General features: G+C 33.3%; 60 protein-coding genes (2 of these 60 only partly in view). 27 read left to right on the top strand and 33 right to left on the bottom strand.

The window, feature by feature from the left end; all coding sequences use genetic code 11:
• The 7 genes from GXM16_RS14370 to GXM16_RS14400 form a co-directional block, all read right to left on the bottom strand.
• On the bottom strand, positions 1-102 hold the beginning of the coding sequence (locus GXM16_RS14370) for a DJ-1/PfpI family protein (RefSeq protein ID WP_163395178.1). It extends 495 nt beyond the left edge of the window; the window shows 102 of its 597 coding nt (coding positions 1-102); it begins with the start codon at positions 100-102; its stop codon lies beyond the left edge, outside the window.
• Between the two features lie 222 nt (positions 103-324).
• The gene (locus GXM16_RS14375; protein WP_163395179.1) at positions 325-702 is read right to left on the bottom strand and encodes a nuclear transport factor 2 family protein; all 378 of its coding nucleotides are present in this window, start codon (positions 700-702) and stop codon (positions 325-327) included.
• 137 nt (positions 703-839) lie between these two features.
• Complete coding sequence (locus GXM16_RS14380; protein ID WP_163395180.1) at positions 840-1,295, bottom strand: SRPBCC domain-containing protein; 456 nt, start codon at positions 1,293-1,295, stop codon at positions 840-842.
• 47 nt (positions 1,296-1,342) lie between these two features.
• Complete coding sequence (locus tag GXM16_RS14385) at positions 1,343-1,651, bottom strand: putative quinol monooxygenase (protein WP_163395181.1); 309 nt, start codon at positions 1,649-1,651, stop codon at positions 1,343-1,345.
• Positions 1,652-1,662: 11 nt separating this feature from the next.
• Positions 1,663-2,133 (bottom strand): group II truncated hemoglobin, encoded by a 471-nt coding sequence (locus tag GXM16_RS14390; protein ID WP_163395182.1) that lies wholly within the window; start codon positions 2,131-2,133, stop codon positions 1,663-1,665.
• A 194-nt stretch (positions 2,134-2,327) separates the two neighbouring features.
• Positions 2,328-3,140 (bottom strand): hypothetical protein, encoded by an 813-nt coding sequence (locus tag GXM16_RS14395; protein WP_163395183.1) that lies wholly within the window; start codon positions 3,138-3,140, stop codon positions 2,328-2,330.
• A gap of 185 nt (positions 3,141-3,325) precedes the next feature.
• Positions 3,326-3,841 carry a hypothetical protein gene (locus GXM16_RS14400; RefSeq protein WP_208797384.1) on the bottom strand — a complete coding sequence of 172 codons (516 nt, stop codon included), beginning with the start codon at positions 3,839-3,841 and terminating at the stop codon, positions 3,326-3,328.
• A gap of 543 nt (positions 3,842-4,384) precedes the next feature.
• Between GXM16_RS14400 and GXM16_RS14405 the strand changes: the two genes are divergently transcribed.
• From GXM16_RS14405 to GXM16_RS14415, 3 genes are all read left to right on the top strand, one after another.
• Entirely contained in the window at positions 4,385-4,933 is a 549-nt protein-coding gene (locus GXM16_RS14405) for a type 1 glutamine amidotransferase domain-containing protein (RefSeq protein WP_163395184.1), read from the top strand.
• A gap of 259 nt (positions 4,934-5,192) precedes the next feature.
• Complete coding sequence (locus GXM16_RS14410; protein ID WP_163395185.1) at positions 5,193-6,323, top strand: leucine-rich repeat domain-containing protein; 1,131 nt, start codon at positions 5,193-5,195, stop codon at positions 6,321-6,323.
• Between the two features lie 184 nt (positions 6,324-6,507).
• Positions 6,508-6,957 carry a hypothetical protein gene (locus GXM16_RS14415; protein ID WP_163395186.1) on the top strand — a complete coding sequence of 150 codons (450 nt, stop codon included), beginning with the start codon at positions 6,508-6,510 and terminating at the stop codon, positions 6,955-6,957.
• A 384-nt stretch (positions 6,958-7,341) separates the two neighbouring features.
• Here GXM16_RS14415 and GXM16_RS14420 read toward each other — a convergent pair whose 3' ends face one another.
• From GXM16_RS14420 to GXM16_RS22680, 5 genes are all read right to left on the bottom strand, one after another.
• The gene (locus tag GXM16_RS14420; RefSeq protein ID WP_163395187.1) at positions 7,342-8,016 is read right to left on the bottom strand and encodes a hypothetical protein; all 675 of its coding nucleotides are present in this window, start codon (positions 8,014-8,016) and stop codon (positions 7,342-7,344) included.
• Between the two features lie 164 nt (positions 8,017-8,180).
• The gene (locus GXM16_RS14425; protein ID WP_163395188.1) at positions 8,181-8,675 is read right to left on the bottom strand and encodes a DUF7000 family protein; all 495 of its coding nucleotides are present in this window, start codon (positions 8,673-8,675) and stop codon (positions 8,181-8,183) included.
• Between the two features lie 199 nt (positions 8,676-8,874).
• Entirely contained in the window at positions 8,875-9,582 is a 708-nt protein-coding gene (locus GXM16_RS14430; RefSeq protein WP_163395189.1) for an STING domain-containing protein, read from the bottom strand.
• 21 nt (positions 9,583-9,603) lie between these two features.
• Positions 9,604-10,701 (bottom strand): nucleotidyltransferase-like protein, encoded by a 1,098-nt coding sequence (locus GXM16_RS14435; RefSeq protein ID WP_163395190.1) that lies wholly within the window; start codon positions 10,699-10,701, stop codon positions 9,604-9,606.
• Positions 10,702-10,883: 182 nt separating this feature from the next.
• Positions 10,884-11,057, bottom strand: coding sequence for a hypothetical protein (locus GXM16_RS22680; RefSeq protein WP_167519871.1), 174 nt, complete (start codon positions 11,055-11,057; stop codon positions 10,884-10,886).
• A 320-nt stretch (positions 11,058-11,377) separates the two neighbouring features.
• On the opposite strand from GXM16_RS22680, the gene GXM16_RS14440 reads away from it, so the two are divergent.
• Positions 11,378-12,667: an AAA family ATPase gene (locus GXM16_RS14440; RefSeq protein WP_163395191.1), complete on the top strand. Its 1,290-nt coding sequence runs from the start codon at positions 11,378-11,380 to the stop codon at positions 12,665-12,667.
• A gap of 222 nt (positions 12,668-12,889) precedes the next feature.
• Here GXM16_RS14440 and GXM16_RS14445 read toward each other — a convergent pair whose 3' ends face one another.
• The 3 genes from GXM16_RS14445 to GXM16_RS14455 form a co-directional block, all read right to left on the bottom strand.
• Positions 12,890-13,969: an efflux RND transporter periplasmic adaptor subunit gene (locus GXM16_RS14445; RefSeq protein WP_163395192.1), complete on the bottom strand. Its 1,080-nt coding sequence runs from the start codon at positions 13,967-13,969 to the stop codon at positions 12,890-12,892.
• 244 nt (positions 13,970-14,213) lie between these two features.
• Positions 14,214-17,504: an efflux RND transporter permease subunit gene (locus tag GXM16_RS14450; protein WP_163395193.1), complete on the bottom strand. Its 3,291-nt coding sequence runs from the start codon at positions 17,502-17,504 to the stop codon at positions 14,214-14,216.
• A 12-nt stretch (positions 17,505-17,516) separates the two neighbouring features.
• Complete coding sequence (locus GXM16_RS14455) at positions 17,517-18,902, bottom strand: TolC family protein (protein ID WP_163395194.1); 1,386 nt, start codon at positions 18,900-18,902, stop codon at positions 17,517-17,519.
• Positions 18,903-19,064: 162 nt separating this feature from the next.
• Here GXM16_RS14455 and GXM16_RS14460 point away from each other — a divergent pair, with 162 nt between their 5' ends.
• The 3 genes from GXM16_RS14460 (at position 19,065) to GXM16_RS14470 (ending at position 21,499) form a co-directional block, all read left to right on the top strand.
• Positions 19,065-20,099 (top strand): sensor histidine kinase, encoded by a 1,035-nt coding sequence (locus GXM16_RS14460; RefSeq protein ID WP_163395195.1) that lies wholly within the window; start codon positions 19,065-19,067, stop codon positions 20,097-20,099.
• The gene (locus tag GXM16_RS14465) at positions 20,099-20,806 is read left to right on the top strand and encodes a LytR/AlgR family response regulator transcription factor (protein ID WP_163395196.1); all 708 of its coding nucleotides are present in this window, start codon (positions 20,099-20,101) and stop codon (positions 20,804-20,806) included. The genes GXM16_RS14460 and GXM16_RS14465 overlap by 1 nt, the downstream gene beginning before the upstream one ends.
• A gap of 219 nt (positions 20,807-21,025) precedes the next feature.
• Positions 21,026-21,499 carry a PepSY domain-containing protein gene (locus GXM16_RS14470; protein WP_163395197.1) on the top strand — a complete coding sequence of 158 codons (474 nt, stop codon included), beginning with the start codon at positions 21,026-21,028 and terminating at the stop codon, positions 21,497-21,499.
• 89 nt (positions 21,500-21,588) lie between these two features.
• Here the strand turns inward: GXM16_RS14470 and GXM16_RS14475 are convergent, their stop codons facing one another.
• The 4 genes from GXM16_RS14475 to GXM16_RS14490 form a co-directional block, all read right to left on the bottom strand.
• Positions 21,589-22,353, bottom strand: a complete 765-nt coding sequence (locus GXM16_RS14475; protein WP_163395198.1) for an SDR family NAD(P)-dependent oxidoreductase — start codon at positions 22,351-22,353, stop codon at positions 21,589-21,591.
• A gap of 224 nt (positions 22,354-22,577) precedes the next feature.
• Complete coding sequence (locus GXM16_RS14480) at positions 22,578-23,483, bottom strand: helix-turn-helix domain-containing protein (protein ID WP_163395199.1); 906 nt, start codon at positions 23,481-23,483, stop codon at positions 22,578-22,580.
• A gap of 178 nt (positions 23,484-23,661) precedes the next feature.
• Positions 23,662-24,225 carry a 2'-5' RNA ligase family protein gene (locus tag GXM16_RS14485; protein WP_163395200.1) on the bottom strand — a complete coding sequence of 188 codons (564 nt, stop codon included), beginning with the start codon at positions 24,223-24,225 and terminating at the stop codon, positions 23,662-23,664.
• A gap of 2 nt (positions 24,226-24,227) precedes the next feature.
• Complete coding sequence (locus tag GXM16_RS14490; protein WP_163395201.1) at positions 24,228-24,542, bottom strand: hypothetical protein; 315 nt, start codon at positions 24,540-24,542, stop codon at positions 24,228-24,230.
• A gap of 177 nt (positions 24,543-24,719) precedes the next feature.
• Between GXM16_RS14490 and GXM16_RS14495 the strand changes: the two genes are divergently transcribed.
• Together GXM16_RS14495 and GXM16_RS14500 are read left to right on the top strand one after the other, a co-directional pair.
• Positions 24,720-24,881, top strand: coding sequence for a DUF1328 domain-containing protein (locus tag GXM16_RS14495; RefSeq protein WP_163395202.1), 162 nt, complete (start codon positions 24,720-24,722; stop codon positions 24,879-24,881).
• Between the two features lie 76 nt (positions 24,882-24,957).
• Positions 24,958-25,608, top strand: a complete 651-nt coding sequence (locus tag GXM16_RS14500) for a DUF5661 family protein (RefSeq protein ID WP_163395203.1) — start codon at positions 24,958-24,960, stop codon at positions 25,606-25,608.
• 93 nt (positions 25,609-25,701) lie between these two features.
• Here the strand turns inward: GXM16_RS14500 and GXM16_RS14505 are convergent, their stop codons facing one another.
• The 7 genes from GXM16_RS14505 to GXM16_RS14535 form a co-directional block, all read right to left on the bottom strand.
• Positions 25,702-26,619: a hypothetical protein gene (locus GXM16_RS14505; protein WP_163395204.1), complete on the bottom strand. Its 918-nt coding sequence runs from the start codon at positions 26,617-26,619 to the stop codon at positions 25,702-25,704.
• 136 nt (positions 26,620-26,755) lie between these two features.
• Positions 26,756-28,339, bottom strand: coding sequence for a hypothetical protein (locus GXM16_RS14510; protein WP_163395205.1), 1,584 nt, complete (start codon positions 28,337-28,339; stop codon positions 26,756-26,758).
• A gap of 66 nt (positions 28,340-28,405) precedes the next feature.
• Positions 28,406-29,836: a hypothetical protein gene (locus GXM16_RS14515; RefSeq protein WP_163395206.1), complete on the bottom strand. Its 1,431-nt coding sequence runs from the start codon at positions 29,834-29,836 to the stop codon at positions 28,406-28,408.
• 9 nt (positions 29,837-29,845) lie between these two features.
• Positions 29,846-30,337, bottom strand: a complete 492-nt coding sequence (locus tag GXM16_RS14520; protein WP_163395207.1) for a DUF4280 domain-containing protein — start codon at positions 30,335-30,337, stop codon at positions 29,846-29,848.
• A gap of 38 nt (positions 30,338-30,375) precedes the next feature.
• A complete protein-coding gene (locus GXM16_RS14525) occupies positions 30,376-31,359 on the bottom strand; it encodes a hypothetical protein (RefSeq protein ID WP_163395208.1) in 984 nt (327 codons plus the stop codon).
• A 273-nt stretch (positions 31,360-31,632) separates the two neighbouring features.
• Positions 31,633-32,115 carry a hypothetical protein gene (locus GXM16_RS14530; protein WP_163395209.1) on the bottom strand — a complete coding sequence of 161 codons (483 nt, stop codon included), beginning with the start codon at positions 32,113-32,115 and terminating at the stop codon, positions 31,633-31,635.
• 40 nt (positions 32,116-32,155) lie between these two features.
• Positions 32,156-32,482, bottom strand: coding sequence for a hypothetical protein (locus GXM16_RS14535; RefSeq protein WP_163395210.1), 327 nt, complete (start codon positions 32,480-32,482; stop codon positions 32,156-32,158).
• 204 nt (positions 32,483-32,686) lie between these two features.
• Here GXM16_RS14535 and GXM16_RS14540 point away from each other — a divergent pair, with 204 nt between their 5' ends.
• The 3 genes from GXM16_RS14540 (at position 32,687) to GXM16_RS14550 (ending at position 34,761) form a co-directional block, all read left to right on the top strand.
• Positions 32,687-33,259: a YciE/YciF ferroxidase family protein gene (locus GXM16_RS14540; protein ID WP_163395211.1), complete on the top strand. Its 573-nt coding sequence runs from the start codon at positions 32,687-32,689 to the stop codon at positions 33,257-33,259.
• A 66-nt stretch (positions 33,260-33,325) separates the two neighbouring features.
• Positions 33,326-34,057, top strand: coding sequence for a DNA-formamidopyrimidine glycosylase family protein (locus tag GXM16_RS14545; protein ID WP_163395212.1), 732 nt, complete (start codon positions 33,326-33,328; stop codon positions 34,055-34,057).
• On the top strand, positions 34,054-34,761 hold the full coding sequence (locus GXM16_RS14550) for a DUF72 domain-containing protein (protein ID WP_163395213.1): 708 nt from the start codon (positions 34,054-34,056) through the stop codon (positions 34,759-34,761). The genes GXM16_RS14545 and GXM16_RS14550 overlap by 4 nt, the downstream gene beginning before the upstream one ends.
• 38 nt (positions 34,762-34,799) lie before the next feature.
• Here GXM16_RS14550 and GXM16_RS14555 read toward each other — a convergent pair whose 3' ends face one another.
• Positions 34,800-35,300 carry a pyridoxamine 5'-phosphate oxidase family protein gene (locus GXM16_RS14555; protein ID WP_163395214.1) on the bottom strand — a complete coding sequence of 167 codons (501 nt, stop codon included), beginning with the start codon at positions 35,298-35,300 and terminating at the stop codon, positions 34,800-34,802.
• 213 nt (positions 35,301-35,513) lie between these two features.
• Here GXM16_RS14555 and GXM16_RS14560 point away from each other — a divergent pair, with 213 nt between their 5' ends.
• The 3 genes from GXM16_RS14560 to GXM16_RS14570 all read left to right on the top strand — a co-directional run bounded on the left by GXM16_RS14560 (position 35,514) and on the right by GXM16_RS14570 (position 37,644).
• The gene (locus GXM16_RS14560; protein WP_163395215.1) at positions 35,514-35,945 is read left to right on the top strand and encodes a response regulator; all 432 of its coding nucleotides are present in this window, start codon (positions 35,514-35,516) and stop codon (positions 35,943-35,945) included.
• A 259-nt stretch (positions 35,946-36,204) separates the two neighbouring features.
• Entirely contained in the window at positions 36,205-36,546 is a 342-nt protein-coding gene (locus GXM16_RS14565; protein WP_163395216.1) for a hypothetical protein, read from the top strand.
• A gap of 264 nt (positions 36,547-36,810) precedes the next feature.
• On the top strand, positions 36,811-37,644 hold the full coding sequence (locus GXM16_RS14570) for a hypothetical protein (RefSeq protein ID WP_163395217.1): 834 nt from the start codon (positions 36,811-36,813) through the stop codon (positions 37,642-37,644).
• 58 nt (positions 37,645-37,702) lie between these two features.
• Here GXM16_RS14570 and GXM16_RS14575 read toward each other — a convergent pair whose 3' ends face one another.
• Together GXM16_RS14575 and GXM16_RS14580 are read right to left on the bottom strand one after the other, a co-directional pair.
• Positions 37,703-37,963, bottom strand: a complete 261-nt coding sequence (locus GXM16_RS14575) for a SemiSWEET family sugar transporter (RefSeq protein ID WP_163395218.1) — start codon at positions 37,961-37,963, stop codon at positions 37,703-37,705.
• Between the two features lie 16 nt (positions 37,964-37,979).
• Positions 37,980-38,828, bottom strand: a complete 849-nt coding sequence (locus GXM16_RS14580) for an SDR family oxidoreductase (protein WP_163395219.1) — start codon at positions 38,826-38,828, stop codon at positions 37,980-37,982.
• Positions 38,829-39,072: 244 nt separating this feature from the next.
• Here GXM16_RS14580 and GXM16_RS14585 point away from each other — a divergent pair, with 244 nt between their 5' ends.
• The 6 genes from GXM16_RS14585 to GXM16_RS14610 all read left to right on the top strand — a co-directional run bounded on the left by GXM16_RS14585 (position 39,073) and on the right by GXM16_RS14610 (position 47,448).
• The gene (locus GXM16_RS14585) at positions 39,073-40,296 is read left to right on the top strand and encodes a hybrid sensor histidine kinase/response regulator (protein WP_163395220.1); all 1,224 of its coding nucleotides are present in this window, start codon (positions 39,073-39,075) and stop codon (positions 40,294-40,296) included.
• Positions 40,297-40,359: 63 nt separating this feature from the next.
• Entirely contained in the window at positions 40,360-43,935 is a 3,576-nt protein-coding gene (locus GXM16_RS14590) for a response regulator (protein WP_163395221.1), read from the top strand.
• Between the two features lie 16 nt (positions 43,936-43,951).
• Entirely contained in the window at positions 43,952-44,317 is a 366-nt protein-coding gene (locus GXM16_RS14595; RefSeq protein ID WP_163395222.1) for a response regulator, read from the top strand.
• Positions 44,318-44,324: 7 nt separating this feature from the next.
• A complete protein-coding gene (locus tag GXM16_RS14600; RefSeq protein WP_163395223.1) occupies positions 44,325-45,134 on the top strand; it encodes a CheR family methyltransferase in 810 nt (269 codons plus the stop codon).
• The gene (locus tag GXM16_RS14605) at positions 45,116-45,700 is read left to right on the top strand and encodes a chemotaxis protein CheB (RefSeq protein WP_163395224.1); all 585 of its coding nucleotides are present in this window, start codon (positions 45,116-45,118) and stop codon (positions 45,698-45,700) included. The genes GXM16_RS14600 and GXM16_RS14605 overlap by 19 nt, the downstream gene beginning before the upstream one ends.
• A 50-nt stretch (positions 45,701-45,750) precedes the next feature.
• Complete coding sequence (locus GXM16_RS14610; RefSeq protein WP_163395225.1) at positions 45,751-47,448, top strand: carbamoyltransferase family protein; 1,698 nt, start codon at positions 45,751-45,753, stop codon at positions 47,446-47,448.
• Here the strand turns inward: GXM16_RS14610 and GXM16_RS14615 are convergent, their stop codons facing one another.
• The 3 genes from GXM16_RS14615 to GXM16_RS14625 are packed head-to-tail and all read right to left on the bottom strand — an operon-like array spanning position 47,449 to position 49,433.
• Positions 47,449-48,141: an aspartyl/asparaginyl beta-hydroxylase domain-containing protein gene (locus GXM16_RS14615; RefSeq protein ID WP_163395226.1), complete on the bottom strand. Its 693-nt coding sequence runs from the start codon at positions 48,139-48,141 to the stop codon at positions 47,449-47,451.
• Between the two features lie 3 nt (positions 48,142-48,144).
• On the bottom strand, positions 48,145-48,651 hold the full coding sequence (locus GXM16_RS14620; RefSeq protein WP_163395227.1) for a hypothetical protein: 507 nt from the start codon (positions 48,649-48,651) through the stop codon (positions 48,145-48,147).
• Positions 48,652-48,662: 11 nt separating this feature from the next.
• The gene (locus GXM16_RS14625; RefSeq protein ID WP_163395228.1) at positions 48,663-49,433 is read right to left on the bottom strand and encodes a Dph6-related ATP pyrophosphatase; all 771 of its coding nucleotides are present in this window, start codon (positions 49,431-49,433) and stop codon (positions 48,663-48,665) included.
• 65 nt (positions 49,434-49,498) lie between these two features.
• Between GXM16_RS14625 and GXM16_RS14630 the strand changes: the two genes are divergently transcribed.
• The 3 genes from GXM16_RS14630 to GXM16_RS14640 all read left to right on the top strand — a co-directional run bounded on the left by GXM16_RS14630 (position 49,499) and on the right by GXM16_RS14640 (position 53,021).
• Complete coding sequence (locus tag GXM16_RS14630) at positions 49,499-51,559, top strand: M1 family metallopeptidase (protein ID WP_163395229.1); 2,061 nt, start codon at positions 49,499-49,501, stop codon at positions 51,557-51,559.
• 114 nt (positions 51,560-51,673) lie between these two features.
• Positions 51,674-52,576: a patatin-like phospholipase family protein gene (locus GXM16_RS14635; protein ID WP_163395230.1), complete on the top strand. Its 903-nt coding sequence runs from the start codon at positions 51,674-51,676 to the stop codon at positions 52,574-52,576.
• 10 nt (positions 52,577-52,586) lie between these two features.
• On the top strand, positions 52,587-53,021 hold the full coding sequence (locus tag GXM16_RS14640) for a hypothetical protein (RefSeq protein ID WP_163395231.1): 435 nt from the start codon (positions 52,587-52,589) through the stop codon (positions 53,019-53,021).
• 24 nt (positions 53,022-53,045) lie between these two features.
• On the opposite strand, the gene GXM16_RS14645 is transcribed toward GXM16_RS14640, so the two are convergent.
• A complete protein-coding gene (locus tag GXM16_RS14645) occupies positions 53,046-53,567 on the bottom strand; it encodes a DUF7935 family protein (protein WP_163395232.1) in 522 nt (173 codons plus the stop codon).
• Positions 53,568-53,691: 124 nt separating this feature from the next.
• Between GXM16_RS14645 and GXM16_RS14650 the strand changes: the two genes are divergently transcribed.
• The 3 genes from GXM16_RS14650 to GXM16_RS14660 all read left to right on the top strand — a co-directional run.
• The gene (locus GXM16_RS14650; RefSeq protein ID WP_163395233.1) at positions 53,692-54,459 is read left to right on the top strand and encodes a sulfite exporter TauE/SafE family protein; all 768 of its coding nucleotides are present in this window, start codon (positions 53,692-53,694) and stop codon (positions 54,457-54,459) included.
• A 151-nt stretch (positions 54,460-54,610) separates the two neighbouring features.
• Complete coding sequence (locus GXM16_RS14655; protein WP_163395234.1) at positions 54,611-56,947, top strand: ATP-dependent helicase; 2,337 nt, start codon at positions 54,611-54,613, stop codon at positions 56,945-56,947.
• 73 nt (positions 56,948-57,020) lie between these two features.
• On the top strand, positions 57,021-57,123 hold the 5' end (the start) of the coding sequence (locus GXM16_RS14660; protein ID WP_163395235.1) for an L-threonylcarbamoyladenylate synthase. The gene runs 518 nt beyond the window's last position; 103 of the gene's 621 nt are visible here — the first part of the coding sequence; it begins with the start codon at positions 57,021-57,023; the stop codon falls past the right edge of the window.

Here is a 57,123-nt window from a genome sequence, read left to right on the forward strand (position 1 = left end):
ATTTCCTTTTTCGGCTATTGAAAAAACTTCAAATGGACCTGCAAAGTCAAGTACTTCAACTTCATTAAAAATAAATATTCCGACGGTTGATGGATTTGGCATACTTTTTTTTATTATTTTTAAGACAGGTATTTTGGTTATTATTTTGAGGCTTTACAAAGCCTGAATAAAGTGGCGCAGTATCAAAAAAATATAAATTTTTTCTAAAGATAGTCAAAATTACAAATGCTGATTATATTTTAATTCATACAGTTACTTCTTGTACTGATAATCAAAAAAGCCAGAGAATTATTTTTCTCTGGCTTTTTTTTGTAAACATTTTTTCTACTGTTGCAATAATTCAACTTCTGTGTGAAGTACGCAGACCAAATTATCATTTTCTCTAGTCCAGGTAGAAGTACAGGCGCATTTCATAGGCTCTTTTTGATTATCGCCTGCTATTCCTAATTCTATTTGGTATGCAATTACGGCGGCATCTTCACCAATTAACTGCGTTTGGACATCAGAGAAATTTAATACTTTTATTTTATCGCCATTACCTGACTCAAACATTTTTTTAAAAGTATCTTCATCAATACTCTGTACACCATCTTTACCGGCTACTATACACGGAAAATGAGTAAGACTCTTTACAGTTTCATAATCGTGATTTTCCATTCCCTGCCAATACTTTTTTTCTAATTCTATTATTTGCGTTTTCATATCTCATTCATTTTTGATTAAACAGTTTTACAAAGTTCAGGTAATAATAAGGAGATAAGTTCAACTTTAACATAGATTTAGTTGATGATTGTGAGTGTAATTATTTGAAAATGAGAATATTTTGAAGAAGTGGGAGGTCATTCCACAAGTTTTGCCAGTTTTTCGAGTGACGATTTTGTCCCTTCTTCATTATCCTTAGGATCAATCCCTTTGGGAATATTTTTGAATGTAAAGGTTACCGAAGTACCAGTTTCTAGTTTTTCTAAATCAATTTGCATAAGCATTTCTCCAGCAAAGTCTTTATCATTAGTTTCAAATGTTACGCTTTCTACAATTTTTTTGTTGTTTATGATCTCCAGAAACTTCGAAGTAAATCTGTCTTCGTTGCTTTCTGTTTTTCCTACACCTTCGTTTGCAGGATAATAAAGTGACATCGAATAGCCTCCGCCAACCCTGAAGTCAAAGAAGTGAATTTTTCCTGTCATTTCTCCGGGAACCTGCCATTTTACTATAAAATCAGGGTTTGATAATGCGTGAAAAACTTTCGATAAATCAGCTTTAATAATTCTGGTATTTAAAGTTTCCTGTTTCATGGCTAAAAGTTTTAAATTAAATGCAGGATATTTTACAGTCAGGACTTTTAGTTTTTTCTTCCTGAAACAACTGTTGCTTTGTAGTGTCTCATTTCCTGAATATTTTCAAAATATGGTTTTATTTTGGTAAAAAATAAAGGAAAAAGTTCACTTTTTCTAAATCCCTGAAGATGTTCATCAGTTGATGTCCATTCAATTCTTAAAATAAACTGTCCCGCTTCTTCTTCACATTCTGTAAGTTCGTATGCAAGACAAAAATCAGAAGCATCTAATTCTTTCGAAGCGTCTTTGTAATCATCAATAAATTCTTGTCTTTTTTCTTCTTTAACTTTGTATCGAATATATTCAATTATCATAATTCATAAATTTAATTTATATATGGTCCTCCTGTTTCACCCCAGCCCCATTTAGGCATAGGTTCGTTTGAATCTGTAGGATTTTCTGATAACTGTGAATTTATAACAGCAAGACGTGTGCCCCATTCAATATAACCAACGAAAGCTGAACGGAATTCAGGGTCACTTTTTAAACCAATTTCATCTGAAGTTTGCAAAAGTAAATGAACCCAGCGCTGCCTCATTTCTTCTGTCAGCATTTTACCAATATGTTTCCCAATCATTTTCGCATGGCTGCCATTGTCATTGGAAGTATATAATTTTTCACCGCCAAAAACCTCTGCAACAAAATGTGCGACATGTTCAACGTGATCAGGCGACATATTTTTGAAGACTTCGCCCAATATTTCGTCGTTCAGTACTTTTTCGTAAAATTTAGAAAATAAAGTTTCAAAAGTATCCATATCGCCAGCCCATTCATACAAAGTTGGTATATTTTTCATTCTTTAATATATATTGTAATGATTGACTAAATAATTAAAAAAAAAAAACAGAAATGAAAATCATTTGATTTTCAGTATTTTATTTTAATCTCAAAAATATAAAAATTTAATTACAAATAAAATATGGATTAAAAGGATATGGATCAGGCTAGCGTACTGATTTAATAATTTACATAACATTTTTTGCCGAATCTTTAATTTTCAATCCAACTATAGAATTTGGTGTTATTCCAACCGTAAATAGAAATACTGACACCAGCATTTTTTTCAATATTTGTAGCAGAGTAATTATTTAACATACTCGCCAGTTTGTTGAATTCCTTAACATCTTTATATTTAAAAAATTTGGAAGGATGATTGACCCAATTTCCGTTAGTAGTTTCAGGGTAAGGTATTCTTCCTTCGCCTTCGAACGCAAATTCTGTAAAATCTGGATTTTGCTTTATCAGCCCATAAAAATCATTATAAATTTGCGTATTATTTTTATTCGTTCCGCACACGTAGGCAAATGAATTTGCAGGAATTCTAAAAGTTTTGCTATATAAGGATGTTGTGAAGTGCTTTTCAATGAGTTTGATAGCTATTTTTTGGTCATTAATGTCTATAGAATACTGATCAATTTTATCCCCGTTTATAAACGTAATTTTCTCTGTGTTTTCCGGTAAGTCTATGTAGGAGATTGCTGGCCCGATTGCAGTAAAACAGCCTCCGGGTTCTGCTATTTTGTCAAATCTCACAATTAGTTCGTTTCCTTTTGAAAACTGGGTAGTGCTTATACCATAATTAATACACGGAAATTCCTCTTCAGTAATTAGTTTTAATTTTAAAACAGGCGATTGTAATTCATTTGTACCCGGATATACTTCCTCAGGCATAAAATTTATAGCTGAGACAATAGAATTTTTAGTAATATATTCAGGATAGTCAGAGCTATTGACCTTGTTGTCATCTGAACTGCAGGCATTCATCATAAATCCAGTCAGGATTAGGAGTATTGTTTTTTTCATAATAAGTTGTTTACCTATATAGATGACTTATTTACAAAAGGTTGCGTGAAATGGTTAAGGTGTGATGTATAAAATTGAATATAGTTTTTTGTAGCTATTGTTTTTATAATTTGTACATGATATATTACTGGAACGTCAGGCAAGTTCTTCCTCAACAATTACAGTTTCTTGCCCGTTTTCATTTATTAGTCTGATTTCGATGAAATCAAGCCATTTCGTACTAAAAGATCAGCAGAAACTATTTCTCCGGATACTAATTCTACTTCGCCGTTTTCGTTTAGAAATTCTTCTAATTCTTCGTCGTAATCGATATTGAAATAAATTGATACAATGACTTCAAAAGTATCAGAACCAAAATTATCAGCAAACATTTTGGTTAAAGGCCTGTTAGTAATCTGTTCATCCGTAAATGTGTCGCATAACATAGAATTGTAGCCGTGCTTTGCCCCGTCAAATAGTAAAATTTCTTCACCGGTTTCTACATCAACTGCAAAAATTAAAGATGGCGCAAAATCTGTCCAGACGATGTAATTGTAGTCTTCAAGCATATCACCGTAATATTTGATCTTAAATTTTCTGTTATTTGCTGAAGATTTGATTTGGCCACGCCATTCAATATCTTTAATTTCTTTAAAATATTTTTCATTGTCATATACAACGAAATTCTCAAAATAAGTTGGTGGTAAATAATTTGATTTCATAACTCTTTTTGTTGTAAGTTTCTTAAAAATAACGATCTGCACTATTTTTATCATTGTGCAGATTTGCAAATATGAGGTATATTTTTTATTAAAAACTAAAAAAATGATACTTATAAATAGTGATTTTTTGTAATCCAGATTGTGATTATTCGAATTTAATCAGCACCGAAAGATCAGCATCTTTTTTAGAAGCAGGAAAGGAGCCTCTTAATGACCTTTAGTCCCGCTGTCCTTCCAATCTTTTATTTTTTAAAGAAAAAATAAAAGGATTTTCCCTCCCATCGGGGCTACATTAGAAATTTAGATTTTTTTATCACGTCTTTTGTGTTACTTATTATTCCTGAAGGGTAAAGCTCTGTGTGATAAAATAGTAAAGAAATTAAATCCGATCTTACATAATTTTAATTTATTTTTTAATAATTAATTGTAATTCAATTAATTAACTTTTATTAAACAAAGGTTTAACATCATGTCTTTTCCCTTGCTGTATGAAATAAGTAATTTTAAAATAAATCAAATTAATAACGTTTAATATTTAAAATTATGAAAAAGAATATAGCAATATTAGCCACAAACGGTTTTGAAGAATCAGAATTAGCATCGCCTAAGGCCTATCTGGAAGAGCAGGGGTGGAATGCAGATATCATCAGTTTGAAACCAGGAACAATCAAATCCTGGAAAGACGGTAATTGGGGCAACGAATACAATGTTGATGTAGTACTAGATGAGGCAAATGAAGCAGATTACGACGCTTTGGTTCTGCCTGGAGGAGTAATAAATCCGGATTTGTTGAGAAGAGAAGAAGCTGCAGTAAATTTTGTACGTTCTTTTTTTGAAAATAAAAAACCAATAGCGGCTATTTGTCATGGTCCACAGATTCTGGTAGATGCGGATGTTTTAGAAGGCCGAAAAGTAACTTCGTTTTTCTCTGTTAAAAACGATTTAAAAAATGCCGGGGCACAATGGGAAGACTCAGAAGTAGTCGTAGACAATGGATTGGTTACAAGCCGAAACCCTAATGATCTGCCTGCCTTTAATAAAAAAATGGTAGAAGAAATTAAAGAAGGAAAACACGAACGTCAGACAGTGTAAAGCTATTTTAATTAGATTTACCAAATATAATAATAAATGCAAGGCCAGAATTGGTCTTGCATTTTTTTTTGTAATTACAAGTTCAAATATACTTTGTGATCGGGTTTAGGAATTCTATCTTTCAGGATTTTATATGGAAAATCACTTAAAATTTTAAATAAGCAAGTGGAGTAAACATTAAAAATACTCATTTATAATGATGTAGGAAAAATGTGAAAATTTTAATTTCGTCTTACATATTTCTAAAATTATTTAAATTATGAAACGATTAGTATTATTATTTATATTTTTTGTAAGTGCCGCTCGAGGGTTAGCACAGGATTTTTTAATAGAAAATGCGCAATATACCATTACAAGTGAAACAACTGTAACTTTTTCAAAGATGAATGGTTTTCCCAGAGAGTTTGTTATGCCTTCAACTGTTACATACAACGCAAAACAATACACTGTCACAGCGATTGGAGACAGTGCATTTGAGAATTCTGCCCTTTTAAAAAGTATATCGATTCCTAATACCATCACTACAATTGGAGTTAAGGCTTTTAATGCCTGTAGGGATTTAACTGAAATAATTATTCCGAACTCGGTTGTTACTATTGGTGAATCAGCTTTTGAAACTTGTTCAAGTTTAGTTTCAGTGACAATTCCGAGTTCTGTAACTTCCATTGGAAAAAGGTTTTTAATGGCTTGTTATCAATTAAAATCAGTAGAATTCTTAAATTCTATGGCTGCAATACCTGAGATGTCTTTTCTTCACTGTTCAAACTTAGAGTCCGTAGTATTTCCTAAATCTCTTACTACTATTGAGGCTTATGCTTTTAATGCTACAAAGTTAGCGAAAATTGATTTTCCTAAGTCAATTTCAACAATAGGTGAAAAGGCGTTTGGATCTTGTTTTGCATTAAAAAGTGTCACTATACCCTCTTCTCTCACTTCCTTTTCAAATGATATTTTTAGCAATAGCAGCTTAACATTAGTTGTGTGTGATTCTCCGGTTCCGTTACCTATCACATCAAACTTTTTTAATGGCGTTTCACTATACTTTTGTACATTACAAGTTCCTGCATCGAGTGTAGCAGCTTATCAGGCACATGAGGAATGGGGTAAATTTAAATCTATAGTAGCAAAAGGAACGTTAGCACAAACAGATTTTAGTTCTCAAAAAGAAGTCGTGGTGTATCCTAATCCTTTCTCGGATGTAATTACATTGGAGCTGAAGGAAAAAAATACTGTACAAATAGAAATGATCGACTGCACTGGAAAAGTTCTTTTGAGTCAGACTTTAAATCCAGAGGGAAGAATTGAAACACATCATCTAACCTCCGGCTTATATTTTCTAAAAGTATCGTCTGAAAATGGCTCTACAATCAAAAAAATGATTAAACAATAATTTTTTAGATTGCAAAAGTTGTGATATTAATTGAAAAGAGCTGTCTCAAATTAACAGCCCAAAAAATTATACTTTTTAATTTGATTGTAAGTTCATGAAAATATTCTGTCTTTGAATTACTTATGCCTGAATGGAATAAATTTTTTTATGAATTAAAAAAACATAATGATTTAGAATTCTGTAAATGATAATAAAAAAAATACTCCAAGGTAAAGATTTAGACAAAATTGGTTTAGAAAAACATGACATTGCTTTCTTAGTTGAGAATGGACTTACTGTTGGAAGTTTCGGACATATTGATATCATTTCGGAATTTGAATTTCTTCAAAATGCAATTATATTAGGGTATGACAGCAACATTCCAATATGTTGCGATGGGGAGTATAAAGGAGTGTTTGCAATGGAACCGCAGTTTAAAAGATTTGTAAATTCTTCAGTTGAAACATTTCAGAGGACTATATTAAGATATTCAAAATATTGTACTGATATTCAGGGGGCAGTTGATGAAGATCTTGCCATCATCATGGTGAATGAAGCAATAATTGATTTTAAAAATATCGATCCTGATGTCTGGTCAAAAAAGGAAAACTATTGGCCAATAATAGCACAGCAAATGCTTGACGGAAATTTGTAAATCCATATTCAGGAAATTAATAAAGCCTGCTCTTAAAAGTATTTTTGCAAGTTTCCCCACGCTCCCGCACGAATCCTTTCGTGTGGCTTTTGAGTTTCATTATTTTTAGAAGCAGAAAATGGGTACTCATAATAGCTTTTAGTCCCGCTGTCCTTCCAATCTTTTATTTTTTAAAGAAAAAAATAAAAGGATTTTCCCTCCCATCGGGGCTAGATAAGAAATTTAGTTTTTTTTATCGCCTTTATGCTATTGATAAATCAGGACATTTAGGTCTGATGGATGATACAGTTTAGAATGTTTTTTAGATATAAGAAATTTTGATTTATAAGCCCACAGGAAAGGGTTCGTGCGGGAGCGGGGAACGCTCACGTTAGTAGTGAGAACTTAACTTTTTAATTTGAAGCTTTTTAAAGCGTTAGTGATTGTATTCTTAAACTCAGTTATGTAATAATCAGAAACTTTAGAATTTATTAGTTTTTTACTGTCTAAGTCATAAACAGGATTTTCAAATTTTTCCAGTTGAAGCGTATTAAGATTTACTTTATTATTTGTAGGAGGGATTATTAATTCTTTAGTTAAGTTATTGAAATGATAAATTCTAAAATTTGAAAAGAAAAATGCTTTATTTGCACTATATGAATTTATTGTAAAAATTGAAAAATTATGCTCAGTATAGAAAAATAAATCTGTTGCATAAAAAGGATCGTAATGGGTTAGCTTTCTAAAGATTATTAAATCTTGTATAGAATTATTTGTGCAAAAATTTGAAAGTGTATCTATAATACTTTTATCAATTCTTCTTAAATCATTTAATTTTTCAATATTAGCAAAATCATATTCTAAAAATTTATGATTAATCTGTTCTGCAGTTAAAAGTTTTTCGGTTAAATCCTTTATATTAAAATCTAAGGAGTATTCTATATTAGCTTTTATCTTACTTAATTTGTCAGAATTAAAATATCCCATGCTTTCATTGATGTTGCTGATGATTCCAACTTGGCAATAAAAAAATTGAGAGCATAAAATTAATATTGCGGATAAATGTAATTTACTATTCATTTTAATTTCTTTACTTGTTTATAATTGTGCAGAACAATTCTGTGTTATCGTTACTTACTATCTGCGTGATTGGTTTTTTGGTTTTCATTTATCGAATTCACGAGAGGAACGCTTACGCTAGCGAGGAAAAGGATTTGTGTGGGAGTGGGGTAGGTTTCGTTTCTTTATGTTAATTTACTCCTTTTTATGTCTTCAATTATCTCGTCAGTAATCGAAGTTAATTTTCCTTCAATCTCTTTTGATAGCTTATCCAGGTCGTTAAAGGTTGGTTTCTCTATTAGCACAGTTTCCAGAATTGAATATTGAGGTCGGGTCGTTTTGTCTTCATTCCACTTAGTCGATTTAAAGTATTCCCAATATTTTTCTTGAATAGGAATTGTCTGTCCGAGCAGCCAAATTTCAAACTGCATTTTTGAATGGTTCAACACAAGTCCCATTTTCAGTTTTCTTTTTTTTAGGAAGTCGTTTGAGTAGTAGAAATATGTATAGTCCATATACCCCTGAAAAAGACTTCCGAATGAATAGTGTCCTGAAAGGTTTTTTGACAAAGTTGTCCCAAGTCTTGTTACATACTTAACAAGGCCAACATAAGCTTCCTGAATATCACCCTTTTTAAGCTGTTCTTTATAAATATCAACGTAGTAATTAAAATCTTTCATTTTAAGTTTTTTATAAATATAACGTTTTTGCGATTATTGCTGTTTAAGAAATTTTTGTAAAAAGTCGGGAGACTTTTGAGAGGTTTAGAGTTTATAAGTGGGTTAAAAAAATTGCGCAAAGTCATAGACATTTGCGCAGCTTTTCATGAGAACACTTCGGAGAGCGGGGGCGGGGTTTTAAAATTGGCTGTAATTTATTTTACAAAGCGGTAAGATTTTTGTCGCAGTATGAAATGTTATTCTGTAAGTTTTTAGATTTTATCATTTCATCAATCTTCACATAAAACTGTTCGATTAGCTCCGCAATTAAGTCATTCTTTATTTTCTCAATGCTTGTATTTGCTTTACTTTCAATTTTATAATCTACATAGCCATATAATGAAAGTAAGGTATTCGGAAAATCAAAATATGTATGTACTTTGTCTTTTTTGTTAAGAGTTAATATATCTCTTGCCCTAGCTCCTTTTAGTTTTAAATTTATTTCAGTTAGTTCGTATTTTTTGTGAATTAAATCTGCTTTAACTCTATCGACATTTTCAGAAGTTAGTTCGTCAAAATGAGACGGGCGATAAATACACAATTTCGGATTTTTTGTGCCATTTTCTTTTAATTGCGTAATAACTGGAGCAATAAAATTGTTTATATATCCTACTGCAAGTGCATAGGCTGGGGAATACTCTGCATCTTTAAGCAAATTTCTTAAAATTTGATTTATTACAACTAGTAATCCTGTTGTTACTGCAAATAAAGCTTCTAAATCAATTATAAATTCTATTTCAAGATTTTCTTCTATAATTGATTCAAAAAGCCATAATAATACAATAAGAATTGATACGGTGTTTAAGATATAACTACTCCATTTTATTATCCAAATGTTTGTAGAAATCCATTTTGTTAATTTTGTCATTTTTAGCTGTATCATATTTATTTAACCAATTAGTAAATTTTGATTTGATAAATCAGCTAAAATTGAATCAATTTCTTGACGCAAAAACTCTAATTCTTCAAGTTTTTTATTACAGTTAACTTCAAAAATACTTTCTGTACCATCTACTGACATTATTTTATCTCTATATGCTTTATCATTTAGAATATGTGTAATTTCATCGTTTAGAACCGAAACTAAATCCAAATAATGCTCATATTGATATCTATTTACATTGACGTTGTAACATATTGCATTAATATGAAAACTTCTTATGCTTCCCTTATTATCTATGTTTTCACAATCGTATTTCACATTTTTTAGAAATCGAATCATGTTTTTTAGACGTCCACTAGTAAGTATACTTCTTTCATTAATTCTTTGGATACTCCAAAAAGGATAATCAACTTCTCCTATGCTATCAGTTTTTTTATTGTAAATCTGTATACCTCTTCTGTAGTCTCGATTAGTTTTCATGTAATCAATCCCCTTGTAATAAGTAGCAGTTACCACATCTACATCTCGTTTAGGAGAAGAGACTTTCACATAAATGCAATTATCCTTAGTAATGTCTACTTCTTTATAAGTTGAGGTAAGAATTTCTTCTGATTTTTTTCTTAATAGACCTAAATCTGATAATTGATTTCCTTCATATGCACGAAAATCATCAGAGTGTTTTTTTAGATTTGTTATTTCTACACTAGTTAATTGGGAAGGATTTTCTAAAGCTTTTTTTAATCTATGATGATCAATTTTACTTGATTTATTAGTTATTTGGACTAAATCAACATCATTATCTTTTAGAATATGAGTGTTAGTCATTACTGAACCTTGTCGTTCAAAATGAACTTCTTTCCCATGACTTTTTTTAAGATGAGCTTCTATTTGGTCAGCAGCCAATTTACTATTTTTTGTGTATTCAGGAGCAACGCCTTGCATTGCTTGTTTTACATATTTTGTCACATCAGAATAATCTATACTTAGAGCTTTGAAAAGTTTAGATCCCAATTTATTTTCAGAAAACATAACTTTTCTGGGATAAAAATCAGGATTGCTTCTTAAATTTATTCTATTTATTAATTCAGCATAATCTTTTGCCATTTTTCTTTTTTTTGGTTAGTTAAACTTAATTTTTGAGTTGATTGGCACAAATAAAAAATTATATATACTCCTTTGGTACTAGGATTTATTTTTTAAGTTGCTTTTTTACTTGTACATAATTGATTACTTACTTTAATTTTAAATGAAGGAGGCATTAACCTTCTTCATTGATTTTGTTGGTGTTATTTTTCTTTGGTAACGCCTTTAAAAGGAGTAGGACTTGAGGTTTTTACATCCATAAACTGCCCTGTTTCAGAGTCTCTTTTAGTCCACAATCCGGTTTTGGGATTTAAAACTTGAGTTCTATCTTTTACAGCTCCTTTTCTTGAATTGTCTTTAGGTGGATTTGTTGCCATCTTTTTTCAATTTACAGTTAAACAATATTCCTTTAACTTCACGACATAAAGAATTTGACGGTTGATATAGTATATTAATGTTGCTAATCATACTTAATTTTCAAGGTTTAAAAGTGTTTTTTATCGGCTTAATTCGTGTGTTTGTCGATAATTTATATGTTTCGATATCATTATTGTGTTAAAATTTGTTGATATTTGAGATAATGTCGTACAAATGTATAAAAAATGTTTTATTTTAAAAAATATTTTTTGTTATTTTTCACGTATATCTCTCATGTTTTTATATTTTTGTACTATAAACATATATTTATATATAAAAAATGCTCGTAAAATTCTCTGTATGTAATTTTTTGTCTTTTAAAGAAAATACATCAATAAACTTATCTGCTACCTCATTAACAGAGTATAGAAATGATAATATTTTTCAGTCTCCCATAAATGATTTAAGTCTTTTAAAAAGCTTAGTTGTTTATGGTGCAAATTCCAGTGGAAAAAGTAATCTATTTAGAGCTATCTCTTTTATGAAGTGGCTTATTTTGACCTCATCAAAAGACTCGACATCTGGAGATGAGATTACGGTAGAAAGATTTAAATTATCTACTGAAACAATTGATAAACCAAGTTTTTTTGAAATAGAATTTATAGTCGATAATAAAAAATATAGATATGGTTTTGAAGTAGATACTCAAAAAGTTCATTCAGAATATTTATATTATCAAAGTAAGACTAAAGAATATGTATTGTTTAAAAGGACACTACAAGAAATCGAACTTGGTAAAAAGTTTGATATTGAGACTCAAAAATTATTTACAATTACAAGGGAAAACGCACTTTTTTTATCTGTCTGTGCACAATTCAATGATACTTTATCAACTATGTTGACTAAAGAAATAAGGGATATTACTTTTATTTCTGGAGTTAATGATTTTAGTTCTCGGGAATATACTGGAAAGATGCTTAATGATAGTAAGTTTAATCTTATGATGAATAATCTTTTACGAAGTGCAAAGCTTGGATTTAACGAAGTAAAAGTTGAAAAAGTCTCAAATCAAGACTTACTGAGTAAATCAGAATTACCAAAGGATTTTGTTAAAATGTTATTGAAGAAAAGTCCCGAAAACAATATTGTAAGTACAAAACATTATGTCTACAATGAGAATAAAGATATTGAAGGTGTAGAGTTTTTTGATTTAAATTCTGAAGAATCTTTGGGTACTAGGAAATTTTTTGCTTTATCAGGTCCAATAATTGAAGCTTTAACTAAAGGTACAGTGCTAATCATTGATGAATTTGATTCTAGACTTCATCCAGAATTATGTAAAGCCATAATTAAACTTTTTAATTCTTTAGAGAATAATCCTTATAATGCTCAATTAATTATAGCATCACATAATTCCACTTTTATAAATTCAACAAATAAACTTTTTAGAAGAGATCAAGTTATCATCGCTGGTAAAGATAAGTATGGAATAACAAGATTAGAAAGTTTATTTGAAAAGAAAATAAGAAAAGATGCTTCCTTTGAAAAAGATTATCTATCTGGTAAATATGATGGTATCTCAATTGATTTAAAGGTAAGCAATCAATTAGATTTGAATTTAGAAGAATAAAACTAATTTCTTATATTCAATATGTTTTTAGCCTTGATAGAAGTGAAAATCCTTTTGTGCCGGCGTTCGGCACAAAAGATTACTTCACTTGAATTCATTTTAATCGGAGTTCAGTGAACTTCGTTTGTAACGAATAGCAGGAACAAGCTCCAAACAAAAAAATGCTGCAAAACCCTAAAGTTTCACAGCATTTTCAAACAAATCAATAATTAAGCGTACAGCTTATTCCTTTATAACATCACCTTCTTTAGTTTCTTCACTGGCGATTTTTACCAGTTTATCTTTTGGGTTCAGGTCTCCGAATATTTCAATTTTATCGTCGATTTCCCTTCCTTTTTTGACATCTACTCTTGTGGCTTTGTGATTGACCACTTTGATGACAAACATACCTTCGGCAGCATTTACCAAAGCCGATTTTGGTACTACAAACGTGCTGTCTTTGGCGTTAAGTGGTAGTAAAACTTCGGCAACCATTCCGGGTAATAAGTTTCCTTTGGTGTTGTGAACGTCCATTTCTACACGCTCAGAACGTAATTTTAAATCCAAAGCGCCTGACATTCGGGTAATCGTGGCTTTAAAAGTATCCGGCAATGATTTTACATTAAAACTCATTTCGTCGCCGTTGTGTAAATATCCGGTGTACAATTCCGGGACCGAAACCGCCAGACGCAGTTTGTTTTGCTGCTGAATCGTCAATAATGGGGAACTTGAGGAAGGACCAACAAAAGTTCCTAAATTCACGTTTCTTGCTGCCACAACACCATCAAAAGGAGCACGGATTTCCAGATAACCTCTCATGATTTTTACTTCTTTATGAGCAGCAATCGCTGCCTGATATTGGGCGTAGTCAGAGTTTTTCTTTCCGCTTGCCATTTCAAGGTCGTTTTTAGAAATCGTTCCTTCGACCTTGCTTGTTTCGTACAAGCGGTTGTAGGTGCTTTTGCTGGTGGCGTAAATGGCTTCCATTGACTTCAGTCTTGATTCGGCAGCAGCCAGCTGTGAACTGATTTCAGGTGCTTCCAGAACAATCAAAAGCTGTCCTTTGGTTACTTTCGAACCAATATCAACTTTTAATGTTTTCACGAAACTGCTCACTTTGGCATACAAATCGACTTGCTGGAAACCGGTCAGTTCGGCCGGTAAACGCAATTCGGTGGTCAGTTTTTCTTTGGCTAACAGAAACGTTTCTGTTTTCGGTTCTATTTCTGCCGTAACTGTTTCTTCTTTTTTAGAATTACAGCTGTTCAGGAAAAATAGTGCTGCAAAAAACAGCGCGATTGGTTGTAGTATTTTAGTTTTCATTTTATGATTTTATATAAAATATGATATAATGTATTATTTAAGTCTAAAGTTTGAAAGTCCTAAAGTCAAAAGAAAAAATGTCGTGAATAACTATTGAGAATAAGTGTTTTATATCTTTTTAAATATGACATTATGCTATGTTGGTTACTTAAATAGGCGGAAAGATAAAAGTGGGTCGATTACTTGCAGCACCAATTGGCTTTCGACTTTGGACTTTGAACTACCAACTTTATTACTTTCAACTTTATGACTTTCCAACTTTCGACTTACTTATTGATGAAATATAATGAATGCTTTCTTCGTCTTCGGGATCTAAAGAAACAGATTGTGTCGTTGTTTTTTCCTGTGCCCAGGCAAATATCTGAGGCAGGATCAATAATACGGCAAAGGTCGAAAATAATAATCCGCCAATAACCGCTCTTCCTAACGGGGAAACCTGATCGCCTCCTTCGCCATGACCAATTGCCATTGGCAGCATTCCGGCAATCATCGCTACCGAAGTCATGATAATCGGACGAAGACGCAGCGCTGCAGCTTCACGAGCCGACTCTAAGGCGTTTCCGTTTATTTTACGCAGTTGTTCGGCATTAGTGACCAGTAAAACAGCATTCGCAATCGAAACTCCAACGGACATGATAATTCCCATATACGATTGTAAATTAAGCGTTGAGCCTGTGATAGTCAGCATTAACAACGCTCCCAAAACTACCGCCGGCACTGTGGTTAAAATCACCAAAGAAACCTTGAACGACTGGAAATTAGCGGCCAACATTAAGAAGATTACAAAGACCGCAACCAATAAACCGGTTTGTAAACTGCTTAATGTTTCGCTCAATACTTTACTCAGTCCAATTGGCGTGACAAACAAGCCACGTGGTAATTCGCCTAATGAACTGATCGCCGCATCTACATCTTTCGCTGCCGTCCCCAAATCGGTCTGATTGATGTTTGCTGTCACTGTAATGTATGGCATTGCCCCTAAATTGTCATTTTCACCGCTCACATAGCCGGGTGTAATTTTTGCTACGTCACTCAAAACAGGACGAAGCGAGTTTTTCAATACCGGAATTTCGCCGATATCGGTTTTACTTTTCATTTGGTTCAACGGAACCTGAACCTGAACGTTTACAGATAAACCGGTTCGCTCGTCAATCCACGTATTTTTTTCGGTATATCGGGATGATGAGGTCGAAGCAATCAGCGAACGCGAAATATCATTCATATCCACGCCAAGCTCTGCAGCACGTGTTCTGTCAATATCAATATTCATCGCCGGATAGTGAATCGGCTGACCAATTTGTACGTCCCTGAAATAATTTATTTTCTGTAATTTTTCAACGATTTGATTCGCATACGTTTCATTTCGTTTTTTGTCTTTTCCTGCAATTCGGATTTCAATTGGAGTAGGAGAGCCCTGACTCAAAACTTTGTCCGTTAATTCGATAGGCTCAAAAGTCATTTTTACATCAGGCAGCACTTTTTTGATTCTTGCCCTGAATTCGTCTTTAAACTCATCCATATCAGCATGATAATCCTTTAAACTCACCTGAAAAACCGCTTCATGTGAACCTGCCATAAACAGGTAAATCGGGTTGATGGAAAATAAAGACGGGTGCTGACCCACATAAATCGATGAAATTCCGATATGCTCATTGCCTACCATTTTCTTTAGTTCTTTCAAAACTACAATGGCTTTTTCTTCGGTACGTTCCAGACGGGTTCCGTCGGGAGCACGCATTCTCAGCTGAAACTGACTCGAATTTACTTTCGGGAAAACATCTTTTCCAATAAAACTTATCAAAACTATCGCTAACACTGTTGCAGAAACCAGATAAGCAATACTCGTTGCTTTTTTATGAACAAATAAGCGGTCTAAAGTTCTCATAAAACGGTTTCTGAACCGCTCAAAAGCGCCCAGTTTTCCGTCATTATTAAAATCTTCTCTTTCGACCATTACTTTCTTTTGCGAAATCAGGTCTTTTTCAGATTCAGGTGTTAATCCGCAGGCGTTAAATTCGGCTTCATCGTCTGTAATTTCAGGTGTATGCTCGTGTTTTGGATGTGCTTTCATCAGCCAGTTTGCCATTACAGGTACGAAAGTTTGAGAAAGTAAAAACGAAATCACCATAGAGAATCCAATTGCCAAAGCCAATGGCAAGAATAACGCTCCGGGAATACCAACCATTGTAAACGCAGGTGCAAATACCGCCAGAATACAAAGCAGGATCAGTAATTTAGGTAAAGCAATTTCCTGACAGGCATCCCAAATGGCGAGTGCTTTTGGCTTGCCCATATCGAGATGCTGATGGATATTTTCTATCGTAACGGTACTTTCATCTACCAGAATTCCAATCGCCAATGCGAGTCCGCTCAGTGACATTAAGTTGATGGTCTGTCCGAATAATTTCAGAAATAAAACGCCCGAAATAATCGAAATCGGAATGGTTAAAATCACAATTAACGCTGCACGCCTGTCACCTAAGAATAATAAAACCATTAATCCGGTTAAAACCGCTCCGATAATTCCTTCGGTGATCAAACTTTTAACCGAATTGATTACATAAACCGACTGGTCAAATTCGTATGATAAAGTAACATCTTCAGGAAGCGTGCTCTGAATCTTAGGCAATTCGGATTTTAATTTCTGAACCACATCCCAGGTCGAAGCGTCTCCGGCTTTTGCAATACTGATATAAACCGAACGTTTTCCGTTTACCAAAGCATATCCATTCGTAACATCGGCACCGTCTTTTACGGTTGCCACATCACCTAATTTCAGGTTTTGAACCCCGCCTTTAAACAACGGAATCTGCTCAAAATCCTTAATTTCCTTAATCGTATTATTGGTTGGCGAAATATAGTTGATATCGCCAATTCTCACGTTTCCGGATGGCGCTGTCTGGTTGTTGATGCGAATCGCTTCTACAATCTGATCGGGCGTCATATTGTGTGAACGCAGCAAATCCGGATCCACGTTAACTTCTACGGTTCTTGGGCTTCCGCCAAAGGGAGCCGGAGACAATAAACCGGGAATAGCAGTAAACGAAGCACGAACATAAACGTTGGCCAAATCCTGTAATTCATTGTTGGAACGGATTTTACTGCTCAGAACCAATTGTCCGATTGGCAGGGAAGAAGCGTCAAAACGAATGATAAACGGAGGCTGTGTTCCGGGTGGAAATGCCGCCTGAATACGGTTCGAAAGAGCTCCTAATTCGGCAGCAGCCTGCGCCATATTGGTGTTTTCATAATAGGTTAATTTCATAATCATCAACCCCTGAATATTCTTGGTTTCTACCGATTTTATACCATTGGCAAAAGGAAGAATGTTCACATAATTTTTGGCGAAATAAGCCTCCATCTGATCCGGTGTATAACCACCAAAGGGATGTGCAATATAAATTACAGGCAGGTTCATTTTCGGAAGAATATCTACCTTGATATCCTTGATGGCACCAATTCCGAAGAAAAATAAACCGGCCACCAATACCAGTATAGAGATGGGTTTGCGGAGTGCAAAACGTATTAAATTCATTAGGCGCTATAATTAAAATTCATTTATAAATAAGTCAAAATTGCCTGTTGCGGCTACTTTTAGCAAATACGACTGCCATACATTATTGTTGACAATATCGCGGTCGATTTCAGCACGGTTTAAAACATACATTGTCTGCGTTAAATCGGTTAAATCGGTCAGTCCGTTTTTGTATAAAGTTGATTTCTGCAGATAAGCTCTTTGTGCGGCGTTGACCTGAATCGGCGCTTCGGCGTAGTTTTCCAGAGTGATTTTTATTTTATCTTCGGCAAAATTCAGTTGCGATTTTAGTTCTCTGTCGGCTTGGTTGTATTCTTCCTGCAAGGCCTGAGAAACAAATTTTTGTGCACTGACCTGTTTGTTTGAGCGGAATGGAGTGGTTAAATTCCACGTAATTCCAACCCCGATTAAATAATTCGTACGATCCGGATTCACGCCATCCCAGTAATTTCGGTTAAAAGCAGTCTGATCAGTCGCATAAGACGAATCAAATCCTGAAGCTCTGGTCTGTAAAACCCCAAAAGCACTCATGGTTGGATAATAAAAACGTTTATACAATTTAACCTGTTGATTGCTGTAATCGATTTTGGTTTTATAGAATTTCAACAAAGGATGCAGACTGTCTGTTGAAGCATCACTTTTGATAAGTTCTTTCGGAATCTGGGTTACAAAAAGAGTATCGGCTACAAAATCCTGTGGTGCAACGCCCATTAAATCGACCAGTTTATTGTTTTGTTCCTTGACGAAATTTTTAGCCAGATTCAAAGCCATTTTAGCTTTCGAAACTTCGGCTGTAGCCAAAGTAGAATCGACTCCGGCGAGTAATCCGTTTTTTACCCTTGCAGCTGCCGTTCTTTTAAAAACTTCTGCACGATTTAAATTCTTTTGCTGCGAAATAAGTAATCGCTGACTTGCCAGTAAATTCAAATAAGCGGCAGAGATTTTAATTTCGAGTTGGAATTTCTCCTGATTCAGATCGTTTTCTTTCGCCTGAATATCAACTTTCGCTAAATTGATTTTTTCTTTTGCTTTTCCGAAAGTAAAAAAATCCCAGTTCATATTCACCAGATAAAGAGCACCAAAAGCCGAATTCCAGTTTTGTTCCGGAAGCGGTAATCCGGAAGATGCAACGCCCAGACCTCCAAAACCATAGAGAGGCCCGTTTTGTCCGTTTACGGTTCCGTAATCCTGCTGTGCTGATAAATTCAGGTTAGGCAGGTAGTCACGGCGGGATTGTTTAAGGCTTTCCCGTGAAGCATTCGTATAATTGTTTTTTGCTTTTACTGAACCGTAATTTTCAAGCCCGGTTTTTATGGCATCTTTTAAAGACAAGGTTTGAGAATGACTGTTTAGGGCAAAAATCAGGAAAAATAAAAAGGTAATTTTTTTGAAATACATAAACCCAAGTGTGAAATTATGCACCAAATTTATTTCTGAAATCAGAATAAAAACCTTTATAAATGATGTACGCCACTAATAAATGACGAATTGAATTTGTCATTTTTTGGAAAAAATAATTAAATATTTGTTCGTACTTTGTAAACTATTTAAGTGCAGAAGATGAATAAAAAGTTGAGTAACATGATGGAAAACAAATGGTGGCAGGAAATTGCCGTTGTTCTTTTTTCATTCACGGTTTATACCCTGAAAAATGACTGGATGCTGTTTAGTTCTTTCGTATCTATTTTGATGGGAATTTTTTTCTACTGTATTTTATACATGCATGCTCAGTTCAACCGATTTTTTATACTTCCGGTTTTATTCAAAAACAAAAGACCTGTAACATATGTTTTTCTAACACTTTTAGGGGTATTTCTTTTCTCACTCGTTTTATATCAGATTACTTCTTTAAGCATGTTTGCGAACTGTCGCTTATACCAGAATTCACACCAGCGCAGTTATATCTATCAATTGGCCAGTGTTTTGGGGACATTGGTTTGTATTTTGAGCCCGATTATTGTTTTTAAATTTTACAGGATCAATAAAAAACAAACAGACGAAACGCTGCTTTTCAACCAAATGCAGCTGAATTCATTAAAAGGGCAGCTGAATCCACATTTTTTATTCAACACCTTCAATACACTTTACGGAATCAGTTTAGAATTTCCCGAGCGAACTCCGGATTTGATTATGAAAGTATCACAGTTAATGCGTTACCAGCTCGAAAGCAATAACAAACAATGTGTTTCCCTTGAAGCAGAACTGGAGTTTATAAACAGTTATATTCAACTTGAAAAAGAACGTGTCGGGTATCGTTGCGACATTACCTACGATTGTAAAATTGACAACGAAAATGCCTATAAAGTGTCGCCAATGCTGTTGATTGCTTTTATAGAAAATGCTTTTAAACATGGAACCTGCGCAATCGAAAAATGTTTTGTACGCATTATAATTACAGTCGAAAACGGTTTATTGCATCTGCATGTAGTCAATTCTATTCCGAAGAAAACGGATGTAGTTTCTACTAAAATTGGTTTGAAAAATACAATCGAAAGACTGAACCTGATTTATGGTAAAGAATATAAATTAGACATTCAGGAGGATAAAAATACGTATATCGCAGATTTGAAAATACAACTGAAAAAGTTTGTATAATGAAGGAGACCAAAAAATGCATTATCGTTGATGATGAGCCGGCAGCGCATTATGTTCTGGCCAATTACATCAAACAAAACCCACAATTAGAGCTCGTTTTTCAGGGCTATAATGGGGTAGAAGCAATGGATTACCTTCGGGAAAACAAAGTTGACCTGATGTTTCTGGATATCAATATGCCCGAAATTTCAGGAATGGAACTGCTGAAAATAATTCCAACACATCCTAAAACGATTTTAACGACTGCTTATTCTGAATTTGCCCTTGAAAGTTATGATTACGGAGTGATTGATTACCTGCTGAAACCGATTTATTTTCCAAGGTTTTTAAAAGCAATTGACCGTTTTTTTGCTACAGAAAATGTAAAAAACAGGGAAGAAGAAGTCATCAACTCAGTTACTGTAAAAGTCGATGGTTATTTTATGGATATCGGATTAGACCAGCTTTTGTTTGCGCAGAGTTTTGGTAATTACGTAAAAATCCACACTTTAAAAAGAACATATTTAGCATCAATTACTACTGCCGAATTAGAAAAATGCCTGCCTGAAAAAAGCTTTATGCGTATTCATAAATCGTATATCGTAGCATTGGATAAAATTGAAGAAAGCGAAAAAGACTTTGTGGTGATAAAAAATGAAAAACTTCCAGTTGGTATTACCTACAGAAGAGAATTAACTGACCGACTAAAGAATAAAGACCATATATAAGAGTTCAGAAATAAGTGCTTACTAATTCAGTTATTTCAAAAAAGAAGCCTGCTAAGATTTATTTCTGCAGGCTTTTTTGATTCATTACACACAACAATTGAACAGTCTTATATTTTACTTAAGATTATAATATTTTTAGGAAACTTCATTCTTAATTCATTTATAAGTAGTAAATTTAGTACTGTTTTCGGAATTATTAATTCTTTAAATGATTGAAAAATGAGAAGAATATCTTTAATTTTCATTGTGTTCAGCTTCAGTTTTTTAACTGCACAGGAAGGAATAAATATGAAAAAAACAGTGACACCTCCGGAACTGGTAAGAGCAGCTTTTGAAAAAGAATATCCTGGGAAAACAGCTGTCTGGTCTGAAGAATATGTAGGCGATGATAATGATGAAATCCGTTATGAAGCGAAATACAATGTAAACCATACTACAAAAGCACTTGCGATTTATGACAATCTAGGAAATATGAAAGCGTATGAGCTGCAGATTCCTTTGAGTAAACTCCCTTCAAAAGCACAAACCTATCTTAAAAAAAATTATCCGGTAAAAACGATAAAAGAAATTGCAGTAGTGGCGGATGATAAAAACAAAACTACTTATGAAGTTGGAGTCGAAAAAGATTCAAAGTTTTACGATGTCATTTTTGATGCAAATGGAGGATTTAATGTCAGCATCGAAAAAAATTAAAAGAAGCTTACTTACTAATTCAGATATTTAAACGACAAACCCGACGAGTTTTTAGCTCATCGGGTTTTGTTTTTTTATTCTTCAGGAGATTATAAAAATATTCCTCCTGCAACCTCAATACGCTGTCCGTTAACCCAACGGGATTCTTCAGAACATAAAAAGGCAACTACACTGCCAATATCGTCAGGCAGACCAACTCTTCCTAAAGCGGTCATTGAAGCAATCTGTTGATTTAATTCATCATTATCCCGAACAGCTCCGCCTCCAAAATCAGTTTCAATTGCACCAGGGGCGACAATGTTAACCCTGATTTTCCTATCTCCCAGTTCTTTTGCCTGATATTTTGTCAAAGTTTCAATCGCGCCTTTCATCGCAGCATAGGCAGCATAACCCGGGAATGAAAATCTTGCCAGACCGCTGGATATATTTACAATTGCACCGCCATCGTTTAGTATTGGCAATGCTTTCTGAGTTAAAAAGAAAGGTCCTTTAAAATGAATATTAGTCAACAGGTCAAATTCTTCTTCAGTAGTTTCTGCAAATGAATTATGAATTCCGATTCCGGCATTGTTTACTAAAAAGTCTAATTTATCGGTTTTAAAAATATTCTTTAATGAAGAAGATACCTGTTCTAAAAAGGAATCAAAAGAACCGGACTCCGCAACATTTAACTGAATTGCAGATGCTCTCTGACCTAAGTTTTCAATTTCTTTTACCACTTCTTCAGCTTCGTCTTTTTTGCTGTTGTAGGTGATAATAACATCGGTTCCTTTTTTAGCAATTGCAATTGCCATATTTTTTCCTAAACCTCTGCTTCCGCCTGTAACTAAGGCGATTTTTGTATTTACTGCCATTTGATTTATCTTTTAAATTGATAAGTCAAAGGTAGGAGTGAAGCCTTGTTCGGAATTTGTAAATATCAAACCGATGTTTGCGAAATTCAAATAACAATAACAATGACAATAACAATGACAATAACAATGACAATAACAATGACAATAACAATACAATAACAATGACAATTTCAAAAATCAACTTCTAACTCGAACTTTAAACTTTAAACCTGAAACTTTCAAAATTAACTTCTAAAAGCTAATGGTGTCAAAGAGGTTTGTTTTTTAAAGAAATTCGAGAAATGTGCCAGTTCTTCAAAACCAAGCGAGTAGGCAATTTCAGAAATATTCCAGTTGGTTTGTCTTAAAAGAATTTTGGCTTCGCTGGTTAATCGGCTGCTGATTAACTCGGTTGTTGTTTTTCCACTGTTTTCTTTTAAAACTTTGTTTAAATGATTTACGTGAACCGATAATCTTTCTGCGAAATCTTTTGCAGTTCGCAGTTCTAGCCTCTGATGCGGTGATTCGATAGGGAACTGTCTTTCTAATAACTCAGCAAATAAAGAAGAAACCCTTGCGGCCGAATTGTGTTTGGAATACAAGGCTGTTACTGGCTGTAATTTCTGCCCGAAGTGAATTAATTCTGCTACATAATTTCGGATTAGATCGTATTTATAAGCATAATCAGAATTGATTTCATTTTGTATTTTGCTGAAAATGAATTCAACTTCTGTAATTTGTTCGTCCGAAAGCTGAAAGACAGGAAAACCGTCCGGAGCAAAAATGGGAAGTTCGTTTAAAACAATTCCGCTCTTATTTAGAAATTCATCTGTAAATACACAGAATTGTCCTGTCTGGTTGGCGTCCTGCGGAATGTAATTATAAGGGATTTTAGGTGTGGCAAATAAAAGGGCCTGTTTATCAATTTCAATTATTTTATCCGCATATTCGGCTCTGTTTCTGCCTTTAATAAGACTTATTTTGTAATAAGCTCTTCGGTTATAAGGCATAGTGCATTTTCCCAAAAGCTCTTTAATATTAAAAACATTGAACTGGCAGATCTCTTTTTGAATGCAGTTATCTAACAACGAATTGGATTCGTTATTGGTTAATTCTGCAATTTCTTTATAAAATGGTTCGAGGGAATTCATATTGTTTTGATTTGTAAAATTCAAATATACGAAACTAATTGTGAGTTGTGAGTTGTGAGTTGTAAAAGGTGAGATGTGAGATGTGAGATGTGAGATGTGAGATGTGAGATGTGAGATGTGAGATGTAAAATGTAAAACTAATTACTACTCACTTTCTAACCTCTAACATTTTACAAAATTAAAACAAACTTCCCTGAACAAACTCAGGCTGTGTATTTCCGTTAAATGTAAAAGTATCAATAACAAAAAACTGCTTTTTAGCAGGATCGAGTTCCCGTAAAACAATTTCTTTGCATAAAAAATCAATATCAATGGTAGTAAAAAGCTGTGAGGCTATTTTGAGGTTTTCAGCTGTAAGTTTCCTGCCAATCGAGAGGTGAGGGTCGTCGCTTTTTTTAAGTTTTAAAGATTTCAGGGTTTCCTGAATCTTTTTCATGACAGGTTTCAGCTTATTTTTCGAATCTTCATTTGGCGCAATAAAAAAGGCACCGCTGTTTTCATAAGAAGAAAAATGATCCAGATGAACAGAGAAAGGCGTAAAAGTATCACAGGTTTTAAAAAGTTTTTGCCTGAACGTATCGATTTGTGAATCGTCAATGGTGAATTCGCAGATCGTAATATGTGCTACAGAATTACAGCTGTTATACCAGTTTATTTTGCTTTTTAAATAATCCTTCATTGTTTTGACAGAATCAATAACATCCTGCGAAGGATAAATCGCAACCGAATACTTTTTCTCCATTTTTAAAGCTCTCCTCTCTTAAACAAGCGGTCATAAATTTCCGATTGCAATAATCCGCTTCCACCACCAAAATGCTCTATAATTTCGACTCCCGGATGGGCTTGTAAACAAAATGCGGCAAATTCCTTTTCAACATGGTCTTCGATTGCTGAACTTAACAAAACAAAATCGACTTTATGCTGTAAAAAGTAATCTTTGGCCAATTCTTCATCATTAAACCCAGCAGCAGTCCAATTCTCATTGGCATTGACCAGCCTTAGCAAAATTTCAAGGATAGGCTGATTTTTACCTAATATTAGAAAGTTATATTTTTTCATGATCTGTTTTTTTACATTACAAAAATAGTTTATATAAGTCAAAATCAACTTAATCCAGGTTAAGAATGAACTATTCGATTGAGATAATAAAATAATGTTTTGAGTTAATGGATTTCCTGTTAAAATTCGAAATTTGAGTAACAAACAAAATCAGTATTAACTAAAAAAATCAATATTATGTTACGTTGGACAGTCATTTTTATTATTCTAGCCATTGTGGCCGGAATATTTGGTTTCGGAGGTATAGCTGCCGGAGCAGCAAGTATAGCTAAGGTATTATTCTTTATATTTATAGTATTATTCCTGTTGTCTTTAATTGGCGGAAGAAGAAATATTTAATAAAGAATTTTGATTATAAAACTAACGACACATATATTTCGATAATGTGTCGTTTTATATTTAAAAGATATAGATTATGGGAACGAAAAGTGGTGCTTATCAGGATGTATACGTAAAAAGAGACGATGAGTTGGTAAGCCTGAAAAATGATGTAACAGATTTTTGTGAGAAGTATATAAAACCTGTTCATCCGGAAAATTGGGACTGGTCGGTTCGGGATTTTGAAAATCCGGAAAATGACCCGACAGTAGATGAAGCAAGAGTAATTGGCAGGCTTGTTTTTAAAGATTTAAATGATGAAAAAGAAACCGATGTTGATCTTTCGACCATGAACAATGTCGAATCAATAAAAGCATATTTAAATCCGGAGAGCAAACATGAAGCGTTTAACATGGAAGAATTTGCTTTTGCCTTAAAAGTAGAATTGGAGCATGGTAAAATCAAGGATGTAAACGTAACCAATAACCATCCTTTTTTAACGGCTATGATTGCGCTTGCACATATGACAGAAAGCCTTACTTATTATAAAAGATTGAAAGTGATGGAAGCCGAAGGTGAAATCTATGAAATCATGCGTAAAATAGAAAGTTCAGACAGTTTTGAAAAAGACAAATGGTACAAGGAGCTACTCAAGGCTGAAGAAGAACTGGCAGAAGCAAGATCCGGTTTAGCGGAACGCCTTGCAAAAATGGATGATATTCCAGCCCTGGAAAAAATTGGGGATTGATTCGTGTGAAAAAAGCCGTTAATTGAACGGCTTTTCTGCTGAATTGTATCAGTAGTGAGATCTGCAAAAATTGAATATTAACGCAGTTTATACCTAATAAACGAATAATTCATTACTGCCTTTTGGACGATGCAGATAAAGAGATATATAAGTTGTTGTCACCTCTTTTTTATTTTTTCTTTTAAATCCTCCCCAAAGTGCTGATTTTTTATTGTTTATTTTTTGTAAACATACAATTTTTCCATTAGCGTAGAATTTGACAGTAAATTTTTCAATAGGTTTTAAATCAAAAAAATCAAGATTCTGATCCGTTCTGAACTGATAGTCATTATCCCATCTGTCTTTTATTCCAGCAGATGATAAATAAATTTGTTGCGCAATTCTTTTTTCTTTATTATAATTCATATTAGCAAGTTCATCTTTAGAACCTGACATATAAATCTCTCTAATTTCATTATATTTAGTTGCTACTTCTTTTTCTAATTGTTTGAGTTTTTCTACATCTTTTGTGAAGATAATTTCAGAGTTTTCTAAAGTTTGTATTTCATAAGGAATCTCAGCAGTAAATGTGAAAGTATCTTCATAGGAGGTTCTGCCTGAAAATACTGAAATTAAAGTCTCATTTATTTTTTTTTGAGGAGTAGTGTAGGTTATAACTTCTTGTTCATCAGTCAATGCATTATTACTATCTAAAAATGATTTAACTATTTTTATTTGTATCGCTGAATTGTTTTCTAAAGTTTTATTAAATGTATTTGCATCCTGATTAAAACCCGGATACATTTTAATTGTTATATTTTGAATTCCGTTTTTTGAAATATTCCAATTTAATGGATAATATGAACCTTTTAGTGTTCCATTTGATGGCATAAAATGATTGACTACCGGCAAATCATTTAAAAGAATTTCAAATGAACAATTGTTAGTATAAACATAGGCTCCATAATGATACTCTTTTTCAAATCTGTTGATCTCTTTGTTTAAGGAATAAATGTCCTGACTATTTTTCATTATTTTTGATTTATTGGGTATAAATTCTGCATTAGTTAGATTGTTGATTTCTTTTTTATTTTTATTTTGACAACTCGTTATTTGCGACATTAGAGTTATCAGATAAAATATTTTTATAATTTTCATGAGATTATATTTAAGTTAAATAAAATTGTATTTTTTTTCCATTTGAATCTTCAAAACTACCTTCATATTCATGCATCAAAACTAAATTAAATTCCATTGATTCTTCGCCGGATGAATATTCACCTCCATCAGAATTTTCAGCGGCATATCCGGCTGCAACAGTAATTTGTAATTTTATACCATGAAAAGTTAAGAGAGGATCTAAATAAAATCCTTTATCATCTGCTTTAATAGCACCTGACAAAGTAAAACCTGTGACTATTTCAACTCCGGCTTCTACGTAGGCTGATATAGTTCCTAACAATACGGTATAGAATTTTTTAGAAGATTTAATATTTGCTTCCAGTTTCAAACCAAAAATACCATTTACGGTTAATGGGCTATCATCTTCAGCGTCACCTGCAAGTGATTGTTGATTTAAGTTGCTTGTCCCGCTTGCACTGTTGTATCGGAGCATGCCACTAATTTCTAACTGTCCACTGATCTCTAAATTAACATTTATTTCAGGTCCAACTCCTATCGCAGCTCCAACATCAATTAATGTAATAATGCCTCTTGCTATTGGGTGCGCTTTTTGTGCCAATGCTAAAAAATCCATTGTTACTGATGCTCCTATCAATGGCTTTGCTAAAATTTGAATCTCTCCAACAATTCCTATCTGACTTGTATTTATATCTTTTGGATTTTCGGCATACCATGAACCTAATATTGCTAATGAAGGCGGAGTGACATCAAAAGAAAACAAAGGTCTGCCTTTTAATGCGTCGCCAATTTTAGCCAATTGCTCGGATGCTTTTTCTTCATCAATTTCTTTTAATTTTTTGTCTAACTTCTTTTTTGATTTCTTTTTACCATCCAAAATTAATTCAATCATTTTGGTGATTTCAATTATTTGCTTTACCAGGCTGATATACCTCTTATAGCTTGCTGATATTTCAATTGTTTCACCTGGGCGGTCATACTCTACATTTAAGGATACCACCAGGTCTGACAATCCTGACTCAACATTATCTTTAAAACTGAACAGATCGGGTCTGTCTGACTTATGTTGTTTTTTTGCTTTAGCTTTGCCTTTATTGTATTTTTTTTGAATGTTTAATTGCTGTTTCTTTCTTTCATTTAGTTTCGAGATTAATTTTTTAAATTTTTCCTTATCCTTTTTTTTAGCTTCACTTAAACCCAGATTTGCATTTGCGATATCCTGGTCTATTTTGTTGATTTTTGAAGCAATTTCTTTTGGCTTTAATTTCTCATCTAATTTTTCAACTCTTACCAAATACTTTTCATATTCTTCATTTCTCATTTCCTGAAATTCTTCGGGATCACAGTCATATGAAAATTGTAATATCCATTTAATATCAGGATAAACAACAACATCTAATTGTTTTGTAAAACAACAAGTTTGCAAAATAATAGGATAATGCTGTAATGCACCCTGTCGTAAAGGCCAGATATACTTTAACAAACTAATAGCAGATTCATTTCCATAATCGAATCCAATATCTAAAATTACCTCTGTATCTGAATTAGGATATTTGCCCGTGGTTTTTTTATCTTTATATAATGTCGAATTTTCTGTTCTGGAAATGCCCAAAGGAGTTTTTAAACTGGAAGTACGACTTGTGTGAGAAGCACTTATTTCGTTATCGTCATTAGTGTCTTAATGTCCTTCTTCTTCCTTACTGAAATTTAATGATCCTATTTTAAAACTATTTTCGCTAAAAACCAGATGTTCATTAATTCTTGTACTGTCCGCTATAACAATACTGCCTTGTATTAAGGATAAATCTATAACTTTTCCTTTATGAGATTTAGTTTTGTCATTAATAAAAAGGCATTCATCAGTTTTTGAATCTAGTACAATTTTGACATCTCTACGCGCTTCTCTTACACCTGCTATTACAGGCATAATCAACTTTTGTTTTGAGGCTTCAGTTTTAGAATTGAAAATTTCAATTTCAATTGCCTCATTATTTTCTCTGTTCGCTTTTTTAGCATACGAACCTTTAATACTATCATATCTACAGGGTCTGAAACTGGCAATATTAGTTTCTACTTTCCCAACAAAGGCAGGATTATTAGTAGCTTCAATAACAGTTTCGTGCATTTTACCATTAGGGGCTACTTCCAAATAACAATCTTTTGGTACTTGTAAAAACTTGCCGGTTTCTTGCGATTTTACTGTTGGATAAATTTTTAATTTACTACCTGCTTTATCTTCCCACTTTTGATCCACTAAAACCTCAATCTTTATTTTTTGGACATGCGTTTCTGACTTTCCGTTTATTTTTATATTTCCGGAAATTCCTGTTTTGTTTATTTCGTTTGGAAGTAACTTATATATTAATGCTTCACATGTAAAATTATCTTTATTAGAAATTGGCAGTAAATCATCAGCATCTACAGTATCTTTGTCCCATAATCCAACTTCCAGATCTTGCCCGTAAAGATGTGTGGTATATATATTAAGTAAAACTTTTGAGCCAAATTTTACTGGATTAGTAATTGGTTTGCAATCAAAATCAGTCCATGCAACGCGAACAATTTTTGGTGTTTCTCCTGTAGCACGGACAAACAATCCGTTTGGTGTCTTTCCGGTGCCGGGATCATTTTTAGTAAAAGCTTCAACCCATACAAAGCCTCCTCCAACGAGCAGTTCAGGAAAATTAAATAACTGCTGTTGATTTTTGGGCATCCCTGTAGGATAATCGATGTGGTGTTTTATAAATTTAGGGTCAATTTTATTTCCTACTACTTGCCAGCACCAGCTTAATGTTGCGAGTTCCTGACTAATTTTATCATTAAAAGCTTTTTTTTCTTTTTCATATTCAGCTTCGTCAGCTTCTCTTTTTTTATGATCAGCAACATAACGTTTTCTGTCATCAATGTCAGGTATTTTGAATACCTCTTCCTGAGTCAGTTTTTTAAATGGCGGTAATTTTTTCGGGGCACCTTCGTGTAAACCTGCTTTAGGTATAATCTCAACTGTAAAAGATCCGGCTTTTGATAATGTTAAACATCCCATTGCCTTATCAAATTTTTGATCTTTATTGAGAGGCATTTTTGGGATAAGATGTAAATTTTTGCTCATGTTTTTCTTTTAATCTTTTTTTTCAATCATTAAAGCGGCTTCATCTAGATTTGCAAAATCAACACCAGGCAAGATTTCATTTAATATTTCTGCTTTGCTGTTTTCTACATTTTGCTTGCTTACTTCTGAAGTCTGACCGTGATCTTTAACTGTAATACAATCCGGTCCTCCTATAGGGCAGGTTGCTTTACTGTCTTCAAGTAATATTTTTCCCTGATTGGATAAAGTTACTTTTTCATAAAAATCATTCCATTTTATTATTGTGGCCTGGCACGGCAGATAGTCGCCACTTCCGTTTGGCTGCATCTTACATTTACCGAAGGTGTTTTTTTCTAATGTTTGCCCGATTTCTTTATCTGTTGCAATAAGTTTATCTCCTGCATCTTTGTCATTTGCATAATGCTTCGAATGAGTTTTTACTTTTAGCTTATCCGTTTTGGGTTCAACACTAAACTTGCATTGGCACGTTGCTCCCTGGACTACAAAATGTTTTTCAGACATAATAACTTATGTGTTAGTTTACTTATTTGGGGTAATCTTTAAAATAATCTGTTCCAAAAACCGGACTTTTTTTTCTTTGGTTCTTCTTCATTTATCCAGTAAGAGATGTTTTTTTGTTTTGGTTGGGATGAAGGCCTAAAGGAGCTGTTTTCAGGTAAATGATAGATTTCTATTTGAGTAGTTTTATACTTTTTCTGTGTAATTTTTGTTTTATAAGTTCCGATAACCGAAAAGATACTTTGGTCTTCCCCATATAATTTATATTGTATTTCCATTTCGGATTCTAAAGGCTGTGTTTTAATGCCGCTCATTTCAGACTTTGGATAACTGTATCCGTTTAGAAGTTCATTTACAGATCTCTTATCTATCGATTTACCTTTTATATTAATAAAAAGCTTATCTGTTGCAGAGTAGTATTCTTCTATGGTTTGCTGAACATCATAACTTATAATTTGATTGCCAAATACAGGTGATTCCCAAACAAAATTTAGTGATTTATTTTTTGTGTACGTATTATATATAGGTCTGAAATAAAGATGAAAAAACCAGGTTTTACAAATTGATTCTGACAATAGAGCCTTATCGCTGAAAGTGGTTTCTACTTTATTTAATATCTGAGTAATTATGTGTCCTTCATAATATTTTGACAACTTATCTTTTATTACCAGCCATCTTTTTTTAATATCATTATGATTTGTTATTTCTACAATTTTCCTATCCTCGCTAATTTTAATTTGGACAGGAAAAATAGCCTGGGCACAACTATCCGCTATTTGCTCTATTTTTAAATCAGGTGCAGTGTTATCGATATAGACTTGTTTTCTGTTGATTTCGTAAGAGAAGAAATTGTTCTCATAGCTATGAATACATAACATTTGTATTTCATAATGTATCGAACTGATTAAAGAATCGTTTTCAAAATTCTGACAAGTTAGACCATAGATTCTATTTTGACTAAAAGGATTGATTTGTAGCGTAGTAGTATCTTTCTCTAAAAATACGTTTTTAAAATCTGACATCATTTATTACAACTATTACAACACTTAATTTTACTTCTATCTATTAGATTTTTAGTATCATTTATTTACTAATATTAAGATAAAGAGAGTGCTAAGATATGTATTTTTCTTACTTTTTATCTAAAATACACAAAAAATGTAAGTTAATTTTTTCAAAAAACTAAACATTTGATTGTAATGGTTTATTTTTAAGGATATTATGCTTTGACGCAAAAAAGGGGTAGCTTAAAAAGCTACCCCTTTTCTAAAATCTATGTATTTACATACTTATCTAATCTAGAATTTTCTAGGATCATTTGCAGGATAATCCTCTTCAGAGTCTTCTTCCTGAATGTCATTTTCCTGATATTCATCATCGTCTTCTTCTTCAATCTCCTCCTCGTCCTGATCAATATCTTCTAAATCTTCTTCTGTTTCATTAAAAGTGTTTTCGAATGAATCAGAAGGATTGTCAAACTCGTCATTAACGACTCTTTCATCGCCATCCAGATCAATTTCTTCACCTAATTCATCTTCTTCATCCATATCATCTCCTTCAAGATCCCTGTCTGCATGAAAATCATCATTCAGATCGTCTAAATCGTCTTCATTATTTGTAATTCGTTCATCTGGATTTGGTTTGTTTGGATCGTGGCCATTTCGAACTGTAAATCCCTGTTCAGCGATTTCTCTATTAGTCTGTTTATGTTCGTTGCTTCCATACAGTTCCTCATTCATAAGGACATTTTTATCTGTACTATTTTGATCTATAGTGCTCATAATGGTAGTTTTTAGTTCTTAATAATTTTTAACTCATGAATTAGTCATTTCGTTGTTCTAACTCATCATAGTCTAAGTTCTCATCGTTTTGTATACCTTCTTCTGGCTGTTCAGTTTTTTCAGGTTTGTAGTAATTATCGTCTTCCTGATGTTTTTTAACATATTCTTCTTCGCTAATGCTTCCGTCATTTGGAATATTTTCATTTCGAAGGATGTTATCCTTTTTAAGAAGATTGTCAATTGCCTTTTCGATTAACACAGCTGCATCAGGATCTAAAAATCCTCCCTGAAATTTTTGCTGAAAGTAAAGCTGTGCATTTTCGTTATCGCTGTATCTGTTAGTGTGGTATATGATGTGAGTTTTCATGTTTTTTATTTTAGAATTGATATTACAAAGCTACCCACGATCCAGATGAATTCCATTACAGAATTTATCTGTCTCTTTTCATAATATACAGGTGTTTATCTTGAAACTTTGAAATCAAATCATATAATCAACCAGTTGGTAAACAGTCTAATTTTGAGGTAAACAGTCTAATTTTGAGAATATTAAATGATAAAATATACAATTATGAAAACTACAGATAGTAAAAAACAAAAGCCACCTAAACAGGAATCAAAAAAAAGTGCAGTAAAACCAAAGTCTGATGCCGCATCAGGATTAACAGAGTTGTTTGAAGAAAGTCTTAAAGATATATACTGGGCAGAGAAAGCATTAATTAAAGCGCTTCCAACAATGGCAAAAAATGCAACTTCAGCAGACTTAATAGAAGCATTAAATTCTCATCTTACCGAAACAGAGGAACATGTAATTCGTCTGGAAAAAGTTTTTGAACTAATTGGTAAAAAAGCCACGGCTAAAAAGTGTGATGCCATGGAAGGGCTGATAGAAGAAGGAAAAGGAATTCTTGAAGAAACAGAACCAGGAGTTGTGCGTGATGCCGGAATTATTGCAGCGAGTCAGAAAATTGAACACTACGAGATTGCCACGTATGGAACAATGAGGCAGTTTGCTGAAACTTTAGGGTTTGAAGAAGCAGCTGCCATATTAGAACTAACGCTTGACGAAGAAAAAGGAGCAGACAAAAAACTTACTGAAGTTGCTGTAAATGCCGTAAATCTTGAAGCTGCAGAATTAGAGTGATTTTTTTGAATACTTAAAAGCACAGTTTTCATACTGTGCTTTTATAGTTAATGAAACCATGATAGTATGCCAGAAGGTCCATCAATAGTGATATTAAAAGAAGAAGTACAGCAATTTACGGGTCAAAAAATCATTGATGTTTCCGGAACGAGCAGTATTGACATAGTAAGATTAAAAGACAAAACAATCCGTGAATTTAAAAGCTGGGGAAAACATTTTTTGATTTGTTTTGATGATTTCACCATCAAAATACACATGTTAATGTTTGGTACTTACCGGATTAATGAAAGAAAAGAAACAGTCCCAAGACTAAGTTTGGTTTTTGCGGATGGAGAAATCAATTTTTACACATGTTCTGTTAAACTTTTAGAAGGAGATATCAATCTTTATTATAATTGGAAAGAAGATGTAATGAATGAAAACTGGGATCCGGGAATAGCAAAACAAAGTCTGGATAAAATTCCAAAACAGATGATTTGTGATGCTTTGCTGGAGCAAAACATATTTTCGGGAGTAGGGAATATCATCAAAAATGAAGTCTTGTACCGATGCAAAATCCATCCGGAATCTTTGGTGGGCCAAATTCCGAAAAGGGATATCCAAACACTTATTGATGAAAGTGTTATCTATAGTTTTCAGTTTCTCGAATGGAAGAAAAATTATGAATTAAAAAAACACTGGCTTGCTCATACCAAAAAAACTTGTGTGCGCTGTAATCTTCCACTCTTAAAGAAATATACTGGTACTAAAAAAAGAAGAAGTTTCTTTTGCACCAACTGTCAAAAATTATATCAATGAAAGAGCAAGTTTTAATAGGCTGTTCAAGTTTTAATAACCGGTTTTGGAAAGGTATTTTTTATCCTGAAAATCTCCCAGCATCTAAATGGTTCGAATATTATTGTAAAAATTTCAATACATATGAATTCAATGGCAGTTTTTATAAATTCCCAACAATAAAGATATTCGATAATTGGTATAAAAAAGCGCCTGAAAACTTTATATTTTCTGTTAAAGCACCCAAAGAAATTACGCACATTAAAAAGTTCGATAATTGTAAAAACCTGATTGAAGATTTTTACAATATTTCTAAAAATGGCTTAAAAGATAAATTAGGCTGCATTTTGTTTCAGTTCCCTCCGGGGTATCACTATAGCAGGGAAAGGCTTAACAATACAATTGCCAATTTAAATCCGGAATTTAAAAATGTAATTGAATTTAGACATGAAAGCTGGTGGAATGAAGAAGTCTGGCAACTCTTTCTTGAAAATAATATAACCTTCTGCAGTGTCAGCTATCCAGGCCTACCGCAGACCATTTTTACAGAGTTTCCCTTAATTTATATAAGATTTCACGGTGATAGTGAACTTTTTTACTCAGGTTATTCTAAAGCTGAATTAAGTCAGATAAAGAATAAGCTGGAACACAAAAATGCCTTTGTGTATTTTAATAATACGGCAAGTACAGAAGGAATCTTAAATGCTTTGGAATTCAAAAAAATATAAAATGGCAATCCTTTAAAATTGCCATTTTTTTATAAGTTTTATAATTCGAGATTACCTTCAATCCCGTCATCCATAGTTTTTCCTGTAACAAAAGCTATTGTCATTTTTGCAATAGCTACCATTTTACCATGTTTGTTATTCCAGTAATAACCATCTTCCGGAATAACTTTTATAATGCTTAGGTTTGGGTCATCATCTCCACCAGTCATCCATACTTTAATGATTGGATTCCATAATTCTTTAATTTTTTTTCTGTCATAAGAAATAGAAGCATTTCCATGCAGAAAAAGAAATTTATCATGTGGCTGTGAAAAAATGAGTTCGACTTTTGAATTCTCCATAATTTCGGCATTTTTATTACTGTTCTTATCTGATAAGAAAAAAAGATTTCCATATTCATCTATTTCCTGAAATGACATTGGACGGGATTGTAATTTTCCGTTTTTGTAAGTGCATAACATGCAGGTTTTTATATCTTCAGCCAAATCTCTGATCTTTTCTGCGGCTGAAAAGCTTTTAAGGTCTTTGTGATCTCCCATGATTTTATTTTTTGAATTTTATTTAGATATATGTGAAATAAAGATTAGATGTAAGTCAAATAAAGATCATATATTTTGCTCTTTTATAGTTATATAATTCATTTTCAGTATTATGATATTTCTATTCTAAAAAGTTATTTAGAAATTAGGATTTTATTGGTAATTCTATTTTATTATATATCTTTGGATCATTTATTAATTTAGAAAGTCCCCATGAATGATATAACTATATTCTACACTGATGATGACGAGGATGATTTAAGTATTTTTGCTGATGCTGTAGAATCATTGGAAAAAAAAATCATACTTCAAACCTATACAGGAGGAGAGAAATTGTTAAATGCAATTTATAACCCGCCGCCAACGCCAAGTGTTGTTTTTTTAGACTTAAATATGCCCGGAAAAAACGGATTTGATGTTTTGGCAGAACTCCGGAATAATAATGCAAAAAAAGATATTCCTATAATTGTCTTTTCGACTTCTAATGAACCGGGGATTATTGAAAAATGTCGTACACTCGGAGCCAATTATTTTGTAACGAAGCCTGTTTTTATGAGTGATATTATAAAGATTATTAGTTTTACTTTAGAAATAGACTGGAAAAATTTTATTACAACCGATCAGAATTTTGTGTATAAAGCATAAACATTAAAAATCTCATACCAAGCAGCCAATTACTTTTACAATTGGCTGCTTTTTTTATTGGCTGTTTTCAAATCCCGATGTTGTTCAAAATTATCAGATAATGATACAAAATTCTTTATGTAATCAATAATACTGTTCATCACAATATCTTATGAGATAAAAAAAATATTTTTTGAGTCAAAAGCCTGATTCAGAATACATGAAATTTGTATTGATAAAGTTGGCTAATTTTATTCGGGCCTTCATAAAAACGACTGTCATGAAAAACGAACTTTCAAAACACGAATTAGAATATCTTGATGAATATCAAAAAAAAGGATATTGCTGTAATTTTTTATTTCAGGATGGAGCACTTGTTGAAACCGAATCGAAGTATTCTTATCAGCCTGAAGAAATTTTTATTGTTGCCCACCACCGATACGAAGGTATGAGCAATCCGGAAGATATGTCTATTCTATATATTATAGAAACAGGAGATAATAAAAAAGGGACCTATTTATTAGGATATGGCCCAACCGGAGATTTGGAAGCGGCCGAATTTTTTAAAGATATACCAGAAAAAAACTACTCAACAAATGCTGATATTCAAAAACTTACATAAGAGTTTAATTTAGATCATGGTTACATAGGTTTAGGATTTTTTTATTTTGCTGAAAAAACAGCTGTTTCAGACTATATATAGTTTAGAGCAGCTGTTTTTGTTTTCGTTTATTTTTTATAAAGTATTAATTATGAAAGTTGTACGAAAAATTATATAACAACAAAATTTCACAGTATAGCGAAATTTGAATTGTTCAAAAAAGATAGTTAAAGTTTAAAATTTTGAACTCTATTAATTATAATAACTCTTTTTAAAAGTGATCAGATGAAAAAACTTTACTTAAATACAGGCGGAATAAACACTATTTTTAATGACCTTAAAGATAGTCTTAACGGAACATTAACCTTAGAAAATAATCAATACAATTTATCGGTTAATTCTAAAAATGCAAATGGAGTTATAAGCGGTATTTCGCTGAACAAACAAATTTCGTATTTCCAGTTTAATATTTTTTTTAATCAAGATATTGAACTGAGTATTGAATCCTTTGTTAATTCGCCTATTTTATTTACATATTGTTTTCAAGGCAGTCTGACTCATAGTTTTGGAATTAATGGTGAAAGAAAAAAAATAAAGTCCAATCAGACAGGTATTATAAGAAATACGTCAAATATTAATAGTGTATTGCATTTTGAAGGTTATAAACATGTTGAGTTTTCGATAATTTGTGTCAATACTCACAATGCTGAAATGTCTGAGAATAGTAGATTATTTGTAGATATAAATAAAGTATTCAATAATAAGTCTGGTCATTATGCTTACGCAGGTCAGCAAAATTCAAAAATTGCTGATAAAATTAAAGAGTTTCATACAGTTCCACAAAAGGGAATTGTTAAAAATTTGCTGAAAAACAGGATTTTAGAAAGCGTTTTAGAGGTTGAACTGGATCAGCATACTTACGGATATGCGAAAGATATAAAGCCAATTGCAATACGAGCCAATAAACAAATAGAAGAACTGAAAAGAGTATCTAATTTGAACTTATTGGAGGTTTTTTCAGGAGTTGGCCAGGTAAGCCGAAGTTATTTGTCAAAAGTCATTAAAGAGAAGTACCATTTGGCGTTCAGTAAATTATACAATCAAAAATTAGTTAGCTAGCAAGCATCATATATTGAAAAAAAACAGCTTTTAAGGGCTGTTTTTTTTTGTTTAATGTTTATTCTTTTTCGTAATAAATAAGAAAATAAACCATTATTAAATTTAGGAATAACGAAATGCTATTGGTGATAATAATAGGAAAATCATTTTTTAGAATTCCGTAAATAACCCACATCGCAATTCCAAAAGTAAGTACGCTAAAAGTCAACAGCGAAATTTGTTTTACTTTTTTTGTCTTCCACACTTTTATTATTTGCGGAATAACCGAAACTGTAACACAAATTCCTGCAAAGAGACCAAGTATATTAATGAAATTCATGTTTTTTTAATTTTAATTATCCTCCAACAAGCTCTCCGCCGTTTATGTGAATAAATTGTCCGGTAATATAGCTGCTGTCTTCAGAAGCCAGAAAAACATAGGCAGGACCAACTTCTGATGGCTGGCCGGCTCTTCCCATTGGATTATCTTTACCAAAATCAGAAACTTTATCAAATGTTGCTACAATAAGCGGAGTCCAGATTGGTCCGGGTGCAACTCCGTTAACCCTGATTTGTTTTTTTGCCAGCATAGTTGATAATGACCTGGTAAAAGTTAAAATTGCACCTTTTGTACTGGAATAATCAAGAAGATGTTCACTTCCGCGGTAAGCAGTGACCGAACTCGTATTTATAATACTGTCACCTTTATTTAAAAAAGGCAAAGCAGCTTTGGTAATATAAAAATAAGGGTAAATGTTGGTTTCAAATGTTTTTTGAAGCTGTGCCGTTGTAATCTTTTCCAGCTCATTCTGAGGAAACTGAACTGCGGCGTTATTTACAATTATATTTATTTTGTTAAATGTCTTGACACAGCTTTTTATAGCATTTTTGCAAAAATTTTCATCTTTCAGATCACCGCTGACAAGCAGGCATTGCTGGCCTTCTTTCTCAACAAGCTCTTTTGTTTTTAGGGCATCTTTATCTTCTTTAAGATATACAATTGCTACATTGGCACCTTCTCTGGCAAAATGAACAGCAACACTTCGGCCAATTCCGCTGTCACCTCCGGTTATAAAAGCTACTTTACCCAGAAGTTTTCCGCTTCCGGTATAATTCTCTTTAATAATTTCTGGCTCAGGATTCATCAAATATTCGTTTCCGGGCAAATTTTGTTTTTGTTCAGGAAATGCTTTTGTATTCTTCATGACTCTCTTAATTTAATATTTATACTAAAAATACCCCGGATACATCGAAATCTTTAACTTAAAAGAATTTATCATTGTCGCAAAAACACCTAAAACAAAGGAGATGGGAATTATGTAATGAATATAATTTTAAATAAAAAAAGGGTTAATTTTTTTTTGGATATATTTGAGAGTTTATAACCTTTAATTTGAAAGTAAATTTTAAAACATTTACATTAACTATAACGCCTTAGACCACAAATAGATGATATTGATTGTAGACGATATAAGGGCAAATATAATAGCCTTAAAAAAAACTTTAGAGCTGCATAATATCGAAGTAGATACTGCGGAATCAGGCGAAGAAGCATTAAAGAAAATTTTACAAATCAACTACTGTCTTATTATTATGGATGTTCAGATGCCTGGTCTGGACGGTTTTGAAGTAGTAAAAATTCTTTCCGGGAATAAAAAAACAAAAGACATTCCTGTCATTTTTCTTTCAGCTCTTAACATAGAAAAAAAATACATTTTTAAGGGTTACGAAACGGGAGCCGTAGAATATATTACAAAACCTGTTGACACTGATTTGCTGATTTTAAAAGTAAAAACATTCCTGAAGATTTACGAGCAGCAGAATGAGTTAAAAGAAATGAAAGAACTGCTTTCAAAAGAAATTAAAATTCGAAAAGAAGCACAGGATAATCTGGAAGTAAAAATAACAGAAAGAACAAAAGAGCTAATCTTAAAAAATGAAGAACTGGAACTAAAAAATCATGAACTTCAGCAGTTTGCCTGGGTAGTTTCGCACGATTTGAATGAGCCTATCCGGAAGATTCAAATCTTTATCAAAATAATCAAAGATCTCTATCTTGCAAAAGACGACAAGGCGGTAGATTACGTAAACCGAACGATTAAATCAGCAGAAAGAATGCAGACTTTAATTACAGATTTGCTTGCCTATTCAAGACTATCATCAAAAGTACAGCCTGAAAAAACAGATTTAAATGAAGTCTTGCAGGAAGTGCTTTCTGACTTTGATTATCTGATCGAACGTAAAAACGCTACAATAAAAACAAATGTACTTCCAACTATTGACAGTATTCCGAGTCAGTTAAGGCAGGTTTTCCAAAATTTAATTGGGAACGCCCTTAAATTTTCAAACAATACTGAAAATCCTGTAATAGAGATTACATCAGAATTGATCGAAACCAAAGATTTTGATGCCAAACCTTCTCCCGACGGAAGTTATTGCCGTATCATTGTAAAGGATAACGGAATTGGTTTTGATGAAATTTACCTGGACAGGATTTTTATTATTTTCCAGAGTCTGAACGACCGTCAAAGCTATGAAGGAACAGGTATTGGACTTGCTATAGCAAAAAAAATAATCGAAAAACATAACGGATTAATTACTGCCAAAAGCCAGATTGGAAAGGGAGCAAGCTTTATTATGGTTTTACCTTTAGAATATCAGGAAATAAAATAATTTATATGAAATGAGCACTAGCGAATTGCATATGACAGATAAAAAAAGAAATATTGCCAGCATATGAAACAAAATAACTTTAAAAGAAATTTATTAATCAGTTCATTGGTTTCTCTATTGATATTAATGATAAGCTCTTTCGCCTCATTTTTAAGTATTAGAAGCCTGCTCAACAGCAACTACTGGGTAAACCATACCCAGGAAGTGATTTATAATCTCAACGAAGGTATATCTATAGTAACGGATGCGCAGACGAGTATGCGTGGTTATTTAATAACCGGAAATGAGCAATTTTTAGATCAGTATAACGATGCCGAAAAAAGATCAGATAAAGTTTTTGGGTTACTTGATGAACTTACACAGGATAATCCTTCCCAGCAAAAGAACCTGAAAGAAGTAAAATCACGAACCCACGTTTTTTATAAATATTTACATAATCAGGTAGTTAAAAAACGATTGGGTAAAAATACTGTTTCTTTTGACCTTAATGAAGGAAAAAAGATGATGGATGAACTGCGTACTTATTATAAAAATATCGAGAACAGTGAACAGATACTTTTAAAGGAACGTAATGCCAATTCACAGCGATATGGCAATTACAGTTTTATTTTAATCATTGCAGCCTTTATTATCGCTTTCATCATAACGATTGTATTCTTGCTGCGCATTTTAAAAGATTATAATGAACGCTCCTTTCTGCAGGAAGAATTGGAAAGAAAAGACAAGGAAACCGCAGAAAGAATTAAGGCAATAAGTACAATTGCAGGTAATATCTCAAGAGGAAATTATGATATAAGGGTCGATGATACCAAATCTGATGCACTGGGAAGTGTGGGAGAATCACTCAATAGCATGGGAGCTTCCTTAAAATCATCTTTTGATTTATTGTCACAAAAAGAGTGGCTGCAGACCGGAATCGCGCAGCTAAATAATGTGATGATCGGGGATAAGGAACTTGAAAGATTATCAAAAGATGTGATAGAGTTTATATGTCAATACACCAAAAGCAATGCAGGAGTAATCTATGCAATTGATGGAGATGAACTCTATGCGATTTCGGGTTACAGCTATCTTCCGAATAAAAACAGAGAGCATATCAAACAAGGAGAAGGATTGATTGGACAATGCGTGGTTTCAAGAAAAATACTTGAATTAAAATCATTTTCAGAAAGGGATGTTCAGATTACATATGCTTTGGGTGAAATAAAACCAAAACATATTGTTGCAGTACCTTTGATTGATACTAAAATTGAAGGGGCGTTTGAATTGGCAAGCGTAAAAGAATTTACAGAAATTGAATTGGAATTTTTACAGACAGTTTCCAATAATATCGCGATTGCGATAAAATCAACCCAAAACAGAAAACGAGTTTTAGAACTTCTCGAAGAAACCCAGGCGCAGTCAGAAGAATTAAGAATTCAGCATAGTGAACTGGAAGCAATGAATGCCGAGTTAGAAACGCAGACCGAAAAACTACAGGCTTCCGAAGAAGAGTTAAGAGTGCAGCAGGAAGAACTGGAACAAACCAATGAGGAACTTTCTGAACGCAGTGTTTTATTGGAAGAAAGAAATACCGAAATTCAGAAAAAGTCAGAAGCGCTGGAACTCACTACACGTTACAAATCAGAGTTTTTGGCAAATATGTCGCATGAATTAAGGACTCCTTTAAATTCTATTTTGCTCTTAAGCCGATTATTATCCGAGAACAACAACAAAAGTATGAATTCTGAAGAAATTGAGTTTGCAAAGGTGATTCAGAGTTCAGGTAATAGCTTATTGGGCCTGATAGACGAAATTCTGGATCTGTCTAAAATTGAAGCAGGTAAAATGGAACTCGAATTTTTAGATGTTTCAACCAAAGAAATCACAGACAATCTGTCTAATTTGTTTACGGTAGTTGCAAAAGAGAAAAAAATTGATTTTGAAATTATTTCAGAAAAGGCTCCGATAGTTATTAAAACAGATAAAATGCGTCTGGAGCAAATCCTTAAAAATCTAATTTCAAATGCTATAAAATTTACGGAAAAAGGATCAGTAAGTTTAGAAATTAAGATAAATGATGACGATAATAATATAATTTGTTTTATTGTAAAAGATACAGGAATCGGAATTCCATTAGATAAACAGCCTTTAATTTTTGAAGCTTTTCAGCAGGCAGACGGATCAACCAAAAGAAAATATGGCGGAACCGGTTTAGGTTTATCAATAAGTCGTGAACTGGCAAAATTGCTTAACGGAGAAATCATTCTGCATAGTAAAGAAAATGTGGGAAGCAGTTTTACTTTATGCCTGCCGGTATTTGGTTCATCGCAAAAAAAGAAAACAGCTTTAAAAACTCCACCTATTGAAATTGAGCAGCAAGATGATGAAATACAGGAAAATAACAGTAATAATAAATACATCAGTGCAGTAATTCCGGAAGAAGTTGAAGATGACAGAAACTCAATTTCAGAGCATGATAAAGTTATTCTGATTGTAGAAGACGATATTAATTTTGCAAAATCATTATTAACATTCAGCAGGAAAAAAGGATATAAGGGAGTAGTAGCAGTAAGAGGTGATTACGCCTTAAATTTTGCTTTGCTGTATAAACCAATTGGTGTTTTGTTAGATATTGAACTTCCTGTAAAAAGCGGTTGGGAAATTCTGGAAGAACTTAAAAACAATTCACAAACCAAACATATTCCGGTGCATATTATGTCATCACATAAACTGAAACAGGAGAGTTTGTTAAAAGGAGCCGTTGATTTTCTGGATAAACCCGTAGCATTTGATAAAATTCCGGAGGTTTTTGTACGAATAGAACACATCATTAATAAAGAAGCTCAAAAAGTCCTTATTATTGAGGATAATCCTAAGCATGCGAAAGCGCTGGCTTACTTTTTAGGAAGCTATAATATAAATTCTGAAATTAAAAGCGAAGTTTCTGAAGGATTAAAAGCACTCGATAAGAGTGATGTAGATTGTGTGATTTTAGATATGGGAATACCTGACAAACAGGCTTACGAAATTCTGGATGGCGTTAAGAAAAGCCCGGGCTTAGAAAATCTTCCTGTGATTGTATTTACGGGAAAAAGTTTGTCTCTTAAAGAAGAAATAAAAATTAAAAAATATGCAGATTCTATAATCGTAAAAACAGCACATTCGTACCAGAGAATGCTTGATGAAGTATCGCTTTTCCTGCATTTGGTTGAAGAAAACAAAAGTACAGCAGGTACAAAAGAAAACCATAAAAAACTGAATTTACTGAATAACATTTTATTTGATAAAACGGTTTTGATAGTAGATGATGACGTTCGTAATATTTATTCGCTGACAAAGGCCTTAGAAGTATTTAAAATGAATGTAATTACTGCATTTGATGGTAAAGAAGCTATTAAAATGCTTGAAGAAAATCCAAACACTGATATTGTTTTGCTGGATATGATGATGCCAAATATGGACGGTTATGAAACGGCAGAAAAAATACGAACTAATCCAAGACACTTAACATTACCGTTAATTGCTGTTACAGCAAAGGCCATGACAGGCGACCGTGAAAAATGCATCAGGGCAGGGGCTTCAGATTATATTACAAAGCCCGTTGATATTGATCAGCTCCTATCGTTGTTACGGGTGTGGCTGTATGATAAAGTTTAATCAAAAAGAAGTAAAAATGAATAAAAAACGACTCTTAATTATAGACGACGATTCCAGAAATATTTTTGCTCTTGAAAACACACTTCGTGCCAGATCATTTGATTGTTTATCATGTCTGAGTGCCGAGGAAGCTTTGAAAATATTACATTCAGATGAAAATATAGATGCAGTTTTAATCGATATGATGATGCCTGAAATGGATGGTTACGAGGCCATTCCGTTAATAAAGCAAATTCCGTCACATGAATCAACATTTATCATAGCGGTAACAGCTCAGGCAATGAAGGGGGATAAGGAAAAATGTTTGGAAGCTGGTGCGGATGATTATATTTCAAAACCGGTTGATGTGGATAAATTGCTTTTGTTACTGAGCAAAATTTGAAAGTGTTATGATTGAAGATATTGAATTAGAAACCCTTATAAATGAGGTATATGAATATTATGGTTTCGATTTTGGCAGTTATTCAAGAGCCTCTTTAAAAAGACGTGTAAACAGGATATATCAACTGGATGGATTTGCTTATTTTTATGAATTTTTATCAAAAATCAGGTACGATCCGGAATATTACAAACATGTTGTAGATGAAATTACAGTAAATGTTACTGAAATGTTTCGGGATCCTTCTTTTTATTCTGTAGTTCGAAATCAAATTCTTCCGTTATTAGGGACAAAACCTTTTATTCGCTTATGGCATGCTGGCTGTTCAACAGGTGAAGAAGTTTATTCAATGGCCATTTTATTGAAAGAAGCAGGATTACTGCATAAATCGTTAATTTATGCAACAGATATTAATGCTAAAGTCTTAGAAACGGCGAAAAAAGGGATTTTTCCTTTAAGGATGATGAAAGAGTATTCAGAAAATTACCGTGATTCTGGAGGAAAAGAAGATTTTTCGAATTATTATACTGCCAATTACGGCATTGCAAAATTTGATGAAGAGTTAGCTCAAAAAATGGTTTTTTCTCAGCATAACCTTGTATCAGATAACTCTTTTAATGAGTTTGATGTAATTTTTTGTCGTAATGTTTTGATTTATTTTGATAATGACCTGCAAAAAAGAGCCATTAATTTATTTGATGAAAGCTTGTCTGTTTTGGGTTTTTTAGCTTTAGGTACAAAGGAAACTATTAAATATTCAATAGCTCCTGGCAAATACAAACAATTGGATAGAGAAAAGATATGGAGAAAGATCAGATAATTCCGGATTTTAGGGTCGTAATTATAGGAGGCTCTGCAGGAAGTTTGAATGCGCTGATGCAGATTTTACCGCATTTGTGTGCAATTAAGTCCTTTGCAATTGTAATTGTATTGCACCGAAAAAGCACTGATGAACAAACTTTAGAAGAACTTATCGCTTTAAAAACCATTATAAATGTAAAGCCGGTAGAGGATAAAGTTCCTTTTTTACCCGGATTTATTTACATTGCGCCTTCGAATTACCATTTATTATTCGAAAAGAATAGCACTTTATCACTAGATACTTCTGAAAAAATAAACTATAGCAGGCCAAGTATTGATGTTTCTTTTGAATCGGCAGCAGAAATCTACAAAAATAATCTGACCGGTATTTTGCTGTCAGGATCAAATGCTGACGGAACAGAAGGACTAAAAGCAATCAAAAATGAAGGAGGGACTATTATTGTACAGGATCCGAAATCTGCCGACATGCCTTTTATGCCCAATAGTGCTATTCAAAATACAATACCTGATTATGTTTTAAATATTCAGGAAATACTTCAGTTTATTCTCTCAATAGATAATTAAGTTTCATTATTTTAGTAATTTATAAAATAACTATAAATAATATAGATTTAATGAATTCACCTGTTTATGTTCTCGGTACCGGACTTTCACACAATGGATCTGCGGTTTTACTGAAAAATGGTCGTGTATGCGTAGGCATTGAAAAAGAACGGTTAACCCGAATTAAACATGATGGTGGAAATGATAATCTCGCAATTCAGTATTGTCTGGATGCTGAAGGGATTCAGTTAAAAGATATTTCGCTTGTAGTACAATGTGCAAATTTCGATATTCCCGATCGAAGTCAATATAAAGGTAAAAGACTTTTTGCAGAAGTACCGGATTTAAAAATCATTGATATTTCACACCATCTGGCGCATGCCTACAGTGCTGTTGGAACTTCTTCATTTTCCGAATGTGCCGTAATGGTTATTGATGGCTGTGGAAGTCCGCTGGATCAGTTTCTTAAATTGCATTCTGAACAAAAACAATATGTAAGCCCTGAAATTCTGAATGAAACTCAGATGGTTTGCGAAAAAGACAGCTTTTACCATTTTGACGGCCAAAAATTAACGCCTTTGCTAAAAGATTTTAGTAAAATGGCTGAAAGGTCAGACAGTTTATTTTCACTTCCTACAACACAGCATTCTATTGGAGGTTTTTATGCTTCCGTTAGCCATTATGTTTTCGGGGATATGGATGATGTTGGGAAATTAATGGGACTTGCGCCTTTTGGAAATTCAGGGATTTATGATTTTGATGCTTTTGGATTTGAATCCGGCAATTTGTTTGTAAATGAAGACTGGAAAAATCAATTTGCCAATCCGTCAAAAGGATATGATTATTTCAAAAACAACTTTGAGTATTACGCCAATGTAGCAAAATGGGCTCAGGAGCAGGTCGAAAAAGCAGTTTTAAAATGCATTCATAACCGGTTGGAAAAATTTCCTCATAAAAATTTATGCTATTCCGGCGGAGTTGCACTTAATGCTGTGGCAAACGCCAAACTTCAGGATAGTAAAATAGCTGAAAATATTTATTTTGAACCCGCTGCTGCAGATAATGGTCTGGCGCTTGGCTGTGCATTTTATGGCTGGCTGGAATATTTGAACATGCCAAAAGTACCTCATGACGGCAGTACTTGTTTCGGAAAAACATACTCAAATGATGAAATTGAAACGACGCTGAACAAAGATGAAAACAAAAAATATAAACCTAGAAAATTTTCAGATGAAAATGAGTTAGTAAACTATTGTGCCGAAAAATTAAATCAGGGAAAAACAATTGCCTGGTTTCAGTCGGGAGCGGAATTTGGTCCTCGTTCTTTAGGCCGAAGAAGTATTTTGGCACATCCCGGAATTGAAGGGATGAAAGACCATATCAATCTGGATATTAAATTCAGGGAAGATTTTCGTCCTTTTGCGCCGGCAGTATTAAAAGAAAATGTGGGAGAATATTTTGTAAAAGGAAGAAATAGTCCTTATATGATTTTGGTAGATAAAACAAAACCTGAATATTTAGAAAAACTTAAAAATGTAACACATAGGGATGGTTCGGCACGTGTACAGACAGTAGAAGAAAGCTGGAATTCAAAGTTTGTAAAATTACTTACGGCATTTTATGAACAAAGTGGAATTGCAGTTTTACTCAATACAAGCCTGAACAAAAAAGGAATGCCCATTGTTGAAACTCCTGAAGAAGCACTTCATTTATTCGAAATTACAGCTTTGGATATTTTAGTTATGGAAAACTATATAATCGAAAAGTAATCAATATTCTAAATCTTTCAAAATAGCCTCTAAATTTGGTGGGTTCATACGTTTCAGTTCGGCAATTATAAGCTGTTTTTCTTTCTCGGAAGTTTCTGTGACAGGTCTGACAAATTCATTTTGACTGGCTTCTTTATAAAACAAATCATCTGTCCAGTCATTACGAAGCCCGTCAATAACCAGATGAATTCTGTCCTCCATCCCTCGATTTGCGACCGAATGGGTAAAATTAGCATCAATATACCAGCATTCGCCTTCGTTCATAATCAAACGGTTTCCGTCTAAAATAAATTCAACTTCACTATTTGTAATGATTGGAATATGAAGTCTAAAACAGCCGTCTTCATATCCCAGACAATTATCGGTATGTGGTTTAACTTCGGCGCCAACATCTAATTTCAGCAATCGGACTGCAGTTTTTGCGAACAGAAAGCTATCCAGAATTTCCTGAAAATAAGTACAGGATTCCATGATTTCGGTAGGGACCAGTTTTTCATCACCTTTTGGAAGTGCAAAAATAGAATCCGATTTTCCGTTTTGTGACATTAAGGCAATAGAAGTCCATTTCCCGGAATAATCATTTGTGTTGTAATGATTGGTCCATTTTTTATCGATGATTTTTTGGACATCCGTTTTAAGTTTTTCAGGATCAAAAAACATCGGAAATTTTATTGAGCGAACTAATTTATCCATAAGTTAATCTCTTAGCCATTTTAGCATTTTAGGGAAAGGTTCTTTTCCTTCTTTTGCGGCATTTACTTTTCCTAAGGCAAGTCCGGCCCATTCCAGAAAAGGCAATCCGATATAATTTCCACTAGCAAAATTTGAAATCAGCCATTCCGATTCATTTTTGTAACCATTGGGATGAAATACAAATTCGCTGTGTAATTCTAAATGTTTGGCAGCAGCAAAAGACCATAAGATCGCACCCATTTCTTCACCTTGCGAAGGCCAGTCAGAAGCCATTTTGTCAGTACCGGCAATTTTTCTTTCAGCTGAAGTTGTTACGGCAAGATGTCCTGCTTCATGAAGGATATCACCCGGGTACAATAATTTTTCAAAATCAATATAAAGACAATTCGGACCTAAATCCAGTCCCGGCAAAAAAGAAGTCTGGAGTTCTTTCTTAATTACGTTGATCCCAATTTCGTTTAAGAATGTCAGGACTTTTTCTAACTCAGATGATTGATTTTGGATACTCATTTTCAAATAAATTATTTCGGAATTAAATCAGTATACCAGAATCCATAATCAAATGCATCGGTTGCGTTTGTGTCGCAGGCTGTATTGGAAGAATCCTGATTTTTAGGCTTTTCATATTTGCGATAAACTGTTTCACCAATTTCGAAATTAATAGCTTTAGAGAAAATGGGTCCATCAAAAGTAAAAGTATGAAATTCACCGTTTTCGCCACAGACATCTACATTTTCAGGTAAATCATTTATAAAATCCTGATCAATAACCCGGCCCGTAAAACTTTTATCAAGATAACGTTCGTTTACACAAACTACAATGGTTTTGAAGCCTAAACGAATAAACTCCTGAATCAAATCAGGAGTAGGGATTTTCCAGATTGGAAAAATGCCTTTAAAACCCATATCAGCTAATTTGTTTTCACGGTATTTTCGTAAATCTTCCAAAAAAATATCCCCAAAAACAGAATGTGTAATACCTTCTTTTTTCAATCCGGATAAAGTTTCAGTCATGACATTTTCATACACTTCCATAGTGGGCATTTCCGGAATCTGCATTATTTTGAGAGGTAATTCAATACTTTTAGCCTGTGCTTCGAGTAATTCTGTACGCACCCCGTGCATTGAAATTCGCTGATATTGCTGATTGACGCTCGTAAGCAAATATTCAATTTTATATTCAGGATCCCGAAGGATTTTATATAAGGCCAAAGCAGAATCTTTTCCGCTGCTCCAGTTAAATAAGGCTTTTTTAGGTGTTGACACGTTCTCGTAATTTTCTAATGTAAACATACAAATTTCATTCGATTTGTTGATGAAACCTTTGTAACTTTGGATTTTGCCTTCAATTTTATTCCATGAAATACATTCTATTATTTTTCACCGCTTTCATTTTTGCACAACAAACCCAATTTGTCGATTTTAAATCGGTTTCAGGTCAATTAAAACTAAATACCAAGGAAAAATCGGTATCAGGTTTGGTTAATTATCAGTTTCAAGTTTTAAAACCGGTCGATACCATTAAGATTGATGCCAAAAACATGGAGTTTTCCAATGTAACAATGAATCAGAAAGAAGCTATTTTTATTAATACAGGCAAACAATTGCAAATCATAAATCATTTTCAGGAAGGCGAAAATCAATTAACATTCGAATATACTGTAAAACCAAAACAAGCTTTGTATTTTGTAGATATTGAAAATGCTGAGGTACAAATCTGGACACAGGGGCAGGGAAGATACACGAGCAACTGGTTTCCGAGTTTTGATGATGTAAATGAAAAACTGATTTTTAATTTAGAAATTACTTATGACAAAAACTATCAGGTTGTTTCGAACGGAATTTTTAAACAAAAAACGGAAGAAAACGATCAATTTCACTGGCGATACCAAATGGAAAAACCAATGAGTTCCTATTTATTGATGCTTACCATTGGAAACTTTGATAAAAAAGAATTCAAGTCAAAATCAGGAATTCCGCTTGAATATTATTTAGAACCTAAAGATGCAGATCGTTTTGAATCAACTTACCGTTATTCGAAACGTATTTTTGACTTTTTAGAAAAAGAAATAGGAGTTAAATATCCATGGAAAATCAACAGACAGATTCCGGTTCGGGATTTTCTTTATGCGGGAATGGAAAATACGACCACAACGCTTTTTGCGACCCGTTATGTGGTCGATTCAATTGGTTTTGAAGACCGAAATTATACGAATGTTGATGCACACGAACTGGCACATCATTGGTTTGGAGATTTAATTACGGCTGAAAGCAGTACACATCACTGGCTTCAGGAAGGTTTTGCAACGTATTATGCTTTATTGGCCGAAAAAGAAATTTATGGTGAAGATTATTTTTATTCAAAATTATACGATACGGCGCAACAGCTCAAGTTTGCTTCCAGAACCGATGCAATTCCGGTTTTAAATGCCAAAGCCAGTTCATTGACTTTTTATGAAAAAGGAGCCTGGGCATTATTTGTTCTGCATGAAGCAATTGGAGACAAGGCTTTTAAAAAAGCTATAAAAAGCTATTTAAAAAAGTATGCCTATCAAACGGTAAATACGCAGGATTTCTTTAACGAAATTAAAAAAGTATCTGATTTTGATCTGGATAAATTTCAGAAGACCTGGTTAGAAACAACAGCTTTTGATACACCAACTGCCAACGCCTTGTTGAGTAAAAATAAAGCAATTCAGGAACGTCTGGAAGTAGACAAACTGAAAAAAACACCTTTGGATGAAAAGCAGGATTATTTTTTAAAAGTTTTAAATTCAGATATTTATCATTCTGTTAAAATTGCAATTGTAGAGCAAATTGAAGCTGAAAAATACGAAGCTAAAAAAGTACTTTTAACAGCTGCTTTACAAACAAACAATATAAAAGTACGTCAGGCTGTGGCAGAAAATTTATCGAAAATTCCGGAAGATTTCAGAACCCAATATGAAACTTTGTTAGAAGATAAATCTTATCAGACACAGGAAATTGCCCTTTATTTTTTATGGAAGAATTTTCCTGAACGAAGAACAGAATATCTTGATAAAACGAAAAAATGGGTTGGTTTCAATGATTACAATATTCGTACGTTATGGCTTTCTTTAGCACTGTCTACAGAAAATTACAACAATGATCCGGAAGCATTAATTGCTGAATTAATTGCTTTTTCATCTATAAAGTATGAAACTACTACAAGACAAAATGCTTTAGAAAAATTAATTGCATTTAAAATTATTAACGATCAGGTGTTGAGTAATTTAGTTAATGCTACAACGCATCATATGTGGCAATTTTCAAAATTTGGGAGAGATACAATTCGATTGTTATTAAAAAATTCTGAAATGCGTGCTTCGTTTGAAAGAATTTTGACTAATTTGAGCCCTGATGAAAAGTTTCAGCTGAATCGCTTGTTGAAAGAGTAAAATAGTGAATGAAGCATAGATAGAGAAGGAGAAACAAAAAAGATATAAGAATACCAAAGTCTTTATTCTTGAATCTATTTTCTTTCTTCTAAAAATAAAACCTACAATTAATTTATGAGAGCATTGGTTATTTCCGGTGGAGGCAGTAAAGGCGCATTTGCCGGCGGTGTTGCACAATATTTATTAGAAGTAAAAAGGCATCAGTACGATTTATACCTCGGTACTTCAACCGGAAGTTTGTTAATTCCGCATCTGGCACTCGGAAATATTGAACAGATTCATTCGATTTATACCAATGTGAACATGTCAAAAATTTTTAATATTTGCCCGTTTGTAGTGAAAGTTAAAGACGGTGTGGACATTGTAACCATTAATCACTTCAATGTTATACGTCAGTTTTTTAAAGGAAAAAGGACGTTTGGGGAAAGTAAAGGACTGAAGAAATACATTAGAAGCAACTTTTCATTATCTGATTTTAATCAGTTAAAAAAGATGAAAAAAGACGTTGTCATTACAGTAACCAATTTTACAAAAAACGAAGCCGAATATAAATCAATAAAAGAATGTACTTACGAAGAATTTTGTGACTGGTCATGGATTTCGAGTAACTATGTGCCTTTTATGAGCCTTGTTGAAAAAAACAACTGCGAATATGGGGACGGAGGATTTTCAAGTCTGGTACCTATTCGTGAAGCAATCAACCGTGGAGCAACAGAAATTGACGTCATCATTCTGGAAACAGAGGTCAATATGGAGAAAACTGTTATTGGTAAAAACCCGTTTTCTTTGATGATTGATTTGTTTAGAATTGCCCTGGATCAGGTTGAAAAACACGACATTGCTATAGGAAAACTAATAGCAAACAATAAAAATGTAAAACTTAATTTATACTATACACCAACTAAACTGACAAATAACGCTTTGATTTTTAATAAAGAGGTAATGAAAACATGGTGGGAACAGGGATATGAATACGCTCAGAATAAGTCTGAGATTATGAGTGATAATAAGTTATAATCCATTATATATGATAATCTCTTTTGATTTAGATGATACTTTAATTGCTAAAAATAAATTTAGGTTAGAGAAAACGAATTTATTTCAGCAGCTTTTTGGGATTGAAAACATAAGAGAGGGAACAATTGATTTATTTAAACAAATAAAAAAGCGCAATTACAAAATATATGTTTATACAACTTCCCATAGAAGTGCAAGAAGAATTAAATGGACGTTTTGTTCTTATGGAATTCCGGTCGATTTTGTGATAAACCAACAGAAACATCAAAAGGAAATTAAAAAGCATAATATTAATTGCTCAAAATTTCCTCCGATGTACAATATTAATATTCATATTGATGATTCAGTTGGTGTTGAGATGGAAGGAGAAAAATATGGGTTTAAAACCATAATAATTTCTGAAAAAGACGAAGATTGGGTACAAACCATCCTTAACATTCTTTAATTGAGATTATATTAAAACAATTATTTACCAAAGATCAGCAACCTCATTTTTTATAAACCCTAAAGCAGCATTGCTTGGCGATTGTTTTTCTAATAAGTCATTCAAAATTACTTCACGTAATTTATCAGCATTTTCTACACGATCACTCATGGCAGCTTTTCGAATCATTTGTATGGTTGCGTTTTTGGCTGTAGTAATGATTGTCCAGCATTCATCAGACATGTAAATTTGCTGGGTTAAATTATGCTCAAATTCCTGTTCAATCTGATCGATGACGAAGTTTTCGTAATCGTGTTTTTGTTGTGAAATAGGAGCAATACGAATCAATAATTTCGTCAGGTTGATACGTTCCAAAAATAAGGTCATACGTTCATAAGCCTGCAAACGTATTGGTAAAGATTGCTTCTGATATTCTCTGCTTAGTAAAAAAGCACGTTTTTTATCATTGTTTTTAATATGTAGTTCAAAAAAACGGTAAGCCACAAATCCGGTAATAATGGCTGGTAAGGTATAACTCGCTAATTCTATAATTCGGGTAAAATCCATTTTAATATTTTTTAGCAAAAATATACTTTTTGAGGAGAAATACGATTTAAATTTTAGTAATAAAACAAAATCTAAACCCTACTTTTGCTGCTTGCTTTTTTAAGCTCTTCAAATACAATTTTTAATGGATTACTATATTATATTTTTTCTTTGTCTGGCAGCATTTGCAGCTGGATTTATTGATGCAATTGTTGGCGGAGGAGGTCTAATTCAAACTCCAATGGGATTGATTTTATTGCCAAATTTGCCTGTTTCGACCGTTATTGGAACATTGAAGATTCCTGCTTTTAGCGGAACAGCATTTGCAGCTTTTCAATATCTTAAAAATGTAATTATCCAGTGGAGATTACTTTTGATTATGATGAGTCTGGCAGTTCCATCGGCATTTTTGGGCTCAGCCATTTTAACTCTTGTAAGCAATGATTTTATGAAACCGCTTTTACTGGTGGTTTTATCTTTACTGTTTGTATATACGTATGCGAAGAAAAACTTCGGACAGCATGTAGCTAAAAATCATTCTGCAACGACTCAGATCATTTATGCTGTCATTATCAGTGTAATTATTGGTTTCTATGACGGGTTTATTGGCCCGGGAACAGGCAGCTTTTTTGTGGTTGCTTTTATAACTTTATTAGGGTTTGATTTTTTGCACGCTTCCGCGAATGCTAAAATGGTAAATCTTGCAACCAACTTTGGTTCGATTTGTTTGTTTATGATAAAAGGAAAAATCATCTGGAGCATTGCAATTCCGATGGCAATCAGCAATGGAATTGGAGGCTGGCTTGGTGCAAAACTGGCTATCAATAAGGGAAATGGTTTTATCCGGGTTTTCTTTTTGGTTGTTGTTGTGGGGACTTTAATCCGGTTTGCTTACGACGTTTTCTACAAGTAGCTTTTTAAAGAATGCCAATTGTTTGAACCCCGGCGTGATACTTCAATTAATCTTAGTTTTAGCTTCAGAAAAAACTTAGTGTTTCAGAACTTTAGCATCTTAGGAACTTTCTTTTTTAATTCTTATTTTTGCCTAAAAGGAGAACAATTTCATGCAGAATTATATTGACCAGCTCAACGAAGCACAACGACAGCCAGTTTTACAGAAAGACGGGCCAATGATTATTATAGCAGGTGCAGGTTCGGGAAAAACGCGTGTTTTAACAATTAGGATTGCTTATTTGATGCATCAGGGAATTGATGCTTTTAATATATTGTCACTTACATTTACAAATAAGGCTGCCCGCGAAATGAAGCACAGGATTTCTTCAATCGTGGGAGCAAGTGAAGCAAAAAACCTGTGGATGGGAACTTTTCACTCCATTTTTGCGCGTATTCTTCGTTCAGAATCAGAACATTTGGGTTACCCTTCCAATTTTACTATTTATGATTCTCAGGATTCGGCAAGGCTCATTTCTTCTATTATAAAAGAAATGCAGCTGGACCGTGATATTTATAAACCAAAACAAGTTTTAGGAAGAATTTCGACTTATAAAAATAGTTTGATAACGGTAAAAGCCTATTTCAATAATCCTGAACTGATGGAAGCGGATGCAATGTCGAAAAAACCTCGTTTAGGTGAAATTTATCAACAGTATGTAGAACGCTGTTTTAAAGCAGGAGCAATGGATTTTGATGATTTATTATTGAAAACCAATGAATTATTGACCCGTTTTCCTGAAGTTTTGGCTAAATATCAAAACCGTTTCCGATATATTCTGGTGGATGAGTACCAGGATACAAATCATTCTCAGTATTTAATTGTTAGGGCTTTATCAGATAAGTTTCAGAATATTTGTGTGGTTGGGGATGATGCGCAGAGTATTTACGCTTTCCGTGGGGCAAACATCAATAATATCCTGAATTTTCAAAAGGATTATGAGGGAGTGAAAATGTTTCGTTTAGAGCAAAATTACCGTTCGACCCGAAATATAGTTGAAGCAGCAAATACCGTGATGGAACATAATAAAACGAAACTGGATAAAGTAGTATGGACAGCAAATGAATTTGGACCGAAAGTAAAAGTACACAGAAGTTTGACGGATGCTGAAGAAGGACGTTTTGTTGCCAGCACAATTTTCGAACAAAAAATGCAGAATCAGCTGCATAATGGTTCTTTTGCAATTTTATACCGAACCAATGCACAATCGCGTGCAATGGAGGATGCCTTAAGAAAAAGAGATATACCATATCGAATTTATGGTGGACTTTCATTTTACCAGCGTAAAGAAATAAAAGATGTTTTGTGTTATTTACGTTTGGTCCTGAATCCGAAAGACGAAGAAGCCCTGATTCGTGTAATCAATTACCCGGCACGTGGAATTGGAGATACAACTGTTGAAAAACTGACCATTGCAGCTAATCATTACAAGCGCTCGATTTGGGAAGTAATGGTAAATATTGATAAAATTGATTTGAAACTCAATGCAGGGACAAAAAATAAACTGAAAGATTTTGTAACGATGATTCAGAGTTTTCAGGTTATCAATGAAAATCAGGATGCTTTTTATATAACCGATCATGTTGCCAAAAAAACAGGTCTTGTTCAGGAACTGAAAAAAGATGCTACACCTGAAGGAATGGCAAAAATTCAGAATATAGAAGAGCTTTTAAACGGTATTAAAGATTTTACTGAAGGGCAGAGAGAAATTGACGGTGCAAGAGGAGCTCTTTCTGAATTTATGGAAGATGTAGCTTTAGCGACCGATCTGGATAAGGATACATCTGATGAAGATCGTGTCGCTCTGATGACGATCCACCTTGCTAAAGGATTGGAATTTCCTCATGTTTTCGTTGTTGGTATGGAAGAAGATTTGTTTCCCAGCGCAATGAGTATGAGTACCAGAAGTGAACTGGAAGAAGAGCGCCGTTTGTTTTATGTGGCACTTACACGTGCAGAGCATCAGGCGTATTTAACTTATGCACAGTCACGTTATCGCTGGGGAAAACTCACAGATAGCGAGCCTTCTCGTTTTATTGAAGAAATAGACAGTCAATATTTAGAATATTTAACGCCTTCAGAAAGTAATTATCGCTACAAATCACCAATTGACGGCGATATTTTTGGGGATGTCGATAAATCTAAACTAAGACTTTCAAAACCCGTAGGAGGAACTCCTCCCAAACATGTTACAGACAATAGTCCAAAACCGGATTTAAATATCAGAAAGTTAAAACCAGTTACAGGAACTAATCCGAATGCAGGTACTCCAAATTTATTTGATAACAAACTGACCATAGGAAATGTAGTAATGCATGAGCGTTTTGGAAAAGGACAAGTTATAAATTTAGAGGGTGTTGGAGCTGATAAAAAAGCCGAAATAAAATTTGAAGTTGGCGGAATTAAGAAATTGTTGTTAAGATTTGCTAAACTTGATATTGTAGGATAAAATACTTTAAAAGTAGTTTCGTAACTTTAAGTGACATGAAACATGAAACTAGTAAACCTGAAACAAAAGAGAAATGGCCGAATTTATAAAAATATATCCTGACAAACCCAGTGAAGCTGCAATTGCAAAAGTCGTAAAAGTACTTCAGAATGGTGGTTTAGTAATTTATCCAACAG

The sequence above is a fragment of the Flavobacterium limi genome, from assembly GCF_010645075.1.
Classification (GTDB): domain Bacteria; phylum Bacteroidota; class Bacteroidia; order Flavobacteriales; family Flavobacteriaceae; genus Flavobacterium; species Flavobacterium limi.

Excerpts from the sequence above, each read along its gene's own strand:
- GXM16_RS14375 (WP_163395179.1), bottom strand. The coding sequence starts at position 702 with ATGAAAACGCAAATAATAGAATTAGAAAAAAAGTATTGGCAGGGAATG.
- GXM16_RS14380 (WP_163395180.1), bottom strand. The coding sequence starts at position 1,295 with ATGAAACAGGAAACTTTAAATACCAGAATTATTAAAGCTGATTTATCG.
- GXM16_RS14385 (WP_163395181.1), bottom strand. The coding sequence starts at position 1,651 with ATGATAATTGAATATATTCGATACAAAGTTAAAGAAGAAAAAAGACAA.
- GXM16_RS14390 (WP_163395182.1), bottom strand. The coding sequence starts at position 2,133 with ATGAAAAATATACCAACTTTGTATGAATGGGCTGGCGATATGGATACT.
- GXM16_RS14395 (WP_163395183.1), bottom strand. The coding sequence starts at position 3,140 with ATGAAAAAAACAATACTCCTAATCCTGACTGGATTTATGATGAATGCC.
- GXM16_RS14400 (WP_208797384.1), bottom strand. The coding sequence starts at position 3,841 with ATGAAATCAAATTATTTACCACCAACTTATTTTGAGAATTTCGTTGTA.
- GXM16_RS14405 (WP_163395184.1), top strand. The coding sequence starts at position 4,385 with ATGAAAAAGAATATAGCAATATTAGCCACAAACGGTTTTGAAGAATCA.
- GXM16_RS14410 (WP_163395185.1), top strand. The coding sequence starts at position 5,193 with ATGAAACGATTAGTATTATTATTTATATTTTTTGTAAGTGCCGCTCGA.
- GXM16_RS14415 (WP_163395186.1), top strand. The coding sequence starts at position 6,508 with ATGATAATAAAAAAAATACTCCAAGGTAAAGATTTAGACAAAATTGGT.
- GXM16_RS14420 (WP_163395187.1), bottom strand. The coding sequence starts at position 8,016 with ATGAATAGTAAATTACATTTATCCGCAATATTAATTTTATGCTCTCAA.
- GXM16_RS14425 (WP_163395188.1), bottom strand. The coding sequence starts at position 8,675 with ATGAAAGATTTTAATTACTACGTTGATATTTATAAAGAACAGCTTAAA.
- GXM16_RS14430 (WP_163395189.1), bottom strand. The coding sequence starts at position 9,582 with ATGACAAAATTAACAAAATGGATTTCTACAAACATTTGGATAATAAAA.
- GXM16_RS14435 (WP_163395190.1), bottom strand. The coding sequence starts at position 10,701 with ATGGCAAAAGATTATGCTGAATTAATAAATAGAATAAATTTAAGAAGC.
- GXM16_RS22680 (WP_167519871.1), bottom strand. The coding sequence starts at position 11,057 with ATGGCAACAAATCCACCTAAAGACAATTCAAGAAAAGGAGCTGTAAAA.
- GXM16_RS14440 (WP_163395191.1), top strand. The coding sequence starts at position 11,378 with ATGCTCGTAAAATTCTCTGTATGTAATTTTTTGTCTTTTAAAGAAAAT.
- GXM16_RS14445 (WP_163395192.1), bottom strand. The coding sequence starts at position 13,969 with ATGAAAACTAAAATACTACAACCAATCGCGCTGTTTTTTGCAGCACTA.
- GXM16_RS14450 (WP_163395193.1), bottom strand. The coding sequence starts at position 17,504 with ATGAATTTAATACGTTTTGCACTCCGCAAACCCATCTCTATACTGGTA.
- GXM16_RS14455 (WP_163395194.1), bottom strand. The coding sequence starts at position 18,902 with ATGTATTTCAAAAAAATTACCTTTTTATTTTTCCTGATTTTTGCCCTA.
- GXM16_RS14460 (WP_163395195.1), top strand. The coding sequence starts at position 19,065 with ATGAATAAAAAGTTGAGTAACATGATGGAAAACAAATGGTGGCAGGAA.
- GXM16_RS14465 (WP_163395196.1), top strand. The coding sequence starts at position 20,099 with ATGAAGGAGACCAAAAAATGCATTATCGTTGATGATGAGCCGGCAGCG.
- GXM16_RS14470 (WP_163395197.1), top strand. The coding sequence starts at position 21,026 with ATGAGAAGAATATCTTTAATTTTCATTGTGTTCAGCTTCAGTTTTTTA.
- GXM16_RS14475 (WP_163395198.1), bottom strand. The coding sequence starts at position 22,353 with ATGGCAGTAAATACAAAAATCGCCTTAGTTACAGGCGGAAGCAGAGGT.
- GXM16_RS14480 (WP_163395199.1), bottom strand. The coding sequence starts at position 23,483 with ATGAATTCCCTCGAACCATTTTATAAAGAAATTGCAGAATTAACCAAT.
- GXM16_RS14485 (WP_163395200.1), bottom strand. The coding sequence starts at position 24,225 with ATGGAGAAAAAGTATTCGGTTGCGATTTATCCTTCGCAGGATGTTATT.
- GXM16_RS14490 (WP_163395201.1), bottom strand. The coding sequence starts at position 24,542 with ATGAAAAAATATAACTTTCTAATATTAGGTAAAAATCAGCCTATCCTT.
- GXM16_RS14495 (WP_163395202.1), top strand. The coding sequence starts at position 24,720 with ATGTTACGTTGGACAGTCATTTTTATTATTCTAGCCATTGTGGCCGGA.
- GXM16_RS14500 (WP_163395203.1), top strand. The coding sequence starts at position 24,958 with ATGGGAACGAAAAGTGGTGCTTATCAGGATGTATACGTAAAAAGAGAC.
- GXM16_RS14505 (WP_163395204.1), bottom strand. The coding sequence starts at position 26,619 with ATGAAAAATAGTCAGGACATTTATTCCTTAAACAAAGAGATCAACAGA.
- GXM16_RS14515 (WP_163395206.1), bottom strand. The coding sequence starts at position 29,836 with ATGAGCAAAAATTTACATCTTATCCCAAAAATGCCTCTCAATAAAGAT.
- GXM16_RS14520 (WP_163395207.1), bottom strand. The coding sequence starts at position 30,337 with ATGTCTGAAAAACATTTTGTAGTCCAGGGAGCAACGTGCCAATGCAAG.
- GXM16_RS14525 (WP_163395208.1), bottom strand. The coding sequence starts at position 31,359 with ATGATGTCAGATTTTAAAAACGTATTTTTAGAGAAAGATACTACTACG.
- GXM16_RS14530 (WP_163395209.1), bottom strand. The coding sequence starts at position 32,115 with ATGAGCACTATAGATCAAAATAGTACAGATAAAAATGTCCTTATGAAT.
- GXM16_RS14535 (WP_163395210.1), bottom strand. The coding sequence starts at position 32,482 with ATGAAAACTCACATCATATACCACACTAACAGATACAGCGATAACGAA.
- GXM16_RS14540 (WP_163395211.1), top strand. The coding sequence starts at position 32,687 with ATGAAAACTACAGATAGTAAAAAACAAAAGCCACCTAAACAGGAATCA.
- GXM16_RS14545 (WP_163395212.1), top strand. The coding sequence starts at position 33,326 with ATGCCAGAAGGTCCATCAATAGTGATATTAAAAGAAGAAGTACAGCAA.
- GXM16_RS14550 (WP_163395213.1), top strand. The coding sequence starts at position 34,054 with ATGAAAGAGCAAGTTTTAATAGGCTGTTCAAGTTTTAATAACCGGTTT.
- GXM16_RS14555 (WP_163395214.1), bottom strand. The coding sequence starts at position 35,300 with ATGGGAGATCACAAAGACCTTAAAAGCTTTTCAGCCGCAGAAAAGATC.
- GXM16_RS14560 (WP_163395215.1), top strand. The coding sequence starts at position 35,514 with ATGAATGATATAACTATATTCTACACTGATGATGACGAGGATGATTTA.
- GXM16_RS14565 (WP_163395216.1), top strand. The coding sequence starts at position 36,205 with ATGAAAAACGAACTTTCAAAACACGAATTAGAATATCTTGATGAATAT.
- GXM16_RS14570 (WP_163395217.1), top strand. The coding sequence starts at position 36,811 with ATGAAAAAACTTTACTTAAATACAGGCGGAATAAACACTATTTTTAAT.
- GXM16_RS14575 (WP_163395218.1), bottom strand. The coding sequence starts at position 37,963 with ATGAATTTCATTAATATACTTGGTCTCTTTGCAGGAATTTGTGTTACA.
- GXM16_RS14580 (WP_163395219.1), bottom strand. The coding sequence starts at position 38,828 with ATGAAGAATACAAAAGCATTTCCTGAACAAAAACAAAATTTGCCCGGA.
- GXM16_RS14585 (WP_163395220.1), top strand. The coding sequence starts at position 39,073 with ATGATATTGATTGTAGACGATATAAGGGCAAATATAATAGCCTTAAAA.
- GXM16_RS14590 (WP_163395221.1), top strand. The coding sequence starts at position 40,360 with ATGAAACAAAATAACTTTAAAAGAAATTTATTAATCAGTTCATTGGTT.
- GXM16_RS14595 (WP_163395222.1), top strand. The coding sequence starts at position 43,952 with ATGAATAAAAAACGACTCTTAATTATAGACGACGATTCCAGAAATATT.
- GXM16_RS14600 (WP_163395223.1), top strand. The coding sequence starts at position 44,325 with ATGATTGAAGATATTGAATTAGAAACCCTTATAAATGAGGTATATGAA.
- GXM16_RS14605 (WP_163395224.1), top strand. The coding sequence starts at position 45,116 with ATGGAGAAAGATCAGATAATTCCGGATTTTAGGGTCGTAATTATAGGA.
- GXM16_RS14610 (WP_163395225.1), top strand. The coding sequence starts at position 45,751 with ATGAATTCACCTGTTTATGTTCTCGGTACCGGACTTTCACACAATGGA.
- GXM16_RS14615 (WP_163395226.1), bottom strand. The coding sequence starts at position 48,141 with ATGGATAAATTAGTTCGCTCAATAAAATTTCCGATGTTTTTTGATCCT.
- GXM16_RS14620 (WP_163395227.1), bottom strand. The coding sequence starts at position 48,651 with ATGAGTATCCAAAATCAATCATCTGAGTTAGAAAAAGTCCTGACATTC.
- GXM16_RS14625 (WP_163395228.1), bottom strand. The coding sequence starts at position 49,433 with ATGTTTACATTAGAAAATTACGAGAACGTGTCAACACCTAAAAAAGCC.
- GXM16_RS14630 (WP_163395229.1), top strand. The coding sequence starts at position 49,499 with ATGAAATACATTCTATTATTTTTCACCGCTTTCATTTTTGCACAACAA.
- GXM16_RS14635 (WP_163395230.1), top strand. The coding sequence starts at position 51,674 with ATGAGAGCATTGGTTATTTCCGGTGGAGGCAGTAAAGGCGCATTTGCC.
- GXM16_RS14640 (WP_163395231.1), top strand. The coding sequence starts at position 52,587 with ATGATAATCTCTTTTGATTTAGATGATACTTTAATTGCTAAAAATAAA.
- GXM16_RS14645 (WP_163395232.1), bottom strand. The coding sequence starts at position 53,567 with ATGGATTTTACCCGAATTATAGAATTAGCGAGTTATACCTTACCAGCC.
- GXM16_RS14650 (WP_163395233.1), top strand. The coding sequence starts at position 53,692 with ATGGATTACTATATTATATTTTTTCTTTGTCTGGCAGCATTTGCAGCT.
- GXM16_RS14655 (WP_163395234.1), top strand. The coding sequence starts at position 54,611 with ATGCAGAATTATATTGACCAGCTCAACGAAGCACAACGACAGCCAGTT.